This window comes from Caulobacter sp. UNC279MFTsu5.1 (genome assembly GCF_900114015.1).
GTDB lineage: Bacteria > Pseudomonadota > Alphaproteobacteria > Caulobacterales > Caulobacteraceae > Caulobacter.
In genome coordinates this window covers 57,283-110,999 of sequence record NZ_FORN01000014.1, presented here as the reverse complement: position 1 = coordinate 110,999, position 53,717 = coordinate 57,283, and the positions used below count along the sequence as shown (strand labels likewise).

General features: G+C 69.5%; 54 protein-coding genes (1 of these 54 running past the window's edge). 31 read left to right on the top strand and 23 right to left on the bottom strand.

The window, feature by feature from the left end; translation table 11 throughout:
* The first annotated feature begins 585 nt into the window (after positions 1–585).
* The 8 genes from BM066_RS10555 to BM066_RS10520 all read left to right on the top strand — a co-directional run bounded on the left by BM066_RS10555 (position 586) and on the right by BM066_RS10520 (position 9,396).
* Positions 586–921, top strand: a complete 336-nt coding sequence (locus tag BM066_RS10555; RefSeq protein WP_143093708.1) for a hypothetical protein — start codon at positions 586–588, stop codon at positions 919–921.
* Positions 922–1,090: 169 nt separating this feature from the next.
* The gene (locus BM066_RS10550; protein WP_143093707.1) at positions 1,091–1,420 is read left to right on the top strand and encodes a hypothetical protein; all 330 of its coding nucleotides are present in this window, start codon (positions 1,091–1,093) and stop codon (positions 1,418–1,420) included.
* Between the two features lie 159 nt (positions 1,421–1,579).
* The gene (gene plsY, locus BM066_RS10545; RefSeq protein WP_089927274.1) at positions 1,580–2,242 is read left to right on the top strand and encodes a glycerol-3-phosphate 1-O-acyltransferase PlsY; all 663 of its coding nucleotides are present in this window, start codon (positions 1,580–1,582) and stop codon (positions 2,240–2,242) included.
* Entirely contained in the window at positions 2,239–3,342 is a 1,104-nt protein-coding gene (dprA, locus tag BM066_RS10540) for a DNA-processing protein DprA (protein ID WP_089927270.1), read from the top strand. Before plsY ends, dprA begins: the two co-directional genes overlap by 4 nt.
* Positions 3,343–3,414: 72 nt before the next feature.
* Positions 3,415–4,455, top strand: coding sequence for an alpha/beta hydrolase (locus BM066_RS10535; protein ID WP_089927265.1), 1,041 nt, complete (start codon positions 3,415–3,417; stop codon positions 4,453–4,455).
* Between the two features lie 176 nt (positions 4,456–4,631).
* Complete coding sequence (gene topA, locus BM066_RS10530; protein ID WP_089927262.1) at positions 4,632–7,313, top strand: type I DNA topoisomerase; 2,682 nt, start codon at positions 4,632–4,634, stop codon at positions 7,311–7,313.
* A 31-nt stretch (positions 7,314–7,344) separates the two neighbouring features.
* Entirely contained in the window at positions 7,345–7,710 is a 366-nt protein-coding gene (locus BM066_RS10525) for a hypothetical protein (RefSeq protein ID WP_089927258.1), read from the top strand.
* A gap of 84 nt (positions 7,711–7,794) precedes the next feature.
* Positions 7,795–9,396, top strand: a complete 1,602-nt coding sequence (locus BM066_RS10520; protein ID WP_089927254.1) for a hypothetical protein — start codon at positions 7,795–7,797, stop codon at positions 9,394–9,396.
* A 30-nt stretch (positions 9,397–9,426) separates the two neighbouring features.
* On the opposite strand, the gene BM066_RS10515 is transcribed toward BM066_RS10520, so the two are convergent.
* The gene (locus tag BM066_RS10515) at positions 9,427–10,524 is read right to left on the bottom strand and encodes an alpha/beta fold hydrolase (protein WP_089927250.1); all 1,098 of its coding nucleotides are present in this window, start codon (positions 10,522–10,524) and stop codon (positions 9,427–9,429) included.
* A 129-nt stretch (positions 10,525–10,653) separates the two neighbouring features.
* Between BM066_RS10515 and rnr the strand changes: the two genes are divergently transcribed.
* Complete coding sequence (gene rnr, locus BM066_RS10510; RefSeq protein ID WP_089927246.1) at positions 10,654–12,981, top strand: ribonuclease R; 2,328 nt, start codon at positions 10,654–10,656, stop codon at positions 12,979–12,981.
* Between the two features lie 226 nt (positions 12,982–13,207).
* Here the strand turns inward: rnr and BM066_RS10505 are convergent, their stop codons facing one another.
* Both BM066_RS10505 and BM066_RS10500 read right to left on the bottom strand, forming a co-directional pair.
* The gene (locus tag BM066_RS10505; protein ID WP_089927241.1) at positions 13,208–14,254 is read right to left on the bottom strand and encodes an SGNH/GDSL hydrolase family protein; all 1,047 of its coding nucleotides are present in this window, start codon (positions 14,252–14,254) and stop codon (positions 13,208–13,210) included.
* Between the two features lie 28 nt (positions 14,255–14,282).
* On the bottom strand, positions 14,283–15,578 hold the full coding sequence (locus BM066_RS10500; RefSeq protein WP_089927236.1) for an amidohydrolase: 1,296 nt from the start codon (positions 15,576–15,578) through the stop codon (positions 14,283–14,285).
* Between the two features lie 289 nt (positions 15,579–15,867).
* On the opposite strand from BM066_RS10500, the gene BM066_RS10495 reads away from it, so the two are divergent.
* The 4 genes from BM066_RS10495 to BM066_RS10480 all read left to right on the top strand — a co-directional run bounded on the left by BM066_RS10495 (position 15,868) and on the right by BM066_RS10480 (position 18,186).
* Positions 15,868–16,596, top strand: a complete 729-nt coding sequence (locus tag BM066_RS10495) for an NUDIX hydrolase (RefSeq protein WP_089927232.1) — start codon at positions 15,868–15,870, stop codon at positions 16,594–16,596.
* A gap of 19 nt (positions 16,597–16,615) precedes the next feature.
* Positions 16,616–17,062, top strand: coding sequence for a DUF6265 family protein (locus BM066_RS10490; RefSeq protein ID WP_089927229.1), 447 nt, complete (start codon positions 16,616–16,618; stop codon positions 17,060–17,062).
* Positions 17,063–17,143: 81 nt separating this feature from the next.
* Positions 17,144–17,311 (top strand): 50S ribosomal protein L33, encoded by a 168-nt coding sequence (gene rpmG, locus BM066_RS10485; RefSeq protein WP_010920317.1) that lies wholly within the window; start codon positions 17,144–17,146, stop codon positions 17,309–17,311.
* A gap of 104 nt (positions 17,312–17,415) precedes the next feature.
* Positions 17,416–18,186, top strand: a complete 771-nt coding sequence (locus BM066_RS10480) for a glutaminyl-peptide cyclotransferase (protein ID WP_218150902.1) — start codon at positions 17,416–17,418, stop codon at positions 18,184–18,186.
* Between the two features lie 133 nt (positions 18,187–18,319).
* Here the strand turns inward: BM066_RS10480 and BM066_RS10475 are convergent, their stop codons facing one another.
* Positions 18,320–19,684: a PleD family two-component system response regulator gene (locus tag BM066_RS10475; protein ID WP_089927226.1), complete on the bottom strand. Its 1,365-nt coding sequence runs from the start codon at positions 19,682–19,684 to the stop codon at positions 18,320–18,322.
* 4 nt (positions 19,685–19,688) lie between these two features.
* The gene (divK, locus tag BM066_RS10470; RefSeq protein ID WP_029916211.1) at positions 19,689–20,057 is read right to left on the bottom strand and encodes a cell-cycle response regulator DivK; all 369 of its coding nucleotides are present in this window, start codon (positions 20,055–20,057) and stop codon (positions 19,689–19,691) included.
* 123 nt (positions 20,058–20,180) lie between these two features.
* On the opposite strand from divK, the gene BM066_RS10465 reads away from it, so the two are divergent.
* Positions 20,181–20,828, top strand: a complete 648-nt coding sequence (locus tag BM066_RS10465) for an HAD family hydrolase (protein ID WP_089927222.1) — start codon at positions 20,181–20,183, stop codon at positions 20,826–20,828.
* Positions 20,825–22,081 carry a DNA polymerase IV gene (locus tag BM066_RS10460; protein WP_089927218.1) on the top strand — a complete coding sequence of 419 codons (1,257 nt, stop codon included), beginning with the start codon at positions 20,825–20,827 and terminating at the stop codon, positions 22,079–22,081. The genes BM066_RS10465 and BM066_RS10460 overlap by 4 nt, the downstream gene beginning before the upstream one ends.
* Before the next feature lie 38 nt (positions 22,082–22,119).
* Here the strand turns inward: BM066_RS10460 and rodA are convergent, their stop codons facing one another.
* The 6 genes from rodA to BM066_RS10430 form a co-directional block, all read right to left on the bottom strand.
* Positions 22,120–23,277: a rod shape-determining protein RodA gene (gene rodA, locus BM066_RS10455; RefSeq protein WP_089927214.1), complete on the bottom strand. Its 1,158-nt coding sequence runs from the start codon at positions 23,275–23,277 to the stop codon at positions 22,120–22,122.
* Positions 23,274–25,313 (bottom strand): penicillin-binding protein 2, encoded by a 2,040-nt coding sequence (gene mrdA / locus BM066_RS10450; protein WP_089927209.1) that lies wholly within the window; start codon positions 25,311–25,313, stop codon positions 23,274–23,276. The genes rodA and mrdA overlap by 4 nt, the downstream gene beginning before the upstream one ends.
* 4 nt (positions 25,314–25,317) lie before the next feature.
* Complete coding sequence (locus BM066_RS10445) at positions 25,318–25,827, bottom strand: hypothetical protein (protein ID WP_089927205.1); 510 nt, start codon at positions 25,825–25,827, stop codon at positions 25,318–25,320.
* Between the two features lies 1 nt (position 25,828).
* Entirely contained in the window at positions 25,829–27,013 is a 1,185-nt protein-coding gene (gene mreC / locus BM066_RS10440; RefSeq protein WP_089927201.1) for a rod shape-determining protein MreC, read from the bottom strand.
* A 138-nt stretch (positions 27,014–27,151) separates the two neighbouring features.
* On the bottom strand, positions 27,152–28,195 hold the full coding sequence (locus BM066_RS10435) for a rod shape-determining protein (RefSeq protein WP_004623009.1): 1,044 nt from the start codon (positions 28,193–28,195) through the stop codon (positions 27,152–27,154).
* 372 nt (positions 28,196–28,567) lie between these two features.
* The gene (locus BM066_RS10430) at positions 28,568–29,452 is read right to left on the bottom strand and encodes a DMT family transporter (protein WP_089927290.1); all 885 of its coding nucleotides are present in this window, start codon (positions 29,450–29,452) and stop codon (positions 28,568–28,570) included.
* A gap of 135 nt (positions 29,453–29,587) precedes the next feature.
* On the opposite strand from BM066_RS10430, the gene BM066_RS10425 reads away from it, so the two are divergent.
* Positions 29,588–30,061 carry a hypothetical protein gene (locus tag BM066_RS10425; RefSeq protein WP_089927198.1) on the top strand — a complete coding sequence of 158 codons (474 nt, stop codon included), beginning with the start codon at positions 29,588–29,590 and terminating at the stop codon, positions 30,059–30,061.
* A gap of 139 nt (positions 30,062–30,200) precedes the next feature.
* Here the strand turns inward: BM066_RS10425 and BM066_RS10420 are convergent, their stop codons facing one another.
* A complete protein-coding gene (locus BM066_RS10420; RefSeq protein WP_089927195.1) occupies positions 30,201–31,778 on the bottom strand; it encodes a 2-isopropylmalate synthase in 1,578 nt (525 codons plus the stop codon).
* 344 nt (positions 31,779–32,122) lie between these two features.
* Positions 32,123–32,830 carry a TVP38/TMEM64 family protein gene (locus tag BM066_RS10415; RefSeq protein WP_089927190.1) on the bottom strand — a complete coding sequence of 236 codons (708 nt, stop codon included), beginning with the start codon at positions 32,828–32,830 and terminating at the stop codon, positions 32,123–32,125.
* A 237-nt stretch (positions 32,831–33,067) separates the two neighbouring features.
* Here BM066_RS10415 and BM066_RS10410 point away from each other — a divergent pair, with 237 nt between their 5' ends.
* The 3 genes from BM066_RS10410 (at position 33,068) to BM066_RS10400 (ending at position 35,201) form a co-directional block, all read left to right on the top strand.
* Positions 33,068–33,733 (top strand): ParA family protein, encoded by a 666-nt coding sequence (locus tag BM066_RS10410; RefSeq protein WP_089927185.1) that lies wholly within the window; start codon positions 33,068–33,070, stop codon positions 33,731–33,733.
* A gap of 197 nt (positions 33,734–33,930) precedes the next feature.
* Positions 33,931–34,599, top strand: coding sequence for a nucleotide-binding protein (locus tag BM066_RS10405; protein ID WP_255367545.1), 669 nt, complete (start codon positions 33,931–33,933; stop codon positions 34,597–34,599).
* A gap of 62 nt (positions 34,600–34,661) precedes the next feature.
* Complete coding sequence (locus BM066_RS10400) at positions 34,662–35,201, top strand: NADPH-dependent FMN reductase (RefSeq protein WP_089927176.1); 540 nt, start codon at positions 34,662–34,664, stop codon at positions 35,199–35,201.
* Between the two features lie 4 nt (positions 35,202–35,205).
* On the opposite strand, the gene BM066_RS10395 is transcribed toward BM066_RS10400, so the two are convergent.
* Positions 35,206–35,796, bottom strand: coding sequence for a carbohydrate binding domain-containing protein (locus tag BM066_RS10395; protein ID WP_089927173.1), 591 nt, complete (start codon positions 35,794–35,796; stop codon positions 35,206–35,208).
* A 262-nt stretch (positions 35,797–36,058) separates the two neighbouring features.
* Between BM066_RS10395 and BM066_RS10390 the strand changes: the two genes are divergently transcribed.
* The 5 genes from BM066_RS10390 (at position 36,059) to BM066_RS10370 (ending at position 39,668) form a co-directional block, all read left to right on the top strand.
* On the top strand, positions 36,059–37,261 hold the full coding sequence (locus tag BM066_RS10390; RefSeq protein WP_089927169.1) for a pyridoxal phosphate-dependent aminotransferase: 1,203 nt from the start codon (positions 36,059–36,061) through the stop codon (positions 37,259–37,261).
* Between the two features lie 116 nt (positions 37,262–37,377).
* On the top strand, positions 37,378–37,527 hold the full coding sequence (locus BM066_RS26410) for a hypothetical protein (RefSeq protein ID WP_089927165.1): 150 nt from the start codon (positions 37,378–37,380) through the stop codon (positions 37,525–37,527).
* A gap of 10 nt (positions 37,528–37,537) precedes the next feature.
* Entirely contained in the window at positions 37,538–37,798 is a 261-nt protein-coding gene (locus tag BM066_RS10380) for a hypothetical protein (protein WP_089927162.1), read from the top strand.
* A gap of 170 nt (positions 37,799–37,968) precedes the next feature.
* On the top strand, positions 37,969–38,988 hold the full coding sequence (locus BM066_RS10375; RefSeq protein WP_255367544.1) for a sensor histidine kinase: 1,020 nt from the start codon (positions 37,969–37,971) through the stop codon (positions 38,986–38,988).
* Positions 38,989–39,077: 89 nt separating this feature from the next.
* Positions 39,078–39,668, top strand: coding sequence for a CAP domain-containing protein (locus BM066_RS10370; RefSeq protein WP_089927156.1), 591 nt, complete (start codon positions 39,078–39,080; stop codon positions 39,666–39,668).
* Between the two features lie 2 nt (positions 39,669–39,670).
* Here BM066_RS10370 and BM066_RS10365 read toward each other — a convergent pair whose 3' ends face one another.
* Together BM066_RS10365 and BM066_RS10360 are read right to left on the bottom strand one after the other, a co-directional pair.
* Complete coding sequence (locus tag BM066_RS10365) at positions 39,671–40,309, bottom strand: glutathione S-transferase family protein (protein WP_089927152.1); 639 nt, start codon at positions 40,307–40,309, stop codon at positions 39,671–39,673.
* Between the two features lie 84 nt (positions 40,310–40,393).
* Complete coding sequence (locus tag BM066_RS10360; RefSeq protein ID WP_089927148.1) at positions 40,394–40,630, bottom strand: DUF2171 domain-containing protein; 237 nt, start codon at positions 40,628–40,630, stop codon at positions 40,394–40,396.
* Between the two features lie 174 nt (positions 40,631–40,804).
* On the opposite strand from BM066_RS10360, the gene BM066_RS10355 reads away from it, so the two are divergent.
* The 3 genes from BM066_RS10355 to BM066_RS10345 all read left to right on the top strand — a co-directional run bounded on the left by BM066_RS10355 (position 40,805) and on the right by BM066_RS10345 (position 45,368).
* Entirely contained in the window at positions 40,805–41,830 is a 1,026-nt protein-coding gene (locus tag BM066_RS10355) for a DUF6807 family protein (protein ID WP_089927144.1), read from the top strand.
* Between the two features lie 2 nt (positions 41,831–41,832).
* A complete protein-coding gene (locus BM066_RS10350; protein ID WP_089927140.1) occupies positions 41,833–42,009 on the top strand; it encodes a DUF4169 family protein in 177 nt (58 codons plus the stop codon).
* 170 nt (positions 42,010–42,179) lie between these two features.
* Positions 42,180–45,368 carry a PAS domain S-box protein gene (locus tag BM066_RS10345; protein ID WP_089927136.1) on the top strand — a complete coding sequence of 1,063 codons (3,189 nt, stop codon included), beginning with the start codon at positions 42,180–42,182 and terminating at the stop codon, positions 45,366–45,368.
* A gap of 128 nt (positions 45,369–45,496) precedes the next feature.
* Here BM066_RS10345 and BM066_RS26405 read toward each other — a convergent pair whose 3' ends face one another.
* Positions 45,497–45,670, bottom strand: coding sequence for a hypothetical protein (locus BM066_RS26405; protein WP_177218430.1), 174 nt, complete (start codon positions 45,668–45,670; stop codon positions 45,497–45,499).
* Between the two features lie 92 nt (positions 45,671–45,762).
* Here BM066_RS26405 and BM066_RS10340 point away from each other — a divergent pair, with 92 nt between their 5' ends.
* On the top strand, positions 45,763–46,680 hold the full coding sequence (locus BM066_RS10340; RefSeq protein ID WP_089927132.1) for a LysR substrate-binding domain-containing protein: 918 nt from the start codon (positions 45,763–45,765) through the stop codon (positions 46,678–46,680).
* Between the two features lie 98 nt (positions 46,681–46,778).
* Here BM066_RS10340 and modA read toward each other — a convergent pair whose 3' ends face one another.
* The 3 genes from modA to BM066_RS10325 form a co-directional block, all read right to left on the bottom strand.
* Positions 46,779–47,552, bottom strand: coding sequence for a molybdate ABC transporter substrate-binding protein (gene modA, locus BM066_RS10335; protein ID WP_089927129.1), 774 nt, complete (start codon positions 47,550–47,552; stop codon positions 46,779–46,781).
* A 95-nt stretch (positions 47,553–47,647) separates the two neighbouring features.
* Positions 47,648–48,040 carry a nuclear transport factor 2 family protein gene (locus tag BM066_RS10330; protein ID WP_089927126.1) on the bottom strand — a complete coding sequence of 131 codons (393 nt, stop codon included), beginning with the start codon at positions 48,038–48,040 and terminating at the stop codon, positions 47,648–47,650.
* Positions 48,037–48,819 (bottom strand): Coq4 family protein, encoded by a 783-nt coding sequence (locus BM066_RS10325; protein ID WP_089927122.1) that lies wholly within the window; start codon positions 48,817–48,819, stop codon positions 48,037–48,039. The genes BM066_RS10330 and BM066_RS10325 overlap by 4 nt, the downstream gene beginning before the upstream one ends.
* A 134-nt stretch (positions 48,820–48,953) precedes the next feature.
* On the opposite strand from BM066_RS10325, the gene BM066_RS10320 reads away from it, so the two are divergent.
* Entirely contained in the window at positions 48,954–49,181 is a 228-nt protein-coding gene (locus BM066_RS10320) for a ribbon-helix-helix domain-containing protein (RefSeq protein WP_089927287.1), read from the top strand.
* On the opposite strand, the gene BM066_RS10315 is transcribed toward BM066_RS10320, so the two are convergent.
* Positions 49,178–49,414, bottom strand: coding sequence for a hypothetical protein (locus BM066_RS10315; protein WP_089927118.1), 237 nt, complete (start codon positions 49,412–49,414; stop codon positions 49,178–49,180). The genes BM066_RS10320 and BM066_RS10315 overlap by 4 nt on opposite strands.
* An 11-nt stretch (positions 49,415–49,425) precedes the next feature.
* Positions 49,426–49,629 carry a hypothetical protein gene (locus tag BM066_RS10310; RefSeq protein WP_089927114.1) on the bottom strand — a complete coding sequence of 68 codons (204 nt, stop codon included), beginning with the start codon at positions 49,627–49,629 and terminating at the stop codon, positions 49,426–49,428.
* 125 nt (positions 49,630–49,754) lie between these two features.
* Between BM066_RS10310 and BM066_RS10305 the strand changes: the two genes are divergently transcribed.
* Together BM066_RS10305 and BM066_RS10300 are read left to right on the top strand one after the other, a co-directional pair.
* Entirely contained in the window at positions 49,755–52,160 is a 2,406-nt protein-coding gene (locus BM066_RS10305; protein ID WP_089927110.1) for an ATP-dependent helicase, read from the top strand.
* A 222-nt stretch (positions 52,161–52,382) separates the two neighbouring features.
* Positions 52,383–53,219 (top strand): AraC family transcriptional regulator, encoded by an 837-nt coding sequence (locus BM066_RS10300; RefSeq protein WP_089927107.1) that lies wholly within the window; start codon positions 52,383–52,385, stop codon positions 53,217–53,219.
* A gap of 151 nt (positions 53,220–53,370) precedes the next feature.
* On the opposite strand, the gene BM066_RS10295 is transcribed toward BM066_RS10300, so the two are convergent.
* Positions 53,371–53,717: the 3' portion of a sugar O-acetyltransferase gene (locus tag BM066_RS10295; RefSeq protein ID WP_304441206.1), read on the bottom strand. 208 nt of this gene lie beyond the right edge of the window; the window shows 347 of its 555 coding nt (coding positions 209–555); the start codon falls outside the window, past its right edge; it ends in the stop codon at positions 53,371–53,373.

The following is a 53,717-nucleotide window of genomic DNA, read 5'->3' as shown; positions in this document are numbered from 1 at the left end:
GCCGGACATCGTCCGGAGTGTTTGAATAGTAACCGTTTCGACGAAGCCCGATCGCTCCGCGCGGTCGTTTTCCGCCAGCGTCCGGTGGGCAGCCCTGTTGAGGCTTAGCCGGACCCGGTCTCGATCCCTTTCGGGAGAAACCAGACGCCGGGGGCGCGGGCCTATGGGCAATTCACACGCTTTGTCCCCGGTCGACGCCGACGGCGGGCGGGCTCCCCAACGATGGAAGGCCCCGGACACGCTGGAGTAACCCCCTCCAGCCCAGTCCCGCTCGATCGCCCCCCGCCGCCGCATCGGTCGCTGGCCATGCGCCCTTTCCCCGCGTCGAGGTGCTTATGAGTGTACGGGCGGTTTCAGCGCCGAGGGGATGTGACGCTCATCTATTTGCAAGACGTTGGGATCGCTTGGGTTTCTTCCGCCTCCGGCGGGGATTGGCGCTGCTCCATCCCCACGGAGGAATACTCCGGCCCATTAAGCTACCGTTGTAATTGCATGCGGAGCCCTGTCACCCCCAAGCTTCACCATGCTATGAATCGCCCTCGTCAGGTCGGCGATCGGCGCCGGCGGAGTTTGGGGATAGTTCGAATGGGTATGATCCGTAGCGCCGCATTGGCGGCGATCGCGACGGCCGCGGTGATGGCGCTTCCCGCCACAGCCTCGGCCTACACCCATTGCACGGCGACGGTGACCCGCATCTGGGCCGGCGACAACGGGCACGTGTTCATCGATTACATGACCACGACCGGCAATACCGCGGGCGCCGTCGTCATGACGCCGACCAATCCCAATCGCGAGGCGGTGCTCAGCCTGGCCATAACCGCCATGACCACGTCCCGGAAGATCACAGCGCGCTACACGCCGGACGGCGCCAGCTGCGCCGGAGCCCACTTTGACGTCGAGGGCGTGTATCTGGAGCCCTGAAGGCGAAGCAACGCGCTCTTGGAATGAGCGTTGGAAAGAAGAACGCTCTTGCCCACCGAACTACCGTTCCAATTGCATGCGGAGCCCTGTCGCCCCCAAGCTTCACCATGCTATGGATCGCCCTCGACAGGTCGGCGATCGGCGCCGGCGGGGCTTGGGGATAGTTCGAATGGGTATGATCCGTAGCGCCGCATTGGCGGCGATCGCGACGGCCGCGGTGATGGCGCTTCCCGCCACAGCCTCGGCCTCCACCGAATGCCAGGCCAAGGTGTCGCGAATCTGGGTGGGCGATGGCGGACATGTCTACATTTTCCTGGCGAACGGCCCCGCCGCGGTGCTGACCCCGACCGATCCCAATCGCGAGGCGGCCCTGGCGGCGGCGATGACCGCGCAGTCGACGGGCCGCAGCGTCACGGTCCGTTTCAGCGCCGACGGCGTGTCCTGCACCACCGTCGTCGCACGGTTCGACTTCGTCGGCCTGTACCTCGAATCGTTCTGACGATCGGAACCGGCCGCCCTCTTCGCCCGTCCGGCGAAAGCTGGGAAATCGGTAGAGTCTCGACCGGCGGCGCGGCTATAAAAGCCAAAACCGGCGTTTTCGCGCTTGCCATGGGCCCGGCGCGCCGGGCAGCTTCGCCACATCCATAGGTCGCATTCCGTGCAAGATCTCGCCCAAGCCGTCTACCTGTCCCTCGGCCTCGCCCTGCTCGGCGGCTATCTGCTGGGCTCGATTCCGTTCGGCCTGATCGCCACGCGGCTGGGCGGGGCCGGCGACATCCGGCAGATCGGCTCGGGCAATATCGGCGCGACCAACGTGCTGCGCTCGGGCCGCAAGGACCTGGCGGCCATCACCCTGCTGGGCGACGCCGGCAAGGGCGTGGTGGCGGTGCTGCTGGCCCGCTGGCTGAGCCACGGCAACCCGTTCGTCATCGCCCTGGCCGGCGGCGCGGCCTTCACCGGCCACCTGTTCCCCGTCTGGCTGAAGTTCAAGGGCGGCAAGGGGGTGGCCACCTTCTACGGCGTGCTGCTGGCCGCCTGCTGGCCGGTGGGCCTGCTGGCCGCCGTCACCTGGCTGGCCGTGGCCGCCCTGTTCCGCATCAGCTCGCTGGCCGCCCTGGTCGCCGCCGCCTTCGCCGCGCCGTTCGCCCTGGCCACCGACCAGGACGCCGCCTTCCTGGGCCTTTGCCTGTTCATGGCGGTGCTGATCTTCATCCGCCACAAGGACAACATCAGCCGGTTGCTGAAGGGCCAGGAGCCCCGCATCGGCAAGAAGAAGACGGCCGAGACGCCGCCTTCCAACGACAAGATCGGCGCCGCTTGACCCCGCGCCGCCTCTCGGACAGCGAGCGCCTGGCCTGGCTGAGGCTGGCGCGCACCGAGACGGTCGGCCCGGTCGCCTTCGACCATCTTTTGCAGAGGTTCGGCTCCGCCGAACGCGCTTTGCAGGCCCTGCCCGACCTGGCCCGCCGCGCCGGCCGCGCCTCGCCCCTGCGCCCGCCGCCCGAGGACGAGGTCCTGCGGGAGCTGGACTGCGGCCGGCGCCTGGGCGCGCGGCTGATCTGCGCCTGCGAGCCGGACTATCCCCCGCGCCTGGCCGTCCTGGATCCGCCGCCGCCGGTGCTGTGGGCCCTGGGCCACGCCGAGCTGCTGTCCCAGCCCAGCCTGGCCGTCGTCGGGGCGCGGATCGCCTCGGCCGGCGGCCAGCGCTTCGCCCGCCAGCTGGCCGCGGAGCTGGGCCGGCACGGCTATGTGGTGGTGTCGGGCCTGGCGCGCGGCGTCGACGGCGCGGCCCACGAGGGCGCCCTGGCGACCGGGACCATCGCGGTGCTGGGCGGCGGGGTGTCGGACATCTATCCGCCCGAGCACGCCGGGCTGCACGCCCGCATCGCCGGCGAAGGCGGCTGCATCGTCAGCGAGAGCGCCCCCGACCGCCGGGCGATCGCCAAGGACTTCCCCCGCCGCAACCGCATCATCTCGGGCCTGGCGCTGGGGGTGATCGTGGTCGAGGCCGAGCTGAAGTCCGGCTCGCTGATCACCGCCCGCCTGGCCGCCGAGCAGGGCCGCGACGTCTTCGCCGTGCCCGGCTCGCCGCTGGATCCGCGCGCCAAGGGACCCAACGACCTGATCCGCCAGGGCGCGATCCTGTGCGAGGGCGTCGAGGACGTGCTGCGCGCGCTGTCGGGCCAGGCCCACCTGCGCGAGCGCGAACGGCCCTACGTCGCCGAGGACGACGGCGCCGATCTCGACCACGACGCCCTGCGCCAAGCCGTCGCCGCCCTCCTCTCGCCCACCCCGGTGTCGCGCGACGAGCTGGTCCGCGCCACCCACGCCCCGACCTCGGCGGTGATGGCGGCCCTGGTGGAGCTGGCCCTGGCCGAACGGGCGGAGCTGCTGCCGGGCGGGATGGTGACGGGGGTTTGATCCGGCTTGGGCCTGGGGGTGGACGGGGAGCCGATACAACCACAATGTTGAATTGATTTCGGGGGAAACGGCATGCGGCGTCTTGGACTGGTCTCGGCCCTGGCGCTGACGGCCCTGAATTCCTCCGCCTTGGCCCAGACGGCCAGCAACGCACTTCCCCAGGGTCTCGGGCCGGACTTCTACGCCGCCGCCCACCAAGCGATTGAGGTCGAGCCCGGCCGTCACCTGAACCTCGTCTGCCTGGGCCGAGGCGCGCCGACCGTCATCCTGGAAGCGGGCATGGGCGACGACAGCCTGGCCTGGCGGAAGGTCCACGCCGGCCTGGCGGCCATCACCCGCACCTGCGCCTACGACCGCGCCGGCTACGGACTCAGCGACGCGGCGCGGCGGGCGTCGGACGCCGACAACACCGTGGACGACCTGGCCCTGCTGCTGGACACGGCGCCGATCGACGACCCCGTCGTGCTGGTCGGCCATTCGCTGGGCGGGCTCTACGCCACCCACTTCACCAACCTGCACCCCGGCCGCGTCGCGGGCCTGGTGTTGCTGGACCCGTCCCAGCCGGGCGACGGCCGGGCCTATGGGGCGCTGTGGGACCACGGCCGGAAGGCCTACGCCCAATCGATCGCCGACGGCGAGACCTGCCTGGCGGCCGCGCGCAAGGCCGACCTGACGCCGGCCAATGGTCCCGCCGACTGCCTGGAGGACCCGCCGGGCCGCGACCCGGCCTTCCACGACGAACTGAACCGGCGCTGGGGCAAGGCCAAGTACATCGCCGCCAACATCTCGGAAATGCGCAGCATGCTGGCCGACGAGGCCGGCGACAGCGTCGATGGGCGCCAGGCCGGGCCAAGGCAGCGCGACTTCGGCGCCCTGCCGCTGATCGTGCTGGTGTCCGATCCGACCAAGCCGCCCAGCCCTCCCCCGGGCTGGGACGAAGGCACGGCGATCAAGCACCGCCTGGACCGGGAACTGGCGGCGCGCTCGACGCAGGGCCGGTTCCAGCTGGTCCCGGGCTCCCGGCATGGTATCCAGGACGACGCGCCCCAGGTCGTGGTCGACGCCGTCCGATCGGTGGTTCAGGCGGCCCGCCAAGCGCCGCCGAAGCCCTAGGCGCCCGACAGCGATACGGGGCGAAATATTCCTCTCTCTTAAGAGAGAGCCGGGAACCAAATACGCCGTCCGCGACAGCCGCCGTTGACAGACCCCTGGCGCCGCCCCCACTTTCCGGCCCTCGCCGCCTTGGTTCGCCTTGGGGACGAACCCAATTCCCAGGCATCAAGGTCCTAATGAACGTCGTCGTCGTCGAGAGCCCGGCCAAGGCCAAGACCATCAACAAGTATCTCGGGTCCGACTACAAGGTTCTCGCCTCGTACGGTCACATCCGCGACTTGCCGTCGAAGGACGGGTCGGTCGAGCCGGACAACGACTTCGCCATGAGCTGGGAAGTCGACGGCAAGGCCACCAAGCGGGTGTCCGACATCGTCGACGCTCTGAAGGGCGCCGACCGCCTGATCCTGGCCACCGACCCCGACCGCGAGGGGGAGGCCATCAGCTGGCACGTGCTGGAGGTGCTGCAGAAGAAGAAGGCGATCAAGGACAAGACCGTCCAGCGGGTCACCTTCAACGCCATCACCAAGTCGAGCGTGCTGGAGGCCATGGCCAATCCGCGCGACATCGACATGGAGCTGGTCGAGGCCTATCTGGCCCGCCGCGCCCTGGACTACCTGGTCGGCTTCACCCTGTCGCCGGTGCTGTGGCGCAAGCTGCCGGGCTCGCGCTCGGCCGGCCGCGTGCAGTCGGTCTGCCTGCGGCTGATCGTCGACCGCGAGCTGGAGATCGAGCGCTTCAAGACCCAGGAATACTGGACCGTCGAGGCCGACGTCACGGCCGGCGCCGAGCCGTTCCTGGCCCGCCTAGTCAAGCACGAGAACAAGAAGCTCACCAAGTTCGACCTCGCCAACGAGACCTCGGCCCTGGCCGCCAAGGCCGCCGTGCAGAAGGCCGTGTTCAAGGTCGCGGCCGTCGAGAAGAAGCCCGGCAAGCGCTCGCCCGCCCCGCCCTTCACCACCTCGACCCTGCAGCAGGAAGCCGCCCGCAAGCTGGGCTTTTCCGCCCAACGCACCATGCAGGCCGCCCAGAAGCTGTACGAAGGCATCGACATCGGCGGCGAGACCGTCGGCCTGATCACCTACATGCGGACCGACGGCGTGTCGGTCGAGCCGGAAGGCATCGCCGAGGCGCGCAGCGTGATCGGCAACGTCTACGGCGAGACCTACGTCCCCGAGACCCCGCGCTACTACAAGGCCAAGGCCAAGAACGCCCAGGAGGCCCACGAAGCCATCCGCCCGACCAGCCTGCGCCGCAATCCCGGCTCGCTGCGCCTGGAGCCGGACCTGGGGCGGCTGTACGAGCTGATCTGGAAGCGGATGATCGCCTCGCAGATGGAAAGCGCCCGCATCGAGCGCACCACGGTCGACCTGGAGAGCGCCGACGGCCAGACCGGGATGCGCGCCACCGGCCAGGTGGTGCTGTTCCCCGGCTACCTAGCCGTCTACGAGGAAGGCCGCGACGACGAGGGCGACGAGGACAGCGCCCGCCTGCCGATGATCGAGGAAGGCGCCAGCGCCAAGGTGCTGGACGCCCGCGCCGACCAGCACTTCACCGAGCCGCCGCCGCGCTATTCGGAAGCCAGCCTGGTCAAGAAGATGGAAGAGCTGGGCATCGGCCGCCCCTCGACCTACGCCTCGGTGCTGACCGTGCTGCGCGACCGCGCCTATGTCCGCATGGAGAAGCAGCGCTTCATCCCCGAGGACAAGGGCCGGCTGGTCACGGCGTTCCTGGAGCAGTTCTTCCGCCGCTACGTGGAGTACGACTTCACCGCCGCCCTGGAAGAGCAGCTGGACCTGGTGTCGGACGGCAAGCTGGATTGGAAGCAGTTCCTGCGCGACTTCTGGCGCGACTTCCACGCCGCGGTCGGCGAGATCGCCGAGCTGCGCACCACCAACGTCCTGGACGCCCTGAACGAGGCCCTGGGCCCGCACATCTTCCCGGACAAGGGCGACGGCTCCAATCCCCGCACCTGCCCGACCTGCGGCACGGGCCAGCTCTCCCTGAAGACCGGCAAGTTCGGGGCCTTCATTGGCTGCTCGAACTATCCCGAATGCCGCTTCACCCGCCAGTTGGCCACGGCCGAGGGCGACGGCGAGGCGGAAGCCGCCGACAAGGAGCTGGGAATCAACCCGGCGACCGGCCGCGCGGTCTGGCTGAAGAACGGGCGCTTTGGCCCCTATGTCGAGGAACTGGCGGCGGAGGGCAGCAGCGACAAGCCCAAGCGCTCCAGCCTGCCCAAGGGCTGGACGGCGGCGGCGGTCGACCTGGAAAAGGCCCTGCGCCTGCTGTCCCTGCCCCGCGAGGTCGGCGCCCACCCCGACGACGGCAAGACCATTACCGCGGGCCTGGGCCGCTTCGGGCCGTTCGTGCTGCACGACGGCACCTACGCCAACCTGGAGAACCCGGAAGACGTCTTCGACATCGGCCTGAACCGCGCGGTGGCTCTGCTGGCTGACAAGCGGGCCGGCGGCGGGCGTCCGCAACGCGGCCAGGCCGCGGCCCTGGCCGAACTGGGCAACCACCCCGAGGACGGCAAGCCGATCCGCGTGCTGTCGGGCCGCTTCGGGCCCTACATCAAGCACGGCGACACCAACGCCAACGTGCCCAAGGGCGCGGATCCCGCGGCCCTGACCCTGGATGAGGCCGTGGCTCTGATCGCCGAGCGGGTCGCCAAGGGCGGCGGCGGCAAGAAGCCGGTCAAGAAGGCCGCCGCGGCCAAGAAAGCCCCCGCCAAGACCAAGGCCGCCGCGGCGACCGACGGCGCGGCGGCGGCGAAGAAAGCCCCGGCCAAGAAGGCTCCGGCCAAGAAAACGGCGGCGAAAAAGCCCGCCGCGACAAAGGCCAAAGCCGAGGCGTGACGCGCCTCGGCGGTGGGGGTAGGCTAGCAGCATGACGTCGCTTGAACGCCCCCTGCCGTTGCCTATCGTGGTCGTGATCCTGTCGGCGATCAGCGTCGCCGGCTTCGCGTTCGGCCTGAAGAACGCCCTGCTGAAGACCGACCACGAGGCGGCCTCGACCGCGCCGCTGGCCGAGGTTTCGGGCGTGCCGGTGCGCGAGGCCGCGCCGGTCGTCGCCGAGGTCGCCCCGCCCCCGCCGGTCGAGGCTCCCAAGCCCAAGCCGGTCGAAGAGGTCGAGGAGGCCCCCGTCGCCGCCGCGCCGGTCGTCGAGACCCCGCCCGCCGCGCCGGCCGAGCCGGAAAAGAAGCCGGAACCGCCGCCCCAGGCCCCGCCGCAGCGGATCGAGGACCTGTACTAGGGTTTTCCCTAGCGCGCGGCCCCGACACAAGCGTGACAAGGATAGCCCCCGCAACCGTGGTCCCGCCATGCTCGAAGGCTCCGCATGAAGTCCTGGCCCTGCCTCGTCCTGCTCGTCGCCTGCGCCGCGACCGCCCCCGCCCTGGCCCAGACCGAGAATGAACGGCTGGAGGCGGTGGCCTCGGTCATCGGGCTGGACATGTCCGCCGAGGCGATGATCGGCTATTGCGAGCAGGCCGCGCCCGAGGCCGCGTCGGGTCTTCGTCCCCAGTGGCTGGCCTGGCGCGAGGACGCCCTGCTGCCCCAGGTCTCGCAGGCGCTGGGCCCGGACAAGCTAAGCCAGCTGCGCGGGGTCATGGGCTCGGTGGCGACCAAGGCCGTCGGCAAGCTCAAGCAGATGGGTCCGCCCCAGGCCGCCTGCCCCCAGATCGCCGGCTGGCTGAAGGAGGGCCCGTTCGTCACGCGGACAGCCTATCCCGCGCTCTATGCCGACCTGCCGGCCGTTGGATCGACCACAGTCCCCGCGACGCGAGCCGCGGCCCCGCTGGCGACAGCGACCACGGGCGGCGTGTACTACACGCCTGCCCAGCTGAAGGCCCTGGTCGCTTCCTGGTGGGGCCCGGCGCGGGACCACGACCGCGCGAGCCGGATGCTGGACCAGGCCGGTCGCCTTTATATTCAAGGCCGGGTCATGGCCCGCGGCGACACCTATTTCCTGGAAACCAACGACGGGACCTTCCGCTCCAAATGGCCGGTCGCCACGGACCTGTCGGACCGGGAGCTGGCGCCGTTCGCGGGGCGGACGATCACGGTCGAAGGCGCGATGCAGGAGCTTCCCAGCGGCCTGGTCTTTTTCAAGGAAACCCGCATCGTGGACGGCGCGGGCCTGAAGCCCTCGCCCCTGCCGTCGGAGCCCGGCCTCTACCGGATGGACGTGGAGGCGGCGCAGATCACGGCCGCGCCCGGCGCCGGCCTCGCGCCCGCCCAGGTCCATGGCCTGCTGCACAACAGCTACGGCGCGACCGGCGCCAACGGCTATGAGTTCCGCGAGGACATCTTCCTGCTGCTCAAGGACGGTACGGCCTATCTGGGACATTCGGTCGCCCCCAACGCGCTGGACGTCGCCAAGTCGCGCAAGCTGGAGCCGCAACTCTGGGCCCGCTGGCGCGCCAAGGGCGACGGCTTCCAGATCCTCCGCCAGGACGATTTCGGCCGCCCCGACGGCGACTGGGCCGACCAGGCCGGCCATCTGGTCGCCACCTGGAAGCCCAACCAGCGCCTGGACGCCACCTACACCGCCCAGGCCTTCTACGGCAGCCTGGCCCTGGGCGGGACCTACAGCTCCACCGCCTACAAGTTCTCCGGCGACGGTCGCTTCGAGGTGATCGGCTACAAGCAGTCCGGCTCGGGCTCGATGGCGGCGGCCTCCGGCTTCACGGCCAGCGGCGCGGGCTATTCCGACGGCGAGGGGTCCCGCGCCTCGGCGGGCGGCGGAACGGCGGGCGTGTTCGCCGGGTCGCGGTCGCGATCCGACGACGGCGCCAGCCAGCGCGGAAGCTATCGGCTGGAAGGGTTGAGCCTGGTGCTCAAATACGACGACGGCCACGCCGAGTCGGTGCTCTGCGCGCCCTGGGGCGCCGATCTGACGCGAATCTACATGTTCGGACGAACCTTCAGTCGGAACTAGGCAAGGCCGTCTTCGTGACCCCGGCGAGGCTCAGCGTCCCAGTCGCCGTTCCGCGGCGAGCGCGACTGGCCGGACGTACTGGTTGAGCAGCGCCAGATAGGCGGCCGCGTGGGTCTCAAGGGCGTGGTTGCCCGCGCCCGGTATGGTGACGAACAGCTTCTTCGGCGCCGTCAGGCCATCCAGCCAGGTCTTGGCCATCGGCGCGGGCGCGCTGGTCCCCTCCTCGCCCTGGATCACGAACACGGGCACGGACAGGCGCGGTCCCAGCGACGCATAGTCGAAGCTTTCGCCCCAGGCGCGTCCCAGGACCTGCTCGTTGCGCGCCGCAGCGGCCTGGGCGGCGGTGAGGTCGGCCACCGTCCAGTGCGGCGCGCTGAGCGCCTCCTGCATCGGATTGGCGGGCACGGGACCGCGATACCTGACGAACGCCCTTTGGAAGGCGGCGACCCGGGCCGGATCGCGGGGCTCGCGAAACGGATCGGGCCCGCTGACCTTCAGGTCGGCCAGCGCCGCCTGGTCGCCGGCCGCCGTCGCCAGCCGCAGCAGACGCGCGTAGCCGAAGCGCTCGCGTTCGGCGCGGGACTTGACGATCTGACCCGCGCCCACATAGGCCGAAAACAGCTCGGGGCGGGCCATGACCATCTTCACGCCCAGGGTCGAACCGAAATTGACGCCCAGCAGCACAATCTTCGCCTTGCCGAGGCGATGACGCAGATGGTCCGTCAGCTCCAGGCCGTCCTGAACCAATCGCTCGATCGTCAGGTCGGGACCGATCGTTCCGCCGGCCGCGACGAAGGTCTTGCCTGCGCCGCGCGGGTCCCACTGGACGATGGTGAAGCCCTTCTCCCAGGGCTGGAAGGTCCGGACATAGGGGCTGAGGATCGCGCCCGGGCCGTCGACCTGGGTCCCGCCGACGATCAGCAGCACGGGGTTGGCCCGGTCCTCGCCCCGGATCGTCACCCACTGCCGGATCCCGCCGATCTCGACGAAGTCTTCCTCATCGACCCCGTTCGGCATGGTGATCGCGTAGGGACTTGCGGCAGGCGGCGAACTGGCGACGGCCGGGCTGGCCAGGATGAGGGAGACGCAGGCCGAGAGGCCGCAGAGGAACTTCGCACGACAGATCATGGCTTCAAATCCAATTACATTTGTAATCTCTTTGAAGATTACGCACGTAATTTTACCAGTCAACCCAGCTTTCGGCGTTCCGGCGTGTTTCCCTTGGCCATCCGCCCCCTTGCCGGGTTAAGCCAGGGCATGGCCAAACCGCGCTCGCCCAAATCGTCAAAATTCCCCGCCGCCTCGAAGGCCGTAGGAGCCAAGCCGCCCGCCGGCTTGCCGGATCGCGAGACCCTGCTGGCCTTCCTGCGCGACGCCGGCGAGAGCGGCAAGGCCGACATCGCCCGCCATTTCGGCCTGAAGGGCGCCGACCGCCGGGCCCTGCGCGAGATGCTGCGGGCCATGGAAGCCGACGGCAGCCTGGGCAAGCGCGGGCGCCGGGGCTTCGCGCAGGCCGGCGCCCTGCCCCCCGTCGGCGTGGTCGACGTGGTCGAGCGCGACGCCGACGGCGACCTCTATGTCCGCCTGACCAAGGATTCGGAAGACACGCCCCAGGTGCGCCTGGCCCCCGGCAAGGGCGAGGCGGCCGGCGGCGCGCCGGGCCTGGGCGACCGCCTGCTGGTCCGGTTCGAGCAGCTGGAGAGCGGCGAGACCGAGGCTCGGCTGATCAAGCGGCTGGGCCAGAGCGCCCACAAGCTGCTGGGGGTGATCCGCAAGCACCGGCGCGAGACCCGCGTCGAGCCGGTCGACCGCAAGTCCAAGGAAAGCCTGCTGATCGACAATCAGGCCGCCGAGGACCTGAAGGAGGGCGATCTGGTGCTGGCCCAGGTCAGCGGGTCCGGCGCGCGCTACGGACCCAAGTTCGGCAAGATCCTGGAGGTGCTGGGCAGCGAGGACGACCCGCGCGCCGCCTCGCTGATCGCCATCCACAGCCACGGCATCCCCACCGGCTTCTCGGAAGAGGCCGAGGCCGAGGCGGGCGCGGCCCAGCCGCCGACCCTGGAAGGCCGCGACGACCTGCGCGACCTGCCGTTCGTCACCATCGATCCCGTCGACGCCCGCGACCACGACGACGCCGTCTACGCCCATCCCGATCCGGACGCCGGCAATGTGGGCGGCTGGGTGGTCTGGGTGGCCATCGCCGACGTCGCCGCCTATGTGCGCCCCGGTTCGGCCCTGGACCGCGACGCCCGCGAGAAGGGCAACAGCGTCTACTTCCCCGACCGGGTGGAGCCGATGCTGCCCGAGACCCTGTCCAACGGCCTGTGTTCCTTACGCGAAGGCGAGAACCGCGCGACCCTGGCCGTGCGGATGGTGTTCGACGCCGCCGGCCGCAAGAAGAGCCACAAGTTCGTGCGCGGCCTGATGCGCAGCGCCGCCAAGCTGTCGTACGAGCAGGCCCAGGCCGCCATCGACGGCGTCGCCCCGCCCGACGGCCAGGACGCCGACAAGGCCGGGCCGCTGCTGGACCCGATCCTCAAGCCCCTGTGGGCCGCCTTCCGCCTGATGGGCAAGGGCCGCGAGGTCCGCTCGCCCCTGGCCATCGAGAGCGACGAGCGCCGCATCATCATCCGCGAGGGCGAGATCCAGTCGATCACCCGCCGCGCCAGCCTCGAGGCCCACAAGCTGATCGAGGAGATGATGATCCAGGCCAACGTCTGCGCCGCCGAGACCCTGGAAGCCAAGCGCCTGCCGCTGATCTACCGGGTGCACGACACGCCCAGCCAGGAAAAGGTCATGAGCCTGGTCGAGTTCCTGCAGACCCTGGAGGTGAAGTGGTCCAAGGGCGAGGCCCCGACCACGGCGCGCTTCAACAAGCTGCTGGACGACACGCGCGAGAGCCCGCACGCGGCGATCATCAACGAGGTGGTCCTGCGCACCCAGATGCAGGCCCACTATTCCAGCGACAACCTGGGCCACTTCGGGCTGAACCTGGCCCGCTACGCCCACTTCACCAGCCCGATCCGCCGCTACGCTGACCTGATCGTCCACCGGGCCCTGATCCGCGCCCTGAACCTGGGGACCGACGGCCTGACCGACCAGGACATCGCCCAGATCAAGGACACCGCCGAGGTCATCACCCACGCCGAGCGGCGGGCCATGGCCGCCGAGCGCGACGCCACCGACCGCTACATCGCCGCCTTTTTGGCCGACCGGGTGGGCGCGACGTTCAGTGGACGGATCACCGGCGTCACCCGCTTCGGCCTGTTCGTGAAGCTGGACGAGACGGGGGCCGACGGCCTGGTTCCGGTCTCGACCCTGGGCGAGGAATATTTCGTCCACGACGACCGCATGCACGCCCTGGTCGGCGAGCGCACGGGCAAGCGCTTCCCCCTGGGCCTGGCGGTCGAGGTGAAGCTGCGCGAGGCCACGCCGGTGACCGGCGGCCTGCTGTTCGAGATGCTGACCGACGCCTTGCCGGCGGATCCCAAGGCCCCGAGGCCAAGGCTGGGCGTGCGGGCCCGGACGCCGGTCAAGCCGCGCGGCGGCCTGCCGAAGGGCGTACGGCGCGGGAAGCGGCGGTAGCGCCCTCTCCCGGCGGGAGAGGGAGGGGCCCGCGCTCGAAGAGCGTGGGAGGGTGAGGGATTACACCCTCACCGTTTTCACACGAACGCCCTGCCTCTGAATGAGGACGTGCACATGAACATGTCCCCCGTCGCGTTCACGCCCTGCCGGCACGCCGTCGGACTCAGAACCCCCTCACCCTCCCACGCTTCGCGCGGGCCCCTCCCTCTCCCCATGGGAGAGGGCGTCAGTGGAGGATCATCCGCGCCGCCGCCTCCAGCTTGTCGGCCATCATCCGCTGGTCCGCCGTCGACGGGTGCCAGTTGCAGGCGGCCAGCTCCATGCCGGTGATCCGCACCGGAGTGGCCAGGCCGGGCGTCTCGGCGTCGACCGTCTGGACCACCTGTTCGACGTCTGCCGCGAAGCTGTCGCCGGCGATCAGCAGGAACCGCGCCTGGGGCTGGCGGCGGGCCAGGTCGCGGATGAAGCCGGCGTAGGTCTGGCGATAGTCGGCGTGCAGGGCGGCCTCGTCGGCCCAAGGCTCGCCCGGGGCGAGCGGCGTCGAGAAATCGTTGGTGCCCAGGCCGATGACGATCAGGTCGGGCCGCCAGGGCTCGGCCGGGTCGACGCTGGGCGTCGCCTCGCCGGGGATCAGCCGCGGATAGAGCGCTGGCAGGGGCTGGCCGGGCGAGGAACCGCCGTAGTTGCGCACCACGCCCCGCCCCGAGAAGGCGACGATCCGGTAGTCCGCGTCCAGTCGGCGCGACAGGATCGGGCCGAAGGTCAGGCTGGTGTCGGTCAGGTCGTGGATCTCGGCCTCGGTGCAGTCGTGCTTGGTGGCGCGCACGCCGTAGCCCACCGTGTGGGAGTCGCCGATGAACTCGATCCGGTGCGGACGGCGGGTCGGCGGCAGGGCCTGGCCGTCCGCCCCGACGAAGAAGCCCAGGAACCGGGCCGAGCCGGACTGGCTCTCGGTCAGCTTGTCCAGTCGCACGACGTGCTCGCCGGGTCCCAGGTCCTTGAAGGCCAGGCGCGTGACGCCCGGCTTGGCCAGCTCGGTGCGCACCTGGCCGTCGATGCTGATCGCCAGATGCTCCGCCTGCGGATCGACGGCCACCTCGACCGACGGACCCGTGAAACGCCCTTCGAAATAGACGCCGGGCCAGCCGAACTCCGCCGCCCCCTTCGGCAGGGGCACGACCCGGCCGCCGATGTTCGGCGTCAGGGCGGTCTCGGCCGCCGCCGGGCTCGACAGGGCCAGGGCCGCGACGGCGGCGAGAAACAACGATCGCAAGCAGGTCTCCTCTAGGCGCGGGGACGCGCTACTTCTTGGCCAAATAGTCCAGCGCCAGCAAGACCTCGGCCTTCACCCCGGTCTCGAACACCGCCTCGTCGACGTCGAAATAGGGCGAGTGGTTGGCCGGGGCGGTGGCGGCGGGCACGTTGGCCGGGCGGCCGCCCAGCTGGATGAACACGGCGGGGATCTTCTCGCCGTAGCGCGAGAAGTCCTCGGCCCCGGTGACCAGGGCCGCCTGGTCGTCGACCTTGCCCGGCGAGGCCTGCTCCAGCACCGGCCTGACCCAGGCCGACAGGGCCGGGTCGTTGCGGGTGACCGGATAGGGCTGGGTGAACACCGCCTGGGCTTTCGCGCCGTAGCGGTCGCCGATCGCGGCCACCGTTTTCTGGACCTTGTCGATCACCTCGGCCCGGCGCTCGGGATTGAAGGTGCGCAGGGTGCCGGTCATGGTCAGGTCTTCGGGGATGATGTTGTTGCGCACCCCCATGTTGATGGTCGCCACGGTCAGCACGGTGGGCGAGGCGCCGACGTCGACCTGGCGGGCCGACAGCTGGTTGAAGGCCTGGACGATGTCGGCCGCCACGCTGGCCATGTCGATCCCGGCCCAGGGCCGCGCCCCGTGGGTCTGCTTGCCCTTGACGGTGATCGTCAGGCGGTCCGAGCCGGCATAGAAGCCGCCGGCCCGGTAGTTCAGGGCGTGGGCGTCGCCGGGGCCGATGTGCAGGCCGAAGATGGCGTCGACCTTGGGGTTGTCCAGGGCGCCGTCGCGGATCATCAGGCCCGCCCCGCCCTCCTCGCCGGCCTGGGAGCCTTCCTCGGCCGGCTGGAACAGCACCACCACCGTGCCAGGGATCTGGGCCTTCATCCCGGCCAGCACGGTCGCCGCCCCCAGCAGCATGGCCACGTGGGTGTCGTGGCCGCAGGCGTGCATGACGGGCAGGGTCCGGCCTTCCCACTGGGCGGTGACCTTGGAGGCGAACGGCAGGTCGGTCTTCTCCTCGACCGGCAGGGCGTCCATGTCGGCGCGCAGGGCCACCACCTTGCCGGGCTTGCCGCCCTTCAGCACGCCGACCACGCCAGTGCGGCCGACGCCCTCGCGGACCTCGAAGCCCAGGGCGCGCAGCTCCTTGGCCACCAGGGCGGCGGTGCGGACCTCCTGGTTGCCCAGCTCGGGATGCTCGTGGATGTCGCGCCGCCAGGCCACGACCTTGGGCTGGACGGCCTTGGCGGCGGCCGCCACCTGGGCGGTGGAGGGCGCGGCCAGCGCCGGTCCGGCCAGCAGCGCGGCGGCCAGAGCCAGCCCGGAAACCCTTGCGAACATGCCGTCCCTCGATTCCTCAAATCCCCGGGCGGAGCTTGGGCGGGCGGTCGATGGGGGTCAAGGCGCGGAGGCCACCAAGGCGGCCCCCTCCCCCAAAACGGTTGTCATCCCGGAAGCCTCGCAGAGGCTGTCCGGGATCCAGGGGACTGGGCGAATGCGGTGCGGTCGCCCAGTCCCCTGGATTCCGGACAAGCGCTGCGCGCTTTCCGGGATGACGACGGTTGGTGAGCTCGGACCACTTACCCTACGGACGGCTGGCGCTCGTCCGCATCCAGTCTAAGCTGCCGCCATGGACGAGCCGATCGAAGCCCAGTTCGACACCCGCAACGACGGCGACGTCCGCGATCCCGACGCCGCGGTGCTGAAGCCGCGCCACGCCGCCACCCTGATCGTCGTCCGGAACGACGGTCCCAAGCCGCGGATCCTGATGGGCCGCCGCAACCGGGGCCTGGCCTTCATGGCCGACAAGTGGGTGTTCCCCGGCGGCCGGGTCGACCGAGGCGACTACGCCGCCCCCTCGGCCAGCGAGCTGTCATCCGAGGTCGCCGCGCGCCTGGCCCTGGAGCCGCGCCATCCCAGCCCCGCCCGCCTGGCCCGCGCCCTGGCCCTGGCGGCGGTGCGCGAGACCTTCGAGGAGACCGGCCTGCTGCTGGCCCGGGCCGCGCCGGTCAGACCGGGGGCCGGCGCCTGGCGGCCGTTCCTGGCCCAGGGCGCCCTGCCCGACCTGGCGTCGCTGGCCTTCGTGGCCCGGGCCATCACCCCGCCCTACCGCACCCGCCGCTTCGACGCCCGCTTCTTCATGGCCCCCGCCAGCGCCCTGCTGAGCCTGGAGCGCCAGCCCGACTGCGGCGAGCTGGACGAGATCGGCTGGTTCGACCTGGACCAGGCGCGCGCGCTGGACCTGCCCAACATCACCCGCTTCGTCGTCCACGAGGCGGCCCAGCGCCTGGCCGACCCTGGACGTCCGGCCCCGTTCATGCGCTTCCTGCGCGGGGCGCGGCAGTTGAGTTATCTGTAGAGCGCCCCACGAGGCCGCCATGCTCGCCCTGATCCTCGCCGCCCAGCTGGCCGGTCCGCCGGCCAAGATCGACCAGATGGCCTGGCTGAAGGGCTGCTGGGTGCAGGCCAGGCCCGACGGCGCGGTCGAGGAGCTGTGGATGGCCCCCGGCGGCGGCGTGATGCTGGGCCTGGGCCGCACGGTCCGCGACGGCAAGCTGCGCGAGTACGAATTTGTCCGCATCGTCGAGGCCGACGGCTCGCTGGCCTATGTCGCCGAGCCCTCGGGCCAGGAGAAGGCCGCCTTCCCGCTCAAGAGCTTGACGGCGGACGAGGCGGTGTTCGAGAACCCGGCGCACGACTTTCCCCAGCGGGTGATCTATCGCCGGCTGGGACCCGACGCCGTGACCGGCCGGATCGAGGGCCAGATCGGCGGCCAGGCCAGGGCCGTCGATTTCCCCTACAAACGATGCGCGACCGGCAATTGACTTTGCGCCGCCGGTGAGTATGTTCCGCGCCTCTTAATTCGACCGCGTAGGGACCTGCGCGACCATCGCAGGGATTCGACCATGGCCAAACCGGCTTCCATCAAGATCCGCCTGAACTCGACGGCGGACACCGGCTTCTTCTACGTGACCAAGAAGAACGCCCGCACCAAGACCGAAAAGATGGTGCTGAAGAAGTACGATCCGGTCATCCGCAAGCACGTCGAATTCCGCGAAGGCAAGATCAAGTAGGTCTGCCGACCCTTCGTGATGCGACAAGACGCCCGGCCGCCAAGCCGGGCGTTTTTCTTTGGGCGCCATTCTTTCCGCACATGAGGCGGGCTAAGGGTTTGCGGATGATGCGCCGGACCGTCCTGATCGCCCTCGTGAGCCTGCTGGCGGCCTGCGCCCCGCGCGGCCACGCCGCCACGCCGGTCTATGGCTACCAGGTGGTCCGCACCTATCCCCACGACCCCAACGCCTTCACCGAGGGCCTCTTCCTGCGCGACGGCTTCCTGTACGAGAGCACGGGGCTGGAGGGTGCCTCGTCGATCCGCAAGACCGTGCTGGAGACCGGGAGCGTCGAGAACGAGCGCTCGATCTCCAGCCAGTTCTTCGGCGAGGGGATCATCGACTGGAAGGACCGGCTGATCCAGCTGACCTGGAAGACCCAGGTCGGCTTCGTCTACGGGATCGACGACTTCGAGACGAAGGGCGAGTTCAGCTATCCGGGCGAGGGCTGGGCCCTGACCCGCGACGACAAGCGGATCATCATGAGCGACGGAACCCCGCGCCTGCGGTTCCTGGATCCCGAGACGCTGAAGGAGACCGGCGGGATCACCGTCACCGACGAGGGCAAGCCGGTCGACCAGCTGAACGAGCTGGAATGGGTCAAGGGCGAGATCTACGCCAACATCTGGCAGACCGACCGCATCGCCCGCATCGACCCGGCGACCGGCAAGGTGAAGAGCTGGATCGACCTGACCGGCCTGCTGCCCGTCGAGGATCGCGCCCGCGCCGACGTGCTGAACGGCATCGCCTACGACGCCAAGGCGGACCGACTGATCGTGACCGGCAAGCTGTGGCCGCGGCTGTATGAGATCAGGCTCGTTCCCAAACCTCACTGACGATTGTCATCCCGGGCGTAGCGAAGCGAAGACCCGGGACCGCCGGAAGCTCTGAGTTCACGCGTCGATCCCGGATCGGCGCGCTACGCGCTTGTCCGGGATGACAGAATTCGGAATTCGGGAAATAGCAGCCCTAAGCCGCCTTCCCCACCACCGCGTTGCGCCCGGACTTCTTGGCCTCGTACACCGCCTCGTCGGCGCGCTTGAGCAGGGCCTCGGGGGTGTCGTTGGGGCCGCTGGTGGCCGAGACGCCGATCGAGATGGTCACGGTCAGCAGCTCGCTGCCGTGGGCCACGCGGAACGGCGAGCCGGAGACGTGCATGCGAATCCGCTCGGCGATGCGCAGGGCGTCGGTCAGCTGGGTGTCGGGCATGATCACCGTGAACTCCTCGCCGCCGTAGCGGCAAGGCAGGTCGATGGCGCGGACGTTTGAGGCCAGGCGCAGGGCGAACTCGCGCAGTACCTCGTCGCCGACGTCGTGGCCGAAGCCGTCGTTGATCTTCTTGAAGTGGTCGATGTCGATCAGCAGGGCCGCGACCGGGTCGCCGCCCAGGCCCGCGCGCTTGGCCAGCGAGTCGAGCTGGCCGGACATGTAGCGGCGATTGTGCAGGCCGGTCAGCTGGTCGGTGACCGCCAGCTCCAGGCTGTGGTCGAGGTTCTGGCGCAGGTAGTCGGTATAGCGCTTGCGCTGGATCTGGGTCTTGACCCGGGCGGCCAGCTCCTGCGGGTCGATCGGCCGCGGCAGGATGTCGTTGATGCCGATCTCCAGCGCCTTGACCAGGCGCTGGCGCTCGTCGGGATCGACCATGGCCAGGATCGGCAGGTGACGGGTGCGCTCGTCCGACCGCAGGCTGGCGGCGAAGCGCAGGCCGTCGAAGCCCTTGGCGGCGGCGTTGATGATCACCAGGTCGACCGGGCCGCCGGCGCTGATCTGGGCCTTGGCCGGATCGGATTCGATGACCGGGCGATGCTCGACCGCCAGTTCGGCGGCCACGCGCTGGGCCTGGCGCTCGTTGTCGTCGACCACCAGCACCCGGCCGCCCAGGCCGTCCAGGCGCGAGGCGGCGCCGGCGATCACGCCCATGCGCCGGCCCGAGGCCTCGCGCTGGCGCAGTTCGTCGATCACCAGCTTGAAGCGGGTCAGGCTGCGCACCCGGGCGAACAGCATGACGTCGTCGATCGGCTTGGTCAGGAAGTCCGAGGCCCCGGCCTCCAGCCCCTGGATTCGGTCGGCGCGACCGTCCAGGGCCGTGACCAGCACCACGGGGATGTGGCGGGTGGCGGGGTCTTCCTTGAGCTTGCGACAGACGGTGAAGCCGTCCATGCCGGGCATCATCACGTCCAGCAGGATGACGTCGGGCAGTTCGGCCGCCGCCAGGGCCAGGGCGGTGGGGCCGTCATAGGCCACGGAGACCTGATAATATTCGGCCGACAGCTTGGCCTCGAGCAGGCGGACATTGGCCTCGATGTCGTCGACGACCAGGATGCGCGCGCTCACGGGCCTACCTCTCCAGCAACCGGCGAATGGTGTCCAGGAAGTGCGACACCGAGATGGGCTTGGAAATATAGGCCTCGCAGCCGCCTTCGCGAATCCGCTCTTCGTCGCCCTTCATAGCGAATGCCGTAACGGCGACGACGGGGATATGTGACAGATCGTCGTCCTCTTTCAGCCACTTGGTGACTTCGAGGCCCGAGATCTCGGGCAGCTGGATATCCATCAGGATCAGGTCCGGACGGTGCTCGCGGGCGATCGACAGCGCCTGCAGGCCCTCGCGGGTCTGCAGGGTCTCATAGCCCTGGGCTTCGAGCAGGTCATGAAAGAGTTTCATGTTCAGCTCGTTATCCTCGACGATGAGGACCTTCTTCGTCATCCTGACCCCGACCATTCCGGTCCGTGGCGATGCATGAGGGATTCGCGTCGCTTCTGGATTCCAGATCGCACGAATATCCTTAAGCCCGCGCTAATCGCGTTTACCCTCGGCCAATCGCAGATCATGGAACCCTGTTTTTCCGACCTTCAGGCCTGCACCGTGCGCGCTGATACGCCGCTGGTCATCGTCGATGTCGACGAGGTTCTCGCGCGCTTCATGCATGGCTTTGGAACGTTCATCGGGCGCCATGGATTCGAGCTGCGGGTCGACCGCTTCGCCCTGTTTCAGAACATCTATCGCCCGGGCGAGACCGAGCACGTGGACCTGATCGCCGGCCGGGCGCTGTTCGACGACTTCTTCCGAGACGGGGCCGACGACCTGTTGCCCGCCGAGGGCGCGGCCGACGCCCTGGCCGACCTGTCGACCCGGGCCGACGTGGTGATCCTGACCAACGCCCCCGAACACGGCCGCCAGTCCCGCGCCCGCTGGCTGAAGGCCCACGGCTTCGACTATCCGCTGGTGATCAACAGCGGCCCCAAGGGGCCGTCGGCGGCGCACCTGTCCGAGCGCACGGCCTCGCCGTCGGTGTTCGTCGACGACCTGCTGCCGCAGCTGAACTCGGTGGCGGAAAGCGCGCCGCGGGTCGGCCGCTTCCAGATGGTGGCCGACGAGCGCCTGCGTCCCCTGGCGCCCTCCGATCCCGAACGGCACGCCCGCATCGACCTGTGGCCGGACCTGAAGACGGCCATCGAGCGCAAGCTGTTCCGATGAGGAGCCTGTGCCGCGACTGCCTGGCGACGGGCGAGGCCAAGGTCTCGCGCTGTCTCGCCTGCGGTTCGCCGCGGGTGGTCTTCCATGAGGAACTGGGCCAGCTCAGCATGGCCCACATGGACTGCGACGCCTTCTACGCCTCGGTCGAGAAGCGCGACGATCCGTCCCTGCGCGACAAGCCGGTGATCGTCGGCGGCGGCAAGCGCGGGGTGGTGACCACCGCCTGCTACATCGCCCGCATGAGCGGCCCGCGCTCGGCCATGCCGATGTACAAGGCGCTGAAGCTGTGCCCCGACGCCGTGGTCATCAAGCCCAACTTCGCCAAGTACAGGGCCGAGAGCCGGCGGATCATGGCCAAGCTGGACGCCCTGACGCCGCTGGTGCAGCCGCTGTCGCTGGACGAAGCCTGGATCGATCTTGCCGGGACCGAACGCCTGCACGGCGCCCCGCCGGCGGTGATGCTGGCCCGGGTGCAGAAGGAGATCGAGGCCGAGGTCGGCATCACCGTCTCGATCGGCCTGGCCCCCAACAAGTTCCTGGCCAAGATCGCCTCGGAGCTGGACAAGCCGCGCGGCTTCTCGGTGATCGGGGCGGTCGGGATCGCCGCGTTCCTGGCGCCCCGGCCGGTGTCGATCCTGCCCGGCGTCGGCCCCGCCACTGTCGCGGCCCTGGCCTCGGAAGGCCTGCGCACGGTCGGCGACATCGCTTCGGCGGACCTGAAGTGGCTGGTCAAGGTGCTGGGCTCGGGCGGCCTGCGGCTGCACCACCTGGCCCATGGCCGCGACGCCCGGGCGGTGGATCCCGAACAGGAGCGCAAGACGATCAGCGCCGAGACCACGTTCAACGACGACCTCTACAAGGCCGAGGACCTGGAGGACGAGCTGTGGCCGCTGTGCGAGAAAGTCGCCCGCCAGGCCCGGGCCGGCGGCGTGGCGGGCCGGGTGGCGACCCTGAAGCTGCGCACGCCCGACTTCAAGATCCACACCCGCCGCCGCACCCTGGCCGTCCCGACCCAGACCGCCCGCACCCTGTTCCAGGTGGCCCGCGAGCTGCTGGCGGCCGAACCGAAAGGCCTGCACTACCGCCTGATCGGCGCGGGCCTGACCGACTTCGTTCCCGCCGAGGGCGCGGCCGACGACTTCTTCGCCGGCGACGAGCGCAAGGCGCTGAAGAGCGAGACGGTGATCGACGGGCTGCGGGGGAAGTACGGAGCGGGCGCGGTGGTGACCGGAAGGGCGCTGAAGGGGAAGTGAAATCTTCCTTCTCCCGCAAGGGGAGAAGGATTCAAATCCTACATCAGCGAGCCCTTGCCGCTGGTCACCTCGGTATAGCGGTGCACCCGCACGGCCTGCACCAGCCCGAAGCCCACCATGACCGTCAGCATGACGGTGCCGCCGTACGACAGCATCGGCATCGGCACGCCCACCACCGGGGCCATGCCCATCACCATCGCGCCGTTGATCAGCACGTAAAGGGCGAAGGTGGCGGTGACGCCGGCCGCCGACAGCCGTCCGAAGTGGCTGTGGCTGATCGAGGCGATGCGCAGGGCCATGAAGATCGCCACGCCGTACAGGAACAGCACGCTGAAACAGCCGATGAAGCCGAACTCCTCGGCCAGGGTGGCGAAGATGAAGTCGGTCTGCTTTTCCGGCAGGAAGTTCAACTGGCTCTGCGAGCCCAGGCCGAAGCCCTTGCCCATCAGCCCGCCCGAGCCCAGGGCGATCTTGGACTGCATGATGTGGTAGCCGTTGCCGGACGGGTCCTTTTCCGGGTCCATGAAGGTCAGGATCCGGTTGCGCTGATAGTCGTGCAGCACGAAGAAGATGAACGGCGGCAGGGCGGCCAGGCCGGCCACGATCCCGGCGACGATCAGGCGCAGCGACAGGCCGGCCAGCACCATCACCGCCAGGCCCGGCAGGGCGATCAGCACGGCGGTGCCCAGGTCGGGCTGGTGGGCGACCAGCAGGGTCGGCGCGCCGATCAGGGCCAGGGGGATCAGCAGCTTCCAGGACAGCCGGGCGCTGTCGGCCGACAGGCCGTGATAGTAGCGGGCCAGGGCCAGGACGACGCCGATCTTCATGATCTCGGACGGCTGGAACCGCAGCGGCCCGATGGCCAGCCAGCGCTGGGCGCCCAGCGACACGTCGCCGACCGCCTCAACCGCCACCAGCAGCAGCAGGGCTATGCCGTAGATCGGATAGGCCATGGTGAACCAGACGCGCAGGTCCACCATGGCCAGGAAGATCATGAGCACGAAATAGATGCCGAAGCGCAGCAGGTGCTTGTCGGCCCACGGCTCCCACGAGGCCCCGGCGATCGAGAACAGCATCAGCGCCCCGGTGCCCGCGATCAGGCACAGGACCAGGCACAGCGTCCAGTCGATCTCCATGAACTTGATGATCGGCCGGTCGCGTTCGCCGGGCCGGCTGAGGCCGCCGCTGAGGGTCATCGGGGAGCTCCGGGGGCGGCGGGCGCGGGAACGGTCGGGGTGGGCGGCGGGGCGCCCACGGTCGGATCCTCGGGGGCGGCGCCCTCGACCGAGCCATCGGGCGCGGCCTCGACCGGCTCCTCGGGCAGGGGCATGGGCCGCTCGATGCGGGCCCGGACCTCGGGATCCTTCAGCAGCGCCACGCGCATCACCTCGCGGGCCCGCGGGGCGCCGGCGGTGGCGCCGCCCAGGCCGCCGTGCTCGACGATGACGGCCACGGCGTAGCGCGGGTCGTCATAGGGCGCGAAGGCCACGAACAGGTTATGGTCCTTGAGCTTCCAAGCGACGCTGTCGCTCTTGCGGCTGGCGACCTTGTCGTAGCTGCGCACCTGGGCCGTGCCGGTCTTGCCGGCCATCTTCACGTCGCCCAGGCCCAGCTGGCTCTGGCGATAAGCGGTGCCGCGCACGTCGTTGGCCACGGCCTCCATGCCGCCGCGCACATAGGCCAGGTGCTCCATCGAGAACGGCAGGTCGGGCACGGCCGCGCCGCTGGGCTGCTCGACCCCGCCGACGGACTTGATCAGGCGCGGATTGAGCGCCTTCCTGCCGTTGGCCAGGCGCGAGGTCATCACCGCCAGCTGCAGGGCGTTGACGCTGAGCGCCCCCTGCCCGATCCCGTAGCTGGGGGTCTCGCCCGGAAACCAGATCTGGTTGGCCGGATTCTTCTTGAAGGCCCGCTTCTTCCATTCGCGATCGGGAACCAGGCCCTTCTTCTGGCCTGGAATGCCGATGTCGAACGTGCTGCCGAAGCCCATGGCCCGCGCGGCGCTGGCGATGGCGTCGGGGCCGATCTTCAGCGAGGTCTGGTAGAAATAGATGTCGCACGAGTTCTTGATCGCCTCGTGCAGGTTCTGCGAGCCGTGGCCGCCCTTCTGCCAGCACCGCCAGGTCCGGCCGCCGTAGTACCAGCTGCCGCTGCAGCTGACGCGGACCTCGGGATCGACCCCGGCGGTCAGGGCGGCCAGGCCGACGGTCGGCTTGAAGGTCGAGCCCGGCGGGAAGGTGCCGTTCAGCACCTTGTCCAGCAGCGGCTTGCGCTCGTACTCGGCCAGGGCCTTGTACTCGGGACCCGACAGGCCCTTGACGAAGCGGTTGGCGTCGAAGCTGGGGGCCGAGACCATGGCCAGCAGGTCGCCGTTGCGCACGTCCATCACGACGATGGCGCCGCTTTCGTCGCCCATCACCTCGAGCGCGCGGTTCTGGATGTCGGCGTCCAGGGTCAGGCGTACTTCCTTGCCGGGCGTGGCCGGGATGTCGCCCTCGGGGTCCAGGCGCACCACGCGGCCCTGGGCGTCGACCTCGGCCTTGGTGGCGCCGGGGCGGCCGCGCAGATCCCGGTCCAGGGACTTTTCGATGCCGGCCTTGCCGATCCGGAAACCCGGATGATGAAGCAGGTCCTGGTCCTGGGTGGGGTCGTCCTTGGCCTTCTCCAGGTCGCGGTCCGAGACCTTGGCCACATAGCCGATCACGTGGGCGAAGGCCCCGCCGAACGGATAGACCCGCACCTCGCCCATGTCGGCGGTGACGCCCGGCAGCTCCGGGGCGCGGATGTTGACGCGGGAGAACTCCTCCCAGGTCATGTCCTCCATCACCGCCACCGGGGCCTTCTTGGGCGCGCGGGCGATGTCCTTGATCAGGCGGGCGCGGCGGGCGGCGTCGATCGGCACCAGCAGGGCCAGGTCGTCGAGCGTGGCCTCGACGTCGAAGTCCTTGGAGTCCTTGCTGACCATCAGCCGGAAGTTCGGGCGGTTGGAGGCCAGGGACACGCCGTTGCGGTCCAGGATCAGGCCGCGCGGCGGCGGCGTCAGGCGGTAATTGAACTGGTTGCCGGCCGAAAGCTTCTGGTAGCGCTGAGCCTCGACCAGCTGCAGCTGGGCCAGGCGTCCGCCCAGGGCCAGCAGGCCGCCGCCAGCCAGGCCGCCCATCAGGAACGCGCGGCGGTGGAACACCCCTTGCCGCTCGTTCACCTCGAAGAACATGATGGACGGTTCGCTCATGGCGTCACCGGAACCGAACGTCCGCGTCCTCGAACCGGTCGATCAGCCGGTGGGCGAACGGGAACAACAGGGTCGTCACCAGGAACTGCCAGAATACCGCCAGCAGGCTGGGCATGGCTAGGCTGTCCAGCATGCTGAACAGGAAGCCGCCGGCCATGGCCACGGCGGTGACGCCGGCGAACCAGACCCACATCATCGGCCGGCTCTGGCCGGTCATCATGCTGCGGCCGGCCAGGGCGGTGGCGTAGGCGACCAGCAGCGACAGACCCCACAGGCCGGTCGGCCCGCCCCAGAACACGTCCAGGAACAGGCCCAGCGCCAGCAGGGCGAACGGCGCCAGGATCGACGGCCGGATCAGCGCCCAGGCGAAGGCCGGAACCATGGCGAACACCGGCTCGGGCAGCTGCAGGCCGTAGATGCGGATCGGCGCGGCGAAGACGATCGTCGCCAGCACGCACAGCAAGGCGGGCACGCCCAGCCAGAGGCCCGGGTGCAGGGGCCGCGCGCCGCCCACGCTAGACCTCCCCGCCGGCCGGCTGGGCCGCCGCGGGCGTCACGGGCTTGGGTGTCGCAGGTTTGGGCGTCGCCGGTTTGGACGTCACGGGCTTCGGGGCGGGCGTGGCCGTCGCCGGCTTGGCGGCGGGCGGCGTCGTGGCGGCCGGCTTGGGCGGCGTCGCCGCTGGGGTCGCTGGGGTTCCCCCCGCGGTCGTCGGCGCCGCGCCGGAAACCGCCGGCGTCGCGCCGGCCTGGGCGGGCGGCGTGGAGGCGGTGGCGGCCGGGCCCAGGATCGAGACGTCGGGATCCTCGGTGGTGACCGGCGGCAAGCTGCGGGTCAGCAGGGCCTTCTGGTCGGCCAGCTGGGCGAAGTCCTTGAACAGCAGGATGCGGACATAATCGATGGCGGCGTCGTCGGCGAACAGCACCACCCGCCAGCGGCCATCCAGGCCCTTGACGGCCGCGCCCACCGGCAGGCCGCGCGGCACCACGCCGCCGTCGCCGGAGGTGACGACCCGGTCGCCTTCCTTGATCGGATCGACGCCGCGTAGGTATTCCAGCTTCGGGTTGGGTCCGCCGTCGCCGGTCAGGATGGCGCGGGCGTTGGTGCGGTCGATCATCACCGGCGTGCGCGAGGCGATGTCGGTCAACAGCAGCACCCGGCTGGCCCCGTTGGCGACGCCGACCACCCGGCCGACCAGGCCGCGCTCGTTCATCACCGGATTGCCGACCACCACGCCCTTTTCCGAGCCGGAGTCGGCCAGGCGGGTGTTGGCGAACGGGCCGCGGGTGTCGGCGACCACGCGGGCGGCGACCATCGGGATCGGCGGATCGGTGCGCAGGCCCAGCAGCGAGCGGTAGCTCTGGTTCTTGTCGACCTCGGCCAGGTACATGTCGCGATAGCCGCGCATCTCCTTCAGCTCGGCCTTCAACCGGCGGTTCTCCGACGCGGTGAAGAAGTAGCTGCTGACGAAGTCGACGCCCAGGCCGGTCCAGCGTCCCGGGGCGGCGATCACGCCGCTGACCGGCTTGGACACCGTGTCGACCGTCTGGCGGGTGACGCCATAGGCCTGCTGCTGGAGGGTCTCGCGCCGATCGGCCAGCAGGAACGCGACCGCGATCACGACCGCGACGATCAACGCCACGGCCGCCGTCCAGGTAAGCGGCACTTTCAGGTCGCCGAGCGGACCTTCGCGAAAGGGCACGAACGCTTTCTCCCGACGCCCCCCGCGGCGTCCGACTTAGATGAGACGCCCTCAGTCTTTTTCAAAAGAAAAAGACGTCGGATTGAAACCTGGAGCGCGATTTATCGCCGAACCGGCAGCCACTTCGGCGATCGCGCCCTAGGCGAGAGTCGATTCAAGAACGCCCTTCATCCACTTGGGATGCTCGAGCACCTTGCCGCAGCCCAGGGCCACGCACGACAACGGATCGTCGGCCACGGTGACCGGCAGGCCGGTGTGGTCGCGGATCTCGGCGTCCAGGCCGCGCAGCAGGGCGCCGCCGCCAGTCAGCATGATGCCCTTGTCGGCGATGTCGCTGGCCAGTTCCGGCGGGGTGGCTTCCAGGGCCACCTTCACGGCCTCGACGATCTGCCCGACCGGTTCGGCCAGGGCGTCGGCGGCCTGCTTTTCGCTGATGCGGACTTCGCGCGGCACGCCTTGCATCAGGTCGCGGCCCTTGACGTCGATCGACAGGCCTTCGCCGTCGGCCGGCGCGCGGGCGGTGCCGATCTCCTTCTTGATGCGCTCAGCGGTGGTCTCGCCGATCAGGAGGTTATGGTGGCGGCGCATGTAGCTGATGATCGCCTCGTCCATCTTGTCGCCGCCGACGCGGACGCTGCGCGAATAGACGATGCCCGACAGCGACAGCACGGCCACCTCGGTGGTGCCGCCGCCGATGTCGACGACCATCGAGCCGGTCGGCTCGTGGATGGGCAGGCCGGCGCCGATCGCGGCGGCCATCGGCTCGTCGATCAGGCCGACGCGACGGGCCGAGGCGTTCAGGCAGCTGTCGTTGATGGCGCGGCGTTCCACGGCGGTGGCGCCCGACGGCACGCACACGATCACCTTGGGGTTCACGAAGCCCTTGCGGTTGTGAACCTTGCGGATGAAGTACTTGATCATCTCCTCGGCGACTTCGAAGTCGGCGATGACCCCGTCGCGCATCGGGCGGATGGCTTCCATGTGGCCCGGCGTGCGGCCCAGCATCTGCTTGGCCTCGATCCCCACCGCGTGAACGATCTTGCGGCCGCCGACATTGCGCAGCGCGACCACCGAAGGCTCGTTCAGGACGATGCCCTTGCCCTTCATGTAGATGAGCGTGTTGGCGGTGCCCAGGTCGATGGCGATGTCGTTGGAGATGACGCCGAAGAGGGAAGAAAACATTGAAAGCCCTGACTGAGGGATAGGGGGGCGAAGGCGGCAGAGTCGGTAAAAGGAGAAGCGGGCGGAGAGGCGAAACGGAGCCGTTTGCATCGCCGAAGCGACGAAGGCGAAGGGGAAAGATGGCTCCTACTTCAATTCCAAACGAGGACAACATGATTCCCGCGAATTGCGGGTTTTGTCCCATTGACGAGCGCCTGCCGCACGACGGGAGCGCTGGCTCCCCGCCGCGCCGTCGTCTGACTGCCACAAAGCTGCCGACGAAGCCCGTTTGCCCTGCGAAAGCGTTGATTTCAAGGTCTATTGCAGACCCTGGCTCACCTGTTTTCGCAGAACGGCGACGCGGGGGGTTTCATCCCAGAAACATGGCGTTTTCTAGCCGAGCGCGGCCATGGCCACCCCGGCCGCCGCGATCAGGCCGAAGATCATCTGAACGGCGGTCAACCGCTCGGCGAACAGGCGGCGTCCGGCGATCGCGGCGATGGGCGCCTCGATCACCCCGACCGCCCTCACCTGCCCCGCCGGGGCCAGGGCCAGGGCGATGAACCAGCCGGCCGAGGCGGCCGCGCCCCAGAACCCCGCCCCCAGCGACGGCCGCCAGGCCCGAGCCACCGCGACCAGGGCGGCGCGGTCGCCGACCGCCAGGAACAGGGTCAGGGCCAGGGTCTGGACGACCTGGACGGTCATCAGGGTGACCACCGCGGCGAAGATCGGATGGGCCGGCTCCAGGGCGTGGCCGGCCTGGCGGAAGGCGTTCAGGCAGAAGCCGAACGCCAGGCCCGACAGCAGGGCGTAGACGGCGCCGCTGACCGGCTTCTCGCCCGAGATCCCGGCGCGCGGCCAGGTCACCACCAGCAAGGCCGCACTGGTCACGGCCACGCCAATCCAGCCCACGAGGCTCAATTGCTCGCCATAGACCAACAGGCCCAGCAGGGCGGCCAGCGGGATCGAGCTCTGCTGCACAGCCGTGGCCACGGCGAACCCGGCCCGGCGCATGGCCACCAGCAGGGCGGCCGTGGCGGCGATCTGGCCCGCTCCGCCCAGCAGGGCCGCCGCCCAGAAGGCCGGGGTCGCCTGCGGATGCTCGCCCCGGGTCAGGGCCAGGGCGACGCCCACGAACACCGCCGTGAACGGCAGGCCGAACAGGAACCGCACCAAGGTCGCGCCCCAGGGTCCGGTTCCGCCCATCACTGCACGCTGGGCGGCGTTGCGGGCCACCTGGGCGAACGAGGCGGCGATGGTGATGGGGATCCAGATCATGCCCATGCCTTTGTATCCCTTATGCCGCCCTTATGCCGGCGGCCCGTTTTCGAATGGAGGTCTTAGGCCGCCCGGACGCACACCGTGGTCGTCGGCCCGTCCGGTGACGGGTCCGACCAGCACGAGGTTTCGACCATGTCGTCCCATCCTTTTCGTCAGGCCGCGCGGTTCCTGCTCGGCGTTCCGACCGACGGGATCCAGCAAACGCTCGGGCGCATGCTCGCCCTGGCCGAGGCCACGCCGTTGTGTTTCGTGGCGGTGACCGGACCCGACGCCGGCGAGGCGATGAGCGTGCTGTGGCGACGCGGCTACGACCGGGTGGAGGCGGCCCGCCGGGCCACCTGCCGCGCCGCCGACGAACAGAGCGACGTGCTGCTGGTGATCGGCTGCGCGACGGTGGCCGACGCGCGCGCCGCGGCGGCCTCGACCGTGGCCATGCTCCGCCCGGGCGGAGCGATGGTCGTCGACGCCGGCGCGTTCCTGGACCAGGCGCCGCGCCGGGCGCTGTGCGAGGCTCTGCGGGCGCTGGGCCTGGACGTCGAGCCGCAGGCCCACCTGTCGGCGGAGCTGCTGGCCACGCGGCCGTTCAGCGCACGGGCGGCGGCTTAGGGGGTTTCACCGTACTCAAATCGTTGTCATCCCGGAAAGCGCGCAGCGCTTGTCCGGGATCCAGGACAGCCTCTGCGAGGCTTCCGGGAGGACAACCTTTTGGGACGCTGAAGCGAAGCCCGTTCAAGCCGTCGCCGGCCTAGAACCCGCTGGCGATCGCCGCTTCCGGCCGGCTCTTTTCCTTGCGCGCCATGAGGTTGTTCAGGGCGTTGACATAGGCCTTGGCCGAGGCGGTCAGGGTGTCGGTGTCGGCGGCCTGGCCGGTGGCGATGCGGCCGTCCTCTTCCAGACGCACCGAGACCTGGGCCTGGGCGTCGGTGCCCTCGGTCACCGCATGCACCTGGAACAGGCGCAGGGCGGCGTCGTGCGGCACGATCTGCTGGATGGCGTTGAACACCGCGTCGACCGGACCGTCGCCCGAGGCCTCCGAGGTCTTGATCTCGCCGTCGACTTCCAGGGTCAGCTCGGCCGACTGGCCGTCAGTGCCGGCCACCACGCGCAGGCGCTGGACGCGGATGCGCTCCGAGCCACGGGCCAGGGCGTCGTCGACCAGGGCGATGATGTCGTCGTCGTAGACATGCTTCTTGCGGTCGGCCAGGTCCTTGAAGCGGCCGAAGGCCTCCTTCAGGGCGTTCTGGCCCAGCTCGTAGCCCAGATCCTTCAGCTTGGCGCGGAAGGCGTGGCTGCCCGAGTGCTTGCCCATGACCAGGCTGGACGGCGCCTGGCCGACCGATTCCGGGGTCATGATCTCGTAGGTTTCGCGGTTCTTCAGCATCCCGTCCTGGTGGATGCCGCTCTCGTGCGCGAAGGCGTTCTTGCCGACGATGGCCTTGTTGTACTGCACCGGGAAGCCGGTGATGGCCGAGACGTAGCGGCTGGCGCGGGTGATGTGGGTGGTATCGATGCCGGTCTGGAACGGCAGCTTGTCGCCGCGCACCTTCAGGGCCATGACGATCTCTTCCAGCGCCGCGTTGCCGGCCCGCTCGCCCAGGCCGTTGATCGCGCACTCGATCTGGCGGGCCCCGCCCTGCACGCCGGCCAGGCTGTTGGCCACGGCCAGGCCCAGGTCGTTGTGGCAGTGGGTCGAGAAGATCACCTTGTCGGCGCCCTCGACGTTCTGGGTCATCCAGCTGAACAGGTCGGCGTACTCGGACGGATAGGTGTAGCCCACCGTGTCGGGCAGGTTGATCGTCGTGGCCCCGGCCTTGATCGCCGTCTCGATGGCGCGGCGCAGGAACTGGCGGTCGCTGCGAGTGGCGTCCTCGGCCGACCACTCGACGTCGTCGCGCAGGTTGCGGGCGTGGCCGACCGAGCGGGCGATCACGTCGATGACGGCGTCCGGCTCCATCTGCAGCTTGTGCTTCATGTGCAGGTCGCTGGTGGCGATCACCACGTGGATGCGGCCGCGCTGCGTGCCCTTCAGGGCTTCGGCGCAGCGGTCGATGTCGACCTGGTGGGCGCGGCACAGGCCGGCGATGGTGGAGTTCTTGACGATCTTGGCGATCTCGCGGACCGCCTCGAAGTCGCCGTTCGAGGCGATCGGGAAGCCGGCCTCGATGACGTCGACCCCCATCTCCTCGAGAATCTTGGCCAGTTCCAGCTTTTCATCGTGCGACATCGATGCGCCGGGCGACTGCTCGCCGTCGCGCATGGTGGTGTCGAAAATGACGACGTTGTCGCGCTTTTCAGAAGCGGCGGGTGATACGGGGGCGGTCATGGAGCTACTCGTCGGAAGGTGTCTGCGTGGGGCCAATTCTGACCTTGGGGGCGGCGGGTTCAGTCATCCCCTGCACGCCCGGCCACGACGAAGCGCGGCCCCTAGAGCGCCCAGGGGTTGGTAAGCCGAAGCGAAAGCAGTTGGCGCGCGACGTTCATGAGTTGCTTTCTACACAGCGACCCAAAAGCCAGCAAGCATTTTGCGTTAATCGCGCGATTGGCCGCACGCCAAGCAAGTTTCGACCAGAGACACCCCTCGGTTGAGATGAGTCGTGCGAGGGAGCGGGGGATCGGCGCGTCAAACGACCCAGTCAGGCCCGCTCAGGCGGCGCGAACCGCCCTGCCCTACTCCGCCGTTTCGCGCTTCTTGAGCCAGGCGCGGGCGACCAGGCCGGCGGCGATCCAGACCGCCACGGCCACCACCAGCATGACGATGTGCCGCTGGCCGCCGCCCTTCAGAGCCTGGACGATGGAGTTGCCGGCGAAGGCGGTCAGGGCGATCTTCGGGATGATGCCGACGGCGGTGCCGGCCGCGAAGTCGAGCACCTTCATCGGGGTGACGCCGGCGGCCATGTTGACCACGATGAACGGCGCGGAAGGCACCAGCCGGACGATCAGGCTGGCCAGGAAGCCGTTCTTGCCGATCAGCTTCATGAACTTGGCCACGCCGTCGCCGGCCAGGTCCTGCAGCAGCCGGCCGCCGAACGTCCGTCCCAGCCAGAACCCGACCATCGAAGAGACCAGGGTGCCGATCCAGCTGTAGGCGAACCCCGTCCAGGGCCCGAAGGCGACCACGGCCGCGGCGATCAGCACGAACTGCGGCACGCCGATGAAGGCCAGGACCGCGAAGGCGCCGACCGCGACCGGCAGGGCCCAGGGCCCGTGGGCGGCGCTCAGCCACTGTTCGACCGTGACTTCGCCGTTCAGGCCCAGCAGCTGGGCCCCGAACAGGAAGACCACGCCCACCCCGCCGAACAGCACGAACGACACCGCGACCGTTCGCCAGGCCCGGGCGTCCATGTTGGTGAAGAAGTCGATCAGGCGACGAAGCATCCGCCTGCCTCGCCCATGCCCCGGGCGCGGTCAAGGGGGCGCGATCCGGCGCGGTCCGGGCGAAAATCGCCCGGCGACCGCCCATTTTATTGTCACGCTTCCCGTGGCGCGGGGCGGCGCCAAGGTTAAGATTCTCCAAACACGACATTTCCGTTGCGAACCCGTCGTAACAGGCGGCTAAGTTATCCACAGGCTTTCCGGCCGTCGGACCGGAAACGCGTTGGGAGAGCGTCGGACGTGAAGACCCTGGCTGTCATTTCCCGCAAGGGCGGGGCCGGCAAGACGACCCTGGCGATCAATCTGAGCCTCACCGCCCATCTGGCGGGATGGAAGACCCTGCTGGCCGACATCGATCCTCAGCGCTCGGCCTCCGACGCCCTGCGGGCGCGCGGCGGATCGGGCCCCTGCCTGGCCGAGATCAACGCCGGCAAGCTGTTCCAGACCGGCGCTCACGCCGAACACGACGGCTACGATGTGATGCTGATCGACACCCCCGCCGCGCCGGACGCCGACGTGGCCGTGGCGGTCAATTCCGCCGACCTGTGCATCCTGGTCTGCCGCCCCACCTTCCTGGACATCGCCTCGGTGGCCCGTTCGGCCGAAATGGTCCGGCGGCTGGGCAAGGCGGGGCTGATCGTGCTGAACCAAGCGCCGTCCAAGCGCGGCGGGTTCGAGCCCGCCAGCGTGCGGCAGGCGGTCGAGGCGCTGCGCTTCTGCGGCCTGCCGGTCGCGCCGATCGGGCTGCGCGCACGGACCATCTACCAGCAGGCGATCGCCCGGGGACTGTCGGTCGGCGAATGGGACGCCGCGACCCCGGCCGCCCGGGAGATCGACCGCCTGTGGGGCCACGTCGCCGCCCTGCTGGCCCTGGACGGCCACGGCCGCGACGCCCGGGCCAGCTGAGCCCGTCGCGCGGACCACGGTTTTCCCTGACAGCGCAAAGGTTTGCGGCGAAATTTGGCTCCAGCGTCAAATAAATCTACAGGTTGAAGTTCTGTTCATACCTTGACTGTCACAGTGACGCACCTTGGGGAACTTTGCGGCTGCGGGAACCAGCCGCTCGGTCTGGGCGAAGAGTGCAAGTCGTGAAGACAATTACTGTGCTTTCCCGGAAGGGCGGATCGGGCAAGACGACCCTGGCCGTGAACCTGGCGCTGATGGCCTTCCTGCGGGGCCGCAAGGTGCTGCTGGCCGACATCGACCCGCAGCGATCGGCGTCGGACGCCCTGCGGGCGCGCGGCGAACCCGGGCCGGCCCTGGCCGACATCACCGCCGGCAAGCTGTTCCTGACCAAGTCCAACGCGATGCGGGACGGCGTCGACTACCTGTTCATCGACACGCCCGCCCTGCCCGAGGCCGATGTCGCCCAGGCGGTGAACATCGCCGACGTCTGCCTGGTGGCGGGCCGGCCCTCGTTCCTCGACCTGGCCCCGATCGTACGCACGGCCGAGGCCGTCCGCCGCCTGGGCAAGGGCGGCATGGTGGTGCTGAACCAGGCCCACACCAACCGCTCCGATGTCGCCCCGGTGGCCTTCCCGGAGATCATGGAGGCCCTGCGGTTCTGCGGCCTGCCGCTGGCGCCGCATGGCCTGCGCTCCCGCGAGGCCTTCCAGAAGGCGATGGCCCAGGGCCGCTGCGTGGCCGAGCTGGAGCCGGGCGGCCCCGCCGCCCGCGACCTGGAGCGCCTCTGGGCCCATGTCGAGGCCTCGCTGGACGGAGTCGCCGGCGGTTGGAGCCAGGCGCCGATGAAGACCGCCCTCACCGGCTGATCCGGCTTTCCCCAAACGCCGGCGCCAACTAGGGTCCGCCGCTCCAGCAGCGGAGCCCTCGCATGAAACTTCTCGGCGTCTCCGGCAGCCTGCGGGCCGCCTCGTTCAACACCGCCCTGCTGCGCGCCGCCCAGGAGTGCGCGCCCCAGGACGTGACGATCGAGATCTTCGGCCTGCACGACCTGCCGCTGTTCAACCAGGACGTCGAGGACCAGGGCGATCCCGCGCCGGTCAAGGCCTGGAAGGACGCCGTCCGCGGCGCCGACGCCCTGCTGCTGGCCTGCCCCGAATACAACGGCGGGGTTACCGGCGTGCTGAAGAACGCCATCGACTGGGCCTCGCGCGGCAGCCCCTCGGCCCTGCACGGCAAGACCGCCTGCATCGTCGGCGCCTCGCCCGGCGTCACCGGCACCGTCCGCGCCCAGGACGCCCTGCGCCAGTCGCTGCGCAAGGTCTCGGCCGAATACTGGCCGCTCGGCGAGATGCTGGTCGGCCAGGCCCACACCAAGATCGAGAACGGCCAGGTGATCGACGAGAAGACCCTGGCCTATCTGGGCAAGCACCTGGAGGCGTTCGTGCAGCACATGCGCGGGAAGGCCTGAACGACTACTTCATCGTCGCCGGATCGTATTTGGGCCCGAAATCCAGCACGAACAGCGGACCCAGCACCACTGTCTGCTTGGCGCTGCCCAGGTGCAGGGACACGCCGGCCCCGCCCTGCTCGGCGTCCATGCTGGCGCGGCCGCTGACCGTATAGATCTGCCATTCGCCGGTGACCGCCACCTTGCCCTCGACGATGCCGCCCCACGGCGCGGCCGTCTGCTGGACGCGCACCGAGCTGATGTTCGCCGTGGCCGGCCCGCCGTCTACCGGCTCGGCCTTGGCCCAGAAGGCGATGGTGATGATGTCGCCCTTGGTGATCTTGCCCCCCACCGGCTGGCCGGCGCCGCTGTCCCAGGGCGTGTTCGGCGTCGGCGTATTGACCTGGACCCGGACGCCGGCGCCGCCGGTCACCGCCTTGTCCTTGACCGGCGCGCTGGTCTGGCCCGCGCCGTAGACGCTCCAGGCCGTGGACGGCTTGTTGATCGCGTATTTCATGATGCCTTCGGCGGCCGGCTCGGCGGCCTTGGCCGTGATCGGCGCGGCGGCGGACAGGCCGAGCGCGGCCACGGCGGCCAGGATGGCGATCTTGGTCATGGTTTCCCCCTTCAAGACGTCGTTGCGTCGATCGACCGCCGTCGGCGGCCGATGTGGTCGTTCCTCCCCGGGGCCGCCCGTCATGCGGCGCGGCCTCTCGTCTTCGAACGGTGATAGCGGTATCGCGCGTCTCGGATCCGCGCAAGAACCCCGCGCGATGCGGCCTTTGGTGCGTTGCGCCGCGGCAAGCCCGGGCGTAAACACCGCCGCAATCCTGAAACCGGGCCTTCGAGTCCACGTCCTCCCAGGGGAGTCCTGAACCATGTCGCTCGAGTCCGCCGCCCTGCGGCGCATCGCCCCGTCCGCCACCATCGCGATCAGCGCCAAGGCGCGCGCCCTGAAGGCGAGCGGCCGGGACGTGATCGCCCTCTCCGCCGGCGAACCGGACTTCGACACCCCCGACAACATCAAGGACGCCGCCATCGCCGCCATCAAGGCCGGCAAGACCAAGTACACCGACCCGGACGGCATGCCCGAGCTGAAGGCCGCCATCTGCGCCAAGTTCAAGCGCGAGAACGGCCTGGACTACAAGCCGGCCCAGATCCACGTCGCCCCGGGCGGCAAGCCGGTGATCTACAACGCCCTGGTCGCCACCCTGAACCCGGGCGACGAGGTGATCATCCCCGCCCCGTACTGGGTGTCGTATCCCGACATGACCCTGCTGGCCGGCGGCACGCCGGTGTCGGTCGAGACCACCGCCGAAAGCGGCTTCAAGATCACGCCGCAAGCGCTGGAAGCGGCGATCACGCCCAAGTCCAAGTGGCTGATCATCAACAGCCCGTCCAACCCGTCGGGCGGCGCCTACACCCGCGCCGAGCTGCGGGCCATCGCCGACGTGCTGCTGCGCCACCCACACGTCTGGGTGCTGACCGACGACATGTACGAGCACCTGGTGTTCGACGACTTCGAGTTCACCACCATCGCCCAGGTCGAGCCCCAACTCTACGACCGCACCCTGACGATGAACGGCGTCTCCAAGGGCTATTCGATGACCGGCTGGCGCATCGGCTACGCCGGCGGCCCCGAGGCGCTGATCAAGGCCATGGGCAAGATGATCAGCCAGACGACCTCCAACCCCTGCTCGATCTCGCAGTGGGCGGCGCTGGAAGCCCTGAACGGCCCGCAGGACTTCATCAAGCCGAACGCCAAGCTGTTCCAGGAGCGCCGCGACCTGGTGGTGTCGATGCTGAACCAGGCCACCGGCCTGCATTGCCCGACCCCGGAAGGCGCGTTCTACGTCTATCCCTCCTGCGCCGGCCTGATCGGCAAGACCGCGCCTAGCGGCAAGGTCATCGAGACCGACGAGGACTTCGCCGTGGAACTGCTGGAGACCGAGGGCGTGGCTGTGGTCCATGGTGCGGCGTTCGGCCTGTCGCCGTTCTTCCGCATCAGCTACGCCACCTCGAGCGACGTGCTGGAAGACGCCTGCGCGCGCATCCAGCGCTTCTGCGCCAGCGTGAAGTAGGCGCCGCTTCGGCTGCAGCCGTCATTCTCGCTCCATCGACGAAGATGACGGCTGTAAGTCGGCCCCAAACCGCGCTAGGGCTCCTTGTCGCCGCGTCCCGCGGCCAGGAGATCGTCATGGCGCGCACCCCGAACTACAATTTCGAACGCCAGGAACGCGAGCGCCTGAAGGCCCAGAAGCTGGCCCAGAAGGCGGCCGACAAGGCCGCCGCCAAGCAGGCGGCCGCCGATGCGGCGCCGCCCAAGCCCCCGACCGACGATCAGTGAAAGACGGCGCATGCCAAGCTCGACCGCCTACAACCACGAAACCGTGTCGCTGGACGGCGAGCACTTTTCCGACTGCGAATTCCGCGACTGCCGCCTGATCTTCGCCGGCGGCGAGGCCCCGGTGTTCAGCAACTGCAAGATCGTCGACTGCGACTGGAAGTTCGAAGGCGCCGCCGAGCAGACCCTGGCCCACCTGAAGGCCGTGTGGAACGCCGGCGGCAAAGCTCCGGTCCAGGCGCTGATCAAGGAAATCACGGGCGGCGGCCGTTAGGGCCCGTTGGCTTCGCGCATTTCAGGACGTCGGCCCGGAATTGGCCTAGAATAGAGCCATCGGCGCCTATCCGCCGCCGTCCGCGATCTTGCGTCTAGGATCGGATTCTATTCACCATGCCGCGTCCGATCCCCGGGATTGAAGACGCACAGACACTGGCCCAAGCGATCGTGGACACCATCCACGAACCGTTGCTGGTGCTCGATTCCGCCTTCTTGGTGCTGGCCGCCAGCCGTTCGTTCTACGAGACCTTCAAGGTCGATCCCGAACACACCGTGGGCCGCCTGCTCTACGCCCTGGGCGACGGCCAATGGGACATCCCCGCCCTGCGCGTGCTGCTGGAGACGATCATCCCCGAGCGCGTGGCCATGAACGGCTTCGAGGTCGATCACGACTTCCCGGGCCTGGGCCGGCGGATCATGCTGCTGAACGCCCGCAAGGTGATCTACGAGACCAGCGTCAACTCGACGATCCTGTTGGCCTTCACCGACATCACGGCGCGACGCGGGATCGAGCGCGAGAAGGAAGGCCTGCTCGCCCGCACGCGCGACCTGTTGAACCAGAAGGAGGTGCTGCTGCAGGAGATGCAGCACCGGGTCGCCAACAGCCTGCAGATCATCGCCAGCATCCTGATGCTCAAGGCCCGGGCCGTCACCTCCGACGAAATCCGCTTTCACCTGAAGGACGCCCATCAGCGGGTGATCTCGGTGGCCGAGGTGCAATCGCACCTGCACGCCTCGGGCGGCGTCGACCTGATCGAGGTCGGTCCCTATCTGACCAAGCTATGCGCCAGCCTGGCGGCCTCGATGATCGGCGACGGCCAGCCGATCGTCCTGGAGGTGGTCGCCGACCACGGCTCGATCAGTTCGGACAAGGCCGTCAGCATCGGCCTGATCGTCACCGAGTTGCTGATCAACGCCATCAAGTACGCGTTCCCGACGTTCAAGGACGACGCCCGCGTCATGGTGACCTTCGCCAGCGACGAGGACGCCTGGACGCTGACGGTCAGCGACAACGGCGTCGGCAAGGCCGCCAATCCCGCCCCGGACAAACCCGGCGGCCTGGGCACGGTGATCGTCGACGCGCTGGTCAAGCAACTGGACGGTCAAATGACGGTGGTCTCCGCTGGCGGCATGACGGTGACGATCCGGCACGCCCACGCCGCGACCTCGCCTTCCGTCGCGGCCTGAAGTTAGCCGCGACATTCCGCGCGACTGCACGCATCGCCAAAGGCGTGCTAGGTCGGGCCCGGGGCGTCTGATTCACGGAGAGAGCGCGCATGCGCATTTCCGGCCGCATGGCCTTGGCTCCGGCGTTCGCCGGTCTGTTGTTCCTCGCCCTGGCGCCCGCCGCCCAAGCCGCCTCCCTGGTCGCCCGTCTCGACGACGCCGTCCTCGAAGAGCTCAACTTCGCCCGCGCCCAGCCCGCCGAATACGCCGACGAGCTGCGCCGCGAGTTGAACCGGAGCGACGATCCCGCCGCCGTCGAGGAGGCGATCGACTTCCTGGAGCGCCAGGCCTCGCTGCCGCCCCTGGAGCCGGACCGGCGCATCGCCGCCGCGGCCCGCCAGCACGCCCAGACCCAGGGCCCGCGCGGCGACGTCGGCCACGGCCCGGCCGGCTCGCTGGGCCGGCGGCTGCGCGGCCAGGGCGTCTGGGCCGGCCTCTCGGCCGAGAACATCTCCTACGGCTTCGACGACCCGCGCGATGTCGTCCGCCAGCTGATCATCGACAGCGGCGTTCCCGGCCGCGGCCACCGCCGCAACATCTTCGGCTCGGGCTACCAGCTGGCCGGCGTGGCCTGCGGTCCGCACCGCGCCTACGGCTACATGTGCGTGATCGACTTCGCCGGGGCCCTGCCCCCGCGCTAAGCCTAGCCGTCGATCCAATCGGTCAGCCCCTCGCGGGCGTGGACCTCGCGCAGGGACGGCATGGCCCGCATCCTCGCCAGGTAGCGGGCGATGTGGGGCCAGGCGGTCGCCGGCCTGGGCGTGTTGCGCGACCAGCGCATCAGCATGGTCGCCAGGAAGTCGACCGCCGACAGCCGCTCGCCCAGCATGTAGGGCCCCTTGGCCGCCAGCTGGGCGTCGACGCGGTCCCAGACCGCCTCGATCCGCGCCCGGGCCGCCGCCTGGGCGGCCTCGGCGTTGGCCTCGCCGGCCGGCTCGTGCGGATAGTACCAGGCGCGGAAGCCGGGCAGCAGGGCGTTGGCCAGATAGACCATCCATTGGAAATAGGCGGCGCGTTCGGGCGTCCCGACCGCCGGCGCCAGGCCCTTGTCGGGGTGGCGCTCGGCCAACAGCATCAGGATCGCCGTGCTCTCCAGCACCGGCGCGCCGTCGACGATCAGGGTGGGCACCACCCCGCCCGGATTGAGCTTCAGATAGTCGGGGCGCTTGTGGGCGCCGGTCGCCAGGTCGGTCAGGACCAGCTCGAACGGGGCGCCGATCTCGATCAGCATCCAGTGCGCCGCCAGGGCGGCCGTGCTGGGACTGTAATAGAGCTGGTACATGCGCGATCCCTCACCCGTTGGCGGGCGAGGGATCGGTCAGCGCGACGCGGCTGTCAATCGTCGCGACCGGCGGCCGCGCGCCCCTTAGTGCTTTTCGCGCCAGCGCGCCTTGGCGTCGTCCTTGGTCAGGCTCAGGTGCACGCCGTCGTCGTCGACATGGTCGACCCAGGTGACCGGGATCAGGTGATGCTTGAGGCCGCCGCCCAGGTCGAGCTTGGCCAGCTCGATCTCGCCGCCGACCACATGATCCACCCGGCCGACATGGCCGCCGTCCGAGCCGACCACCTCTAGGTGCTCACGGATTTGCGAAGCGTCGATCATGGTGTTTCCTCCTGTTGATGGACGTCCGGCATAGGCAACGGCCGGGGTCGCGGCGCAGTTTCCAGGAGACTTGCGAACAGGCGATGTTCGCCTTATGTTCTAGCCAAGGTTGCGACTTTGCGGAGGTCGCGTTCCTAGCTATCACTCGGCGAGCCGCCGCAGGGGGAAACACCGATGATCCGATCGCTCGCCGCCGCCCTGGTCGTGCTGGCCGGCGGCCTGATGGGAATGGCCTCGGCGGGAACGGCCCGGGCCCAGGCCGAAGCGTCCACGGCTCCGGTCCAGCCGGCTCCTGAAGCCGCCGCCCCGACGCCTTCCCCGCCCGCGCCCGCCGCCCTCTCGCCCGCCACGCCCTCGCCCAGGGTCGATGCGGCCTTCACCGCCGACGGGGTCACGATCACCGACGGCGGCAAGAGCGTCCTGTTCTACCGCACCGCCCCGGCCGATCCGCGCGAGGCCGGCCGGCTGAACTACGTCCACCCGATCTGGGCGCCCGACGGCGCGGTGCTGACCGAGGACCGCCCCGCCGACCACCTGCACCAGCGCGGGGCGTTCTGGAGCTGGCATCAGGTGCTGGTCGACGGCAAAGCCCTCGCCGACGGCTGGTTCATGAAGGGCCTGACCTTCCATGTCCGCGAGAAGCGCTTCAAGGGCGACAGCGCCGGCGGCGGAACCCTGGTGGTCAACGCCGACTGGATCGTCAACTCGACGCCCGAGGTGAACTATGTGGCGCGCGAGACCACCAAGGTCCGCGTCTATCCGCTCAAGGCCGGCGCGCGGCGCATCGACTTCGACACGGCGATCACCGCGCGGTCCGACACCCTGGCGCTGGGCGGGAGCGACGACGAGAAGGGCTATGGCGGCTTCTCGGTGCGGCTGGTCAGGCCCGACCGTCTGAACTTCGGCTCCGGCGGCAAGGCCGTGGCCCCGGCCGTCGGGCCGGTCGAGGCCGGCAAGGCCATGGGCTTCGCCTGGACGCCGGGCGACGGCGCGCCGGCCTGGACCGTGGGCCTGGCCTGCAAGGCCAACGGCGCGCCGATCACCCGCTGGATCCTGCGCCGGGAACTGTCGATGCAGAACTGCGTCTTTCCAGGGCGGGCGCCGTTCGTGCTGAAGAAGGGCGAAACCCTGCGCCTGCAGTCCACCCTGATCCTGCGGCCCGCGACGCCGCCTCCCGTTGGACCGAAGAAGAAGGGCTAGCGATGGCCGAGATCCTCAACCTGAACCAGGCCCGCAAGGCCAAGGCCAAGACCGACGCCAAGACCCGGGCCGCCGAGAACCGCGCCCGGTTCGGCCGCACCAAGGCCGACAAGGCCCTGGACGCGGCGCGCGCCGACCGGCTGCAGCGCGACCTGGACGGCGCCAAGCGCGAGGACTGAGACGGGTCGAAGCGCATTCTGGCGAACGTCCGGAAGACCGGCCCTCCCTGGCCCCCAACGGCCGGACACACCAGGACCGGAACCTGCGCCAATCGGCCACACAAGGCGTTAGCCTTTTCGCGGCGTCTGCCTCTGTAAGGTCGTGAGAGACCAGTCAGCGGGGAGCGATAATGAGCGATCGTGAGACGCTCAGGCTTGAGGCCTTGAGGTCGTTCGGCGTCCTGGACACTCAGGCGGATGCGGCGATCGACCGGCTGGCGCACCTGGCCGGAAACCTCTTCGACGCCCCGATCGCCCTGGTTTCCCTGGTCGACGCGCGACGCCTCTGGTTCAAGGCCAGACTGGGCCTCGACGCCGCCGAGACGCCGCGCGACCAGGCGTTCTGCGCGCACGCCATAGAGTTCGGACCCGAGTCCGTCATGGTCGTCGAAGACGCCGCGGCCGACCCGCGCTTCGCCGCCAATCCCTTGGTCGCCGGCGCGCCCCGCCTGCGCTTCTATGCCGGCGCCGTCCTGACGACGAAGGACGGCCACAATCTGGGAACGCTTTGCGTCCTCGACGACAAGCCGCGCCCCCGCCCCGACGACGCGGCGCTGGAGCGGTTGAGACTGCTGGCGGGGATCGTGGTCGATCAGTTCGAACTCGCCAGGGCCCATCGGGAGTCGCGGGAAAAGCAGCGCCTGCTCGAGATCGCCGAAACCATGGCGGGCGTCGGCCATTGGCGCCTGGACCTCTCGACCAACACCGTCGCCTGGTCGGACGCGGTGTACGAGATCTACGGGGTCGATCGGGAGACCTTCGACCCCAACCGCGACGACATGCTCGCCTTCTACCACCCCGATGATCGCGAACCGGTCCGTCGCCATGTGACCTCCGCGCTGAAAACCGGAACAGGCTTCGACTTCCAGCTCCGGCTCATCCGCGCGGACGGCGCCCTGCGGCACGTGGTCAGCCGCGGCGTGTGCGAACGGGACGATCAGGGGCGGCCGACGGCCATTTTCGGGCTCTTCCAGGACGTCACCGAGACCGTCGAAACGATCGAAACCCTCGATCGCCGCACGAAGAACTACCGCCTGGTCACCGAGCACGCCGGCGACGTCATCACGCGCTACGACTTTTCGGGGGGCGGCAAGTTCATCTCTCCGGCCATCGAGAGACTGCTGGGCTACACCGTGCCCGAGACCACCGGGCTGACCGTTCCGGACGTCCTGCATCCGAAGGACCGAGACGCGGTCATGGCGGTCTTCGGCGACATGTCGCGAGGCCTGGACCACAAGACGATCCAACACCGGTCGCGGCACAAGCTTGGCCACTATGTCTGGGTCGAATCCAACCTTCAGCTCGTGCGGGACGAGGACGGCGCGCCGCGGGAGATCGTCTGCGTCTCCCGCGACATCGCCGACCGCAAGGCCCTGGAACTGGAGCTGATCGCGGCGCGCGACGACGCCCGCGAACAGGCCCAGCGCGCGCTGCTCGCCGAAGAGATCGGCGGTCTTGGCTATTGGCGATACGACCTGCGGACACGCCGCCTCGACGTCTCGCCCAAGATGTTCGAGATCTACGGCCTGGTCTGCGTCGAGCGGCCCGAGGCCGAAATGTTCAACGATCGGATCCATCCCGACGAGCGCGCCTGGACCCTGGCGCGGATCGCCGAACGCCTGCGCACGGGCGAGGCGGACTACAACGTGGCCACACGCATCGTCCGTCCCGACGGCGAGGAGCGTTGCGTCTCGGGCAGCTCGATCATCGTCAAGGGCGCGGACGGCGCCCCTGCGTTCATGATGGGCACGGTTCGCGACATCACCGAGGATCGCAGGGCCCAGGCCGCCCTCGCCGAGAACGAGGCGCGCTATCGCCTGCTGGCAGACAACGCCAGCGACATGATCGCCACCTTCAAGCCCACCGGCGAAATCCTCTTCATCTCGCCGGCGTGCCGCAGCGTGCTGGGCCGCGAGCCCGAGGAACTGATCGGCCGCCGCGTCGTGGACCTGACCCACCCCGACGATCGGGACCACATGATCAACTACTACACAACCCTGATCCGCCGAGGCCCTTCGGCGGTTTCGGAGCCCTACGAGTTCCGGGCGCAACACAGGGACGGACGGTGGATCTGGCTGGAAGGCCAGCCGAAGCTGTCCTTCGACGAGGCCGGCGCGCTGGTCGCGATCCAGGACGTCGCGCGCGAGATCACCGCGCGCAAGGCGATGGAGGCCGCGCTGGTGGAGGCCCGGGCGGAGGCCGAGGCCGCCGCGGCGGTGAAGTCCGAGTTCCTGTCGAACATGAGCCACGAGCTGCGCACGCCGCTGACGGCCGTGCTCGGCTTCTCACGTCTGATCGAGACCCAGCCAGAACTGTCGCCCACCACCCGGCGATTCCTCGACCGGGTCGCCCATGCGGGCCAGGCCCTGATGTCGACCATCAACGACATTCTTGACTTCTCCAAGCTCGAAGCCGGCCAGGTCGAGATCCGCAGGACCCCGTGCGACCCACGCCGTCTGGTCGAGGACGCGCTGGACCTCTTCGCCTGCCAGGCCCAGGAGAAGGGGATCGCGCTCGACACCCTCGGCGTCGAGTTACTGCCCCAGGCCCTGTTCATCGCGCCCGACCGCGTGCGCCAGGTGCTGCTCAATCTGATCGGCAACGCCGTCAAGTTCACCGACCGCGGCGGGATCACGGTCGAAGTCGAATGGGACCGGGATCCGAACACGCTTCGGATCTCGGTCCGCGACACCGGCGGGGGCGTTTCGGCCGATCGGCTCGGCCAGCTCTTCAAGCGCTTCTCGCAGATCGACGGCTCTTCGACGCGACGACACGGCGGCACGGGGCTGGGCCTGGCCATCTGCAAGGGCCTGGTGGAGGCCATGGGCGGCCAAATCGGGGTCGAAAGCGCCCTTGGCCAAGGCAGCCGCTTCTGGTTCGAACTGCCCGCCGACGAGGTCGAGCCGACGGCCGTGCCGAGCGCCTCGATCCGGGCGGCCGACGGTCTCGCCGCCTGTCGCGTGCTGGTGGTCGACGACAATCCGGTCAATCGGGACCTGGTCCGCACCGTGCTGAGCGCCCTTGGCGCCGAAACGACGGAAGCCGCCGACGGCGAGGCGGCGGTGGTCCTTGCGGGGACCGACCCCTTCGACGTCATCCTGATGGACCTGCGGATGCCGGGCATGGGCGGCGTGGCCGCGGCACGCGCCATCCGCCAGGACCGCCTCAACGGCGACGTCCCGATCATCGCCTTCTCCGCCGATGCGACGGAGACGCCCGGGGGCGTGTTCGACGGCGTCGTCGCCAAGCCGCTCGAAACAGCCGCCCTGATCTGCGAGATCCATCGCGCCCTCCGGTTCGAAACGGTCGACGCCGCCTGAGGTGCGTGGTCCTCGTCCTTCGACGGGCTCAGGATGAAGACCACGGATAGGCCCGGACAGTCGAAAATCTCATCCCGCGCTTGTCGAAAGACGAGGTTTTCGCCCCCAAGGCTGAAGGTCGATCCGCCCTAGCGCGGCGCGAGGTGGCGCCGCGGCTTGGCCTGGGCCTCCCGGATCGCCTCGGCCGCCTGCCGCTGCGCCCGGCGGGCCAGCCAGGCCTGGCGCGCCGCGATCCACTCCTGGACCAGCAGCACCCAGCCGAACGTGGTTTCCTTATGGGTCTTGAACGCCTGGTCCATCATGATCGCCCTTCCTGGCTTTCCATGACGGGAAAATCAGCTTTCAGACGCGGGATGACAAACGCGGCTTCCTTGGGTATTCATAAGTATCACTTATGCCAGACATCCTCGCCACCCTGCCGCTCAGCGCCATCCGGATCTTCGAGGCCGCCGCGCGCCTGAAGAGCTTCACGCGCGCCGCCGACGAGCTGGGCGTCAGCCAGGCCGCGGTCAGCTGGCAGGTCAAGGCCCTGGAACAGCGCCTGGACCAGCCGCTGTTCACCCGCCTGCCCCGCGAGGTGGCCCTGACGCCGGCGGGCGAGCGCCTGTCGCGGGCGGCGACCGAGGCGCTCGGCGTCCTGCGCACCGCGGTGTCCGACCTGATCGACACCGGGGAAGGCGTGCTGTCGGTCACCACAGTGCAGAGCATCGGCGGCCACTGGCTGGCGCCGCGCCTGGGCGGCTTCCAGATCGCCCATCCCCGCATCGCCGTGCGGCTGGACGCCTCCAGCCGGGTCGTCGATCTGCAGCGCGAACCGTTCGACCTGGCCCTGCGCGCCGGAAGCGGCGACTGGCCGGGCATGGAGGCGCATTTTCTGATCCCCTCGGCCCAGACCGTCCTCTGCACGCCGGACTTCCTGGCCCGGGCCGGCGGCTTCGCCGCGCCCTCCGACCTGCTGGCCACGCCGCGCATCGGCGCGCCGGAATTCTGGGCGGCCTGGTTCGAGGCGGCGGGCGTCGACGCCGCCGGAGATCACGCCCCACCCCGCCTGTCGGCCGACGCCCAGGCGCTGGAGGTGGCCTCGGCCCTGGCCGGCCAGGGCGCGGCTCTGGGCTCGCCGATCTTCTTCGCCCAGGAGATCGCCCAGGGCCGCCTGGTCGCCCCCTTCGACATCACCGCCTACTACGGCGGCGGCTACTGGCTGGTCTATCCGACCGAGCGCCGTCGGGTGCGCAAGATCGTCGCCTTCCGCGACTGGATCCTGGCCCAGGCGGCGAGCGATCCGTTGGTCGCCCGCCACCGCCGCACCTAGAGCAAGCCGCGCGAGACAGGAATCGCACGACTTGCTCTAGGTTTTTGTCTTCGCATCGTTTTTGCGGAAAACCGGCGTCCACTTTTCCGCACGATGCTTTAGCGCACCTCGTAGCCGTAACGCTTGATGATCGCGACGGCGGTCCGGGATTTCAGGAACGTCAGGAACGCCCGGGCGGCAGGGTTCTTCTCGCCGGTCTTGAGCAATACGGCCTGCTGCTGGATCGGCGCATGATCGGCGGCCGGGACAAGCCAGCGCGATCCGCCGGGCTGGTTGATCACCTGCGACAGGGCCACGAAGCCCAGTTCGGCGTTGCCGGTGGCCACATATTGATAGGCCTGGGCGATCGATGCTCCCCTGATGATCCTGGGCGCCAGGGCGTCGTAGACCTTCAGCCTGCGCATCGTCTCGACCGCCGCCTCGCCATAGGGCGCGGCGGCCGGGTCGGCGATGGACAGCTTCTCGAACCTGCCCGACGTCAGCACCGCGCCCTTGGCGTCGACCAGGCCGGGCGTCCTCGAATAGAGCACCAGGCGGCCGACGGCGTAGGTGAACCGCGTGCCGGGAACGCTCAGCCCCTCCGCCTCGGCCTTCTTTGGCCGCTCGGCGTCAGCCGACAGGAACACCTCGTACGGCGCCCCGTGGGCCATCTGGGCGTAGAACTGGCCCGACGCGCCGAAGCTCAGCGTCGCCGTATGGCCGGTCTTGGCCTTGAAGGCGGCGGCGATCTCCTTCGCCGGCTCGGTGAAGTTGGCGGCGACGGCGACCTGGGTGTCGGCGGCCAGGGCCTGTGTCGCGGCCAGAGGCCCGGCCAGCCCCAGCGCGATCCCGAACCCGGCCAGGCCGGCCAGCTTGAAGCGACGGGTGAGCATGCGGAATCTCTCGGGAAGCGGACGCCTGGCGCGTTATGTAGTTCAACTACCGAACGCTGGAGAAGGTCAAGCCCGGCGGGCGGTCATAACGCCGCCTAGTCGCGCAGAAAGCTGTCCACCAGCGCCTGATCGCCGTCATGGACCCAGCACTCGACCAGCAGGTCGTCCGCGATCCGGTAGACCAGCACGCGATCCAGCTCGGCGACGACGCCGTCCCGCTCGAAGGCCTCGCGGGCGATCACCGCCGCCCGTTCCGGTCCGGCCATGACGTCGATGATGCGGACCAGCCGGCGGCGGGTGCGGCGGCTGACCTCGACCAGGGCCGCCAGGGCGGCGGCCAGGCCGACATGGTCGCCGGCCAGCGAATGGTCGCCGAAATAGTGCAGCGTGAAGTCGGGATGGTAGCAGGCGCGCAGGGCCGCCAAGTCGCCGGCCTCCCACGCCCTGGCGTAGCGCTCGACGACCGCGCGGTTGGCGGCCTCGGTCACGCGGCCTCGCCGAAGCGGTCGCGATACTGGGCCGGGATGGCCTGATAGACGGTGTTGGGCGCGATTTTCAGGGTCCGGCGCGCCTCCTCCAGCGGCAGGCCGAACAGCGCCGGGTAGTCGACGGCCGGCAGCCAGGCCGCCGCCCGGCCGTTGCGCCAGGCCTCGCGCACCGCCTTGCCGTAGGGCTGGCCGACCTTGGCCTTCTGGAGCTGGCGCGCGCCGGCCAGGGCGATCACCGCGAAGCCCAGGCTGCGGGTCTGGGCGTAGGAGAAGGCCACCACGCAGACCTCGCCCAACGCATCCGTGCCGTAACCGGTCAGCACGTGCCAGACGTCGTGCACGTCGCGCATACGCCGCGCGTACCAGGCCAGGGGATGGGCGGCCTCGACGTCGGCCTCGGCGACCTTGCGGCTCTGCTCGGCCAGGCCCTCCGCGGACAGGCCGCGCGGGCCGACGAAGTCGCGATAGGCGGCGCCGACCGTACCGGGGCCGAACTGGGCCAGCCAGGCCGGATCCGACAGCCGCTCGGCGAACTCGTCGTGCTCATAGGCGATGCGGCCGCCCTCGGGCGTGCTCAGCAGCCGGCTGTAGCCCTTTGGAATTGCATTGCCCGACAGGGCGCGCATGATCTCGAACACCTGGGCGGTGTCCTCCTTGTCGGCGATCAGGCGCCGCACGGCCCGGAACGCCCGCAAAGGCTGCAGGTTGAACGCGCCGCGCTTCCGCTGCGTCGGTTGACGAGCCTTTGGCCCATCCAGCACTTGCGTGGCGGCGATCATGAGGCATGCTCCTGCTGAACCCGATAAAGATGACATGGCGTCATTTTTATTCAAGGGGGTTCGGTGACCCCGATCCGGGAGCCTTGCGGGCGGCCGAAATGGCGATGGGCCAAACGGCGAATGGGACGGTCGAGATGGGCAGTTTGAAGAAGCGTTCGATCAACCTGGCCGGCCACGCGACCTCCCTGGCCCTGGAGCCCGAGTTCTGGGCCGTGCTGCAGGCGGCGGCCGGAGCCGACAAGACCAGCATCGCCGGCCTGATCCAGCGGATCGACGCCGGACGCGGCGAGCGGCCCCTGGCCTCGGCCTGCCGGGTATTCGCCCTGCGGCGCGCCCAGGCTGGCGAGGCCGGCGCGGTCTAGCCCTGCTCGACGCCCGGGCCGGGCTTGGGCAGCGGCAAGGGCGCGGGATTGGGCGTCCGTCGCGGCAAGGCCGGCGCTTCCGGCAGCCGCATCGACAAGTCGGCCGACCGAACGGTCAGCAGGCCGGAACGCCAGCCGCCGATCACCAGGGCGGCGATCAGCAGCACCACGCCCAGGAACGTCAGGCCGGCCACGCCCAGATGCTGCGGCCGGATATCGTCATGACGCGCCATGGCGTCCTCCCTTAGTTGGCGGGCTTGGGCGCATCCGGAACCTTCGGCGCCTCGATCTGCGGCGCGGAAACGTTGATGTCGACCTTCTTCTTCTGGGTCATGCCGCCGGTGAAGACGAAATAAGCGATCACCGCCACGACAACCACCAACGCGCCGACGATGAACGCCATGCCGGCCCCACCGCCGCCGCCGCCCGTGTTCGTTTCTTCAGCCACGTCCGTCTCCTGTGCTCTTCGTCCCTGGAAAACAAACGGGAGGTGAAGATCGAGGTTCCGGCGCGCCCGGGCGGCGGATCGGCGCAAGGGCTTAAGGCCAGCGATCTTTGTGCTACATATGTTCCATGTCCCAAGGCTTCGACTCGCCCTCGTCTTCCGGCGCTTTCCCCGGCGACCTTCCCGCCCCCCGCATCTCCGACCTGGCCCGTCCGCGCGCGCCGGACGGTCCGGCGCCGAACTATCTGGAGGGGCTGAACCCCGAACAGCGGGCCGCCGTCGAGGCGACCGAGGGCCCGGTGCTGGTGCTGGCCGGCGCGGGCACCGGCAAGACCCGCGTGCTGACCACCCGCCTGGCCCACATCCTGGCCACCGGCCGGGCCCGGCCCTGGGAACTGCTGGTCGTCACCTTCACCAACAAGGCCGCGCGCGAGATGCGCGAGCGGATCACCCACATCATCGGCGACGAGGCCGAGGGCCTGCGGTGGCTGGGCACCTTCCACTCGGTGGCCGCCCAGATCCTGCGCCGCCACGCCGAGCTGGTCGGCCTGAAGTCCAGCTACACGATCATCGACACCGACGACCAGGAGCGGCTGCTCAAGCAGTTGATCGAGGCCGCCGACATCGACGCCAAGCGCTGGACGCCGCGCGCTCTGTCCGGCCTGATCGACACCTGGAAGAACCGCGGCTGGACGCCCGACCGCGTGCCGCAGAGCGAGGCCGGCGAGTTCGCCAACGGCCGCGGGATCACCCTCTACCGCCAGTACCAGGAGCGCCTGCGCATCCTGAACGCCTGCGACTTCGGCGACCTGCTGCTGCACAACATCACCATCTTCACCAGCCATCCGGACGTGCTGGCCGACTTCCAGCGGCGCTTCCAGTACGTGATGGTCGACGAGTACCAGGACACCAACGTCGCCCAGTACCTGTGGCTGCGGCTGCTCGCCCAAGGCCGCCAGAACGTCTGCTGCGTGGGCGACGACGACCAGTCGATCTATGGCTGGCGAGGGGCCGAGGTCGACAACATCCTGCGCTTCGAGCGCGACTTCCCGGGCGCCAAGGTCATCAAGCTGGAGCGCAACTACCGCTCCACCGAGCACATCCTGGCCGCCGCCTCGGGCCTGATCGACTCCAACAAGAGCCGGCTGGGCAAGACCCTGTGGACCGAGGCCTCGGGCGGCGAGAAGGTCAAGGTCAGCGGGGTCTGGGACGGCGAGGCCGAGAGCCGGATGGTCGCCGACGAGATCGAGAAGGCCAAGCGGGCCGGCCGCAAGTACAGCCACATGGCCATCCTGGTCCGCGCCTCGTTCCAGATGCGGGCCTTCGAAGAGCGGTTCGTGATGCTGCAGATCCCCTACAAGGTGGTCGGCGGCCCGCGGTTCTTCGAGCGAGCCGAGATCCGCGACGCCCACGCCTATCTGCGCCTGATCCAGTCGCCCGACGACGACCTGGCCTTCGAGCGGATCGTCAACGTCCCCAAGCGCGGCATCGGCGACACCTCGGTGCAGAAACTGCTGCAGATCGCGCGGCTGGAGGGGATCTCCACGGTCGACGCGGCGCGGGTGATCATCGGAAGCGACGATCTGCCGGCCCGCACCCGCACGGCGTTGAGCAACTTCCTGCGCGACCTCGACCGCTGGCGGGCCCTGGCCGCCAACACCCCGCACCAGCGGGTGATGGAGGCGGTGCTGGAGGAGAGCGGCTATACCGACGCCCTGCGCCTCGACAAGGGTCCCACCAGCCAGACGCGACTGGAGAACCTGAAGGAACTGGTGCAGTCGATGGGCGCCTTCGACACGCTGGAAGGTTATCTGGAGCACGTCTCCCTGGTCATGGACCTTGACAAGGGGGCCGGCGACGACGCGGTCTGGATCATGACCCTGCACTCGGCCAAGGGGCTGGAGTTCCCGCTGGTCTTCCTGCCCGGCTGGGAGGAAGGCGTGTTCCCCAGCCAGCGCAGCATGGACGACAAGGGCGAGAAGGGCCTCGAGGAGGAGCGCCGCCTGGCCTATGTCGGCATCACCCGGGCCCGCGAGGAGGCCCGGATCAGCTTCGTGGCCAACCGCCAGGTCTATGGCCGCTGGACCAGCCAGCTGCCGAGCCGCTTCGTCGACGAACTGCCCCTGGCCCACGTCGATGCGGCGTCCGAGACCGGCTATTACGGCGGCGGTCCTGGCATGCAGCAGACCGTGTCGTCGCGCTGGGACGATCCGGGAACCAGCACCTTCACGGCGGGCAGCTATGACAGCCCCGGCTGGAAACGGGCCCAGGAACGCACCGCAGGCTTTGGCGAGCGCGGCGCGACCTGGCGCTCCGGCGGTTCGGCCGCCCGTTCGGCCCCGATCGAGGGCGAGGGCCGGCTGGTGGCGGTCTCGGCCAGCTCGGCGGCCAGCGCCTACAAGCGCGGCGACCGGGTGTTCCATGTCAAGTTCGGCTACGGCAAGGTCACCGGCGTCGAGGGCAACAAGCTGTCGGTGGCGTTCGACAAGGCCGGCGACAAGAAGGTGATCGACAGCTTCGTCGAGAAGGCCTGATCCTCCCCTGATCCGCTCATCCCGGCGAATGCCGGGACCCAGATTCCAAGGCGGGGTAGATGATTGGAGAAACTCAACGCTCGTGGCGTCAGCCACGGCGCCATGCCATCTGGGCCCCGGCATTCGCCGGGGTGAGCGGATTGTGGGAGCCAGCAATCCCGATCAAATGAGGCTCCAACCGACGCGCTATCCAGACCGCACGCTTCGTCGCGAGACCCGCCCATGAACCCCGTCGAACAGGCCATCTGGTTCATCGAAAGCCATTTCGCCCAGCCGCTCGACCTGGACGACGTCGCCCGGAGCGGCGGGATCTCGCGCCACCACATGTCCCGCGCCTTCGTGGTCGCCACCGGTCGCCCGGTGATCGGCTATCTGCGCGCGCGGCGGCTGACGGAGGCGGCCCGACGGCTGGCCAATGGGGCTCCCGACATCCTGTCGGTGGCCCTGGAGGCCGGCTACGGCTCGCACGAGGCGTTCACCCGCGCGTTCGGCGACCTGTTCGGGATCACCCCTGAACAGGTGCGGGCGACGCGCGACCTGGAAGCCCTGAACCTGGTGGAGCCCATCGTGCTGGACGCAAGCCTTCGAACCGACCTTCCCCCGCCACGCCTCGAACAGGGCCGCGCCCTGCTGATCGCCGGCCTCTCCGGCCGCTACGGCTGCGAAGGCCCCGGCGGCATCCCCGCCCAGTGGCAACGCTTCGGCGAACATATCGGCCACATCCCCGGCGCGCTCGGCGACGCCGCCTATGGCGTCGTGCTGAACGGCGACGACCTGGGCAATTTCGACTATGTCAGCGGCGTCGAAGTGGCCGATTTCTCGGACCTGCCGGAAGGCTTCGTCTCGGTGCGGATCCCGCCCCAGCTCTACGCGGTGTTCCATCACGCCGAGCACGTCTCGACCATCCGCCGGACCATGCACACCATCTACACCCAGTGGCTGCCGGCCTCCGACTACGAACCGGCCGACGCGCCGTTCTTCGAGCGGTACGGGCCGGAGTTCGATCCGCGCACCGGCGAAGGCGGGCTCGAGGCGTGGATCCCGATCAAGCCGAAGTAGCAGCTGCCCACCGCCCCCAAACCGTTGTCATCCCGGAAGCCTCGCAGAGGCCGTCCGGGACCCAGGGGACTGGGCCAAGGCCTTGCGGTGCGCCTGGATCCCGGACAAGCGCTGCGCGCTTTCCGGGATGACAACGGTGAGAGAGGTTGCCCTACCCCCGAACCCGCGCCGGGTTGCCGACCACCGTCGCGCCCCTGGGCACGTCGCGGGTGACCACGCTGCCGGCCCCGATGATAGCGTCGTCGCCGACGCTCACCCCCGGCAGGATGATCGCCCCGCCGCCGATCCAGACGTTCTCGCCGATGCTGACCGGGCGGGCGTATTCGATGCCGGTGCGACGCTCGACCGCGTCGCGCGGATGCTCGGCGGTGTAGATCTGGACGTGCGGGCCGATTGTCGTGGCCGCCCCGATGGTCACCTGGGTGACGTCCAGGATCACGCAGTTGAAGTTGAGGAACGCGCCCTCGCCGATCGCGATGTTGTAGCCGTAGTCGCAGT

Coding starts and splice junctions, on each gene's coding strand:
- BM066_RS10555 (WP_143093708.1), top strand. CDS start 586: ATGGGTATGATCCGTAGCGCCGCATTGGCGGCGATCGCGACGGCCGCG.
- BM066_RS10550 (WP_143093707.1), top strand. CDS start 1,091: ATGGGTATGATCCGTAGCGCCGCATTGGCGGCGATCGCGACGGCCGCG.
- BM066_RS10535 (WP_089927265.1), top strand. CDS start 3,415: ATGCGGCGTCTTGGACTGGTCTCGGCCCTGGCGCTGACGGCCCTGAAT.
- topA (WP_089927262.1), top strand. CDS start 4,632: ATGAACGTCGTCGTCGTCGAGAGCCCGGCCAAGGCCAAGACCATCAAC.
- BM066_RS10525 (WP_089927258.1), top strand. CDS start 7,345: ATGACGTCGCTTGAACGCCCCCTGCCGTTGCCTATCGTGGTCGTGATC.
- BM066_RS10520 (WP_089927254.1), top strand. CDS start 7,795: ATGAAGTCCTGGCCCTGCCTCGTCCTGCTCGTCGCCTGCGCCGCGACC.
- BM066_RS10515 (WP_089927250.1), bottom strand. CDS start 10,524: ATGATCTGTCGTGCGAAGTTCCTCTGCGGCCTCTCGGCCTGCGTCTCC.
- rnr (WP_089927246.1), top strand. CDS start 10,654: ATGGCCAAACCGCGCTCGCCCAAATCGTCAAAATTCCCCGCCGCCTCG.
- BM066_RS10500 (WP_089927236.1), bottom strand. CDS start 15,578: ATGTTCGCAAGGGTTTCCGGGCTGGCTCTGGCCGCCGCGCTGCTGGCC.
- BM066_RS10495 (WP_089927232.1), top strand. CDS start 15,868: ATGGACGAGCCGATCGAAGCCCAGTTCGACACCCGCAACGACGGCGAC.
- BM066_RS10490 (WP_089927229.1), top strand. CDS start 16,616: ATGCTCGCCCTGATCCTCGCCGCCCAGCTGGCCGGTCCGCCGGCCAAG.
- rpmG (WP_010920317.1), top strand. CDS start 17,144: ATGGCCAAACCGGCTTCCATCAAGATCCGCCTGAACTCGACGGCGGAC.
- BM066_RS10480 (WP_218150902.1), top strand. CDS start 17,416: ATGATGCGCCGGACCGTCCTGATCGCCCTCGTGAGCCTGCTGGCGGCC.
- divK (WP_029916211.1), bottom strand. CDS start 20,057: ATGACGAAGAAGGTCCTCATCGTCGAGGATAACGAGCTGAACATGAAA.
- BM066_RS10465 (WP_089927222.1), top strand. CDS start 20,181: ATGGAACCCTGTTTTTCCGACCTTCAGGCCTGCACCGTGCGCGCTGAT.
- BM066_RS10460 (WP_089927218.1), top strand. CDS start 20,825: ATGAGGAGCCTGTGCCGCGACTGCCTGGCGACGGGCGAGGCCAAGGTC.
- rodA (WP_089927214.1), bottom strand. CDS start 23,277: ATGACCCTCAGCGGCGGCCTCAGCCGGCCCGGCGAACGCGACCGGCCG.
- mrdA (WP_089927209.1), bottom strand. CDS start 25,313: ATGAGCGAACCGTCCATCATGTTCTTCGAGGTGAACGAGCGGCAAGGG.
- BM066_RS10435 (WP_004623009.1), bottom strand. CDS start 28,195: ATGTTTTCTTCCCTCTTCGGCGTCATCTCCAACGACATCGCCATCGAC.
- BM066_RS10430 (WP_089927290.1), bottom strand. CDS start 29,452: ATGATCTGGATCCCCATCACCATCGCCGCCTCGTTCGCCCAGGTGGCC.
- BM066_RS10425 (WP_089927198.1), top strand. CDS start 29,588: ATGTCGTCCCATCCTTTTCGTCAGGCCGCGCGGTTCCTGCTCGGCGTT.
- BM066_RS10420 (WP_089927195.1), bottom strand. CDS start 31,778: ATGACCGCCCCCGTATCACCCGCCGCTTCTGAAAAGCGCGACAACGTC.
- BM066_RS10415 (WP_089927190.1), bottom strand. CDS start 32,830: ATGCTTCGTCGCCTGATCGACTTCTTCACCAACATGGACGCCCGGGCC.
- BM066_RS10400 (WP_089927176.1), top strand. CDS start 34,662: ATGAAACTTCTCGGCGTCTCCGGCAGCCTGCGGGCCGCCTCGTTCAAC.
- BM066_RS10395 (WP_089927173.1), bottom strand. CDS start 35,796: ATGACCAAGATCGCCATCCTGGCCGCCGTGGCCGCGCTCGGCCTGTCC.
- BM066_RS10390 (WP_089927169.1), top strand. CDS start 36,059: ATGTCGCTCGAGTCCGCCGCCCTGCGGCGCATCGCCCCGTCCGCCACC.
- BM066_RS26410 (WP_089927165.1), top strand. CDS start 37,378: ATGGCGCGCACCCCGAACTACAATTTCGAACGCCAGGAACGCGAGCGC.
- BM066_RS10380 (WP_089927162.1), top strand. CDS start 37,538: ATGCCAAGCTCGACCGCCTACAACCACGAAACCGTGTCGCTGGACGGC.
- BM066_RS10370 (WP_089927156.1), top strand. CDS start 39,078: ATGCGCATTTCCGGCCGCATGGCCTTGGCTCCGGCGTTCGCCGGTCTG.
- BM066_RS10365 (WP_089927152.1), bottom strand. CDS start 40,309: ATGTACCAGCTCTATTACAGTCCCAGCACGGCCGCCCTGGCGGCGCAC.
- BM066_RS10360 (WP_089927148.1), bottom strand. CDS start 40,630: ATGATCGACGCTTCGCAAATCCGTGAGCACCTAGAGGTGGTCGGCTCG.
- BM066_RS10355 (WP_089927144.1), top strand. CDS start 40,805: ATGATCCGATCGCTCGCCGCCGCCCTGGTCGTGCTGGCCGGCGGCCTG.
- BM066_RS10350 (WP_089927140.1), top strand. CDS start 41,833: ATGGCCGAGATCCTCAACCTGAACCAGGCCCGCAAGGCCAAGGCCAAG.
- BM066_RS10345 (WP_089927136.1), top strand. CDS start 42,180: ATGAGCGATCGTGAGACGCTCAGGCTTGAGGCCTTGAGGTCGTTCGGC.
- BM066_RS26405 (WP_177218430.1), bottom strand. CDS start 45,670: ATGATGGACCAGGCGTTCAAGACCCATAAGGAAACCACGTTCGGCTGG.
- BM066_RS10340 (WP_089927132.1), top strand. CDS start 45,763: ATGCCAGACATCCTCGCCACCCTGCCGCTCAGCGCCATCCGGATCTTC.
- modA (WP_089927129.1), bottom strand. CDS start 47,552: ATGCTCACCCGTCGCTTCAAGCTGGCCGGCCTGGCCGGGTTCGGGATC.
- BM066_RS10325 (WP_089927122.1), bottom strand. CDS start 48,819: ATGATCGCCGCCACGCAAGTGCTGGATGGGCCAAAGGCTCGTCAACCG.
- BM066_RS10320 (WP_089927287.1), top strand. CDS start 48,954: ATGGGCAGTTTGAAGAAGCGTTCGATCAACCTGGCCGGCCACGCGACC.
- BM066_RS10315 (WP_089927118.1), bottom strand. CDS start 49,414: ATGGCGCGTCATGACGATATCCGGCCGCAGCATCTGGGCGTGGCCGGC.
- BM066_RS10305 (WP_089927110.1), top strand. CDS start 49,755: ATGTCCCAAGGCTTCGACTCGCCCTCGTCTTCCGGCGCTTTCCCCGGC.
- BM066_RS10300 (WP_089927107.1), top strand. CDS start 52,383: ATGAACCCCGTCGAACAGGCCATCTGGTTCATCGAAAGCCATTTCGCC.